The following is a 51,195-nucleotide window of genomic DNA, read 5'->3' as shown; positions in this document are numbered from 1 at the left end:
TATATTACTCACCCGTTCGCCACTCGCCGCCAGGTTGCCCCGCGCTGCCGTTCGACTTGCATGTGTAAAGCATGCCGCCAGCGTTCAATCTGAGCCAGGATCAAACTCTTCAGTTTAATCTCTGTTTTTGACACTTTCGTGTCACTACCATTGCTGGTAGGTCGCTCACTCAAGATACTGACCGTTATCCCATTGCTGGGACAACGCTTAATACTTTTGTGAACATTTGATAATTTAAGTAATCAGTGACCGAAGTCACTGGCACCTTCATCAAACGCCCACACTTATCGACTGTTGATTGTTAAAGAACGGTATTCGGTACTGCCTGTTTCATCTCCCTGTCCTGCGAATCGTTTTGTTCGTCAGCAGCAGAGGAATGAGATTATGCCGCCTGGGCCAGCCCCCGTCAACAGCTATTTTGCGCAAACGCATCAGTTGTGTCCGCCAGGCGGCATCATTCCCTGAGCGTCGTCGTCATGTAGTTCAGGTCGGCCTTGATCTTCTCCGCCGTAAACGGCAGCACCGGCCACTCCTTGCGGGAGTACACCAAGGTCTGGTCGGCGTACCAAGGCGACTTCGGATCGGTCGACTGGCCGTAGGTCAGCATGGCCTGCGCCACCGGCCCCTGCTCGTCGAAGCTCACGGTCTGGATATAGCTTTGGCCCCAGTGCACGCCCACATAACCCGCAGCGGTGAGCCCGGTGCGCATCGTCAGCGAACTGTAGGTCCCTTCCTGGTTGCCGTTCCCGCCATGCAGCGGGATGCGCACGCCGTTGCGCGGCTCCACCTGCCAGTCGCCCAGGCGGCCGTCGAGCGGGATGCCGAGCGATTGCAGCTTTTCGGCAGCGCTGCGCAGCGCTGCCAGCATGGCCGGCATCGCCGCTGGCGCCACGCCGGCCGGCGTATGCACCGGATCGGCAGGATTGAAGGGCGTCGCCCATTTGTTCGGGATCGCCGAGGCCACGCTCCAGAATTCGCGGAACAGCACCGCGCCCCGGCTGTCGACATTGGCGCGGCGGTCCCAGGCCTGCAAGGTGTTGCAGGCTTGGTACGACAGGTCGTTGCTGAGGGCGGCGCATGCCGCAAGCAATTCGGGCAGCACCAGTTCGGCCGCATGCACGCGGTTCGAGAACGCCAGCGCCTGCATATCCACGAGGGTCAGCTTGCTGCGCTGGGCCAGCAGGTCTTCCAACTGGCGGAAGCCGACGCGCGTGCGCAGGGTCTGCTCTACCCCGGCGCGCCCATACAGGGGCGAGTAGCCCAGCGGCGCCGGCCCCACCAGCAGGGCTTTCGGATTGGCCAGCCAGTAGCTGTCGTTCGAATTGCCGACGTAATCCGTGCGCATCAGCCACGGCGCGGTCGCCGGTGCGTAGATGCCGGGAGGCGCGCCGGCATCCTGGCCCCAGCCGCAGCTGCTGCGCGAGCCGTCGAACAGCAGTGCGGCCTGCAGCAGCAGGCAGCCGTTGGCGAATTTATCGGCATTCATGTGCGGCACCACGCTGGCGTCCGCATACAGGGTGTTGCCGTCGCGGTCGGCCGCGACCGTATTCACCCAGGGCAGGCCCACCACCTTGTCGAGCGAATCCTTCAGCGCGCGCACGCTCGCGGCCGTGCCGATGCCCAGCCACTGCTCGAGCATGCGGGTGTTGTAGCGGTTCGGGTCGGCCAGCACGTAGGCGGCCGTCGCGGTCCAGGTCATGCCGGCCGCCGGGCGGCTGATGACGGCGCCCTGGTGGCTGAAATAGAAGGTCTTGCTGCGCCGGCCCGTCAGGCCGCCTGGCAGCAGCGACTCGACGCTCACCGTTTTTGACGTCATCCTGCGCCGCTCGCCGTCGAACATATAGGTGGTGCCGGTGGGGTCGCCGGCGTCCAGCGCCAGCCGGAAGGTCGTGAAATGCAAGGCCGAGGTGACGGTGTGGCTCCACGCGACGTCGCGATTGAAGCCGATGACGATGGCGGGAACGCCGCCGATGATGACGCCCATCGCGTCATATTTTCCCGGCACCGTCAGGTGCGCCTGGTAGAAGCGGTCGGCGGTGGCCCACGGGTAGTGCGGGTTGCCGAGCAACAGGCCACGCCCGTTGGCGGAGAGGTCCTTGCCGACCGCCAGCGCATTGCTGCCGAAGCCCTGGCGATTGAGCCGGTCGAGCTGGGCCACCAGGGTCGATGCATCCAGTTTGCGCGGCGCGGCCTTTGCCAGGCTCAGCGCGGCGCCGGGTGTGCGGCCGGCAGCGACGAAGTCGCGCGCGAAGGCCTGGCCGGAGGCGTGCAAGGCCTTCTCCGCCACCACCAGGTACATGTCGTCGAGCGTGACCGGGCGCACCCATTTGGCATCCACGCAGGCGGCGGGCAGCTTGCCGGCCTGGTCCTTCAGGTAACGGTTGTAGCCCTCGGTGAAGCCCTCGAGCAGCAGGCGGGGCTCCGGCGCGCCGGCGGCGTAGCTGGCGCGCAGCTGCTCGATGTCGAGGTAGCCCTTGAAGAAGAAGTCGCTCTCCTCGTTGTTCAGGTCCATGAAGCCGCTGCCGCCGCCGTACTCGTCGCCGGTGCGCTGGCGCGGGCGGGCCTCGGCGCCGAAGAACAGCGAACGCTCGCCGCGCACGGTGAGTACCGAGTCGGCGAACATGCACACATTGTCCTGGGCGTAGGCATACGCCAGCCCATAGCCAAGGCTGCGGAAATCGTCGGCCCGCACGTGCGGCACCCCGTGGGTGGTGCGCGCTACCTCGACCTGGATGCGGGAGGCGGTTTGCGGGGGCGGCGGTGGGGGCGGGTCGTCGTGGCCGCGGCTGCAGGCGCCCAGCGCCAGCGCCAGTGCACAGGCGAGTAAAAGCCGGACAGTAAACGGGACTGCATGGTGACGACCGCGCATGGGAGGGCTTTCTGCGGCAGGGCCGCGCAAGTGGCAGGAGAACAATTTTTCTTAAAACATGCATAATGCGCGCACTTCGGTCCTGCCCAGTACCTGCCAAAAGTGATGGGTTCCGTGCCCTTCCTCACAAAACTGCAGATTTCCGGGGCACCGTTGTATTTTTGAAAATCTCGTTCTTATGAGCGTTACCGAACAGTAGAGAAAGTGCCGAAAGGTAATAATTCGTATCGGATTGCCACCAAACACATGGCTCTCACAGCTTCACTACCGAATAACTGCAACTACACACAGAAGACAAACATGAAAATTTCCCGCACCCTCCCAGCAATGATCGCACTGGCTTGCGCAACCATGATGAGCGCCAACGCGCAAGACATGGCGCCTCAACAACCGGTCCAAGCGGACTCTGCTTTCGTGAATCCTGATTGGGCCAACAGCGCCTGGTACATGGGTGCAGGAGTTGGCCGTACCCGCGCCAAGATCTATAACAGCGACCTGGCCCGCCGCATGTCGGCCGCCGGCCTGCCGCTGACCGGCTACAACGTCGACAACAAGGACGTCGGCTACAAGCTGTTCGTCGGCAAGCAGATCAACAAATACCTGGCAGTCGAACTGGGCTACTTCGACCTGGGCGAGTACAGCTTCGAAGCCCTGACCACCGCCAACCGCTCGCTGCGCGGCGAAACCGATTACCGCGGCGTGAACCTGGACCTGGTCGGCATGCTGCCACTGACCGAGCGCTTCTCGCTGCTGGGCCGTGCCGGCGTGCAGTACGCCAAGGCGCGCACCGACTTCACCGGCAATGCGCTGAACGCCGTGACCAACCCGAACCCGCCGACCGAAGGCCGCCGCCACGCCAAGCTGGGCCTGGGCGCTGAATACAAGCTGACCGAAGCGCTGGCACTGCGCGCTGAAGTCGAGCGCTACCGCGTGACCGACGCTGTCCAGAACAGCGGCAACATCCACATGGCTTCGCTGAGCCTGACCTACAAGTTCGGCCGCCCAGCCAAGGTTGCCTACGTTGCCCCGGCAGCGCCAGTCGCCGCGCCAGTGCAGGAAGCGCCAGTCGCCGCACCGACCCCACCGGCACCGGAACCAGTGCCGACCTCGGAAAAAGTGTCGATCGCCGCTGAAGCCCTGTTCGACTTCGACAAGTCGATCGTCAAGCCAGAAGGCAAGGCAGCCCTGGACGAGTTCATGGCAAAACTGCAAGGCATGAACACCGAAGTCATGATCGCCGTCGGCCACACCGACTCGGTCGGCACCAACGCCTACAACGACAAGCTGTCGATGCGCCGCGCCGATGCAGTCAAGGCCTATATGGTCTCGAAAGGCCTGGACCCAGCGCGCCTGTACACCGAAGGCAAGGGCGAAACCCAGCCAGTGGCTGACAACGCAACCGCCGAAGGCCGCGCCAAGAACCGCCGCGTGACCATCGAAGTGGTCGGCACCCGCACCACCCAGCGTTAATCCAACGCCTGGACCAAAAAACCGCCCGGCGCGAGCCGCGGCGGTTTTTTGCATTTGGCGCAGGCGGTACAATGCGCAGGATGACGATCCTGCTTTCCACGCTTAACGCGCGCTACACCCACGCTTCCCTCGGCCTGCGCTACCTGCTGGCCAATATGGGCCCGCTCGCGGCCCAGACTTCCATCCACGAATTCGTCATCGGCGCCAAAACGGCCGACCTGGTCGAGCGCATCCTGGCGCACCAGCCGCGCATCGTCGGCTTCGGCGTCTATATATGGAACGTGGAAGAAACCACCCGCATCGTCGCCATGCTCAAGCGCGTCGCGCCCCACGTGACTATCGTGCTGGGCGGGCCGGAAGTGTCGTACGAGACGGGTGAACAGGAGATCGTGAAACTGGCCGACTACGTGGTGACCGGCTGGGGCGACGTGACTTTCCCCAAGCTGTGCGGCGAGATCCTGAACGGCCCCAAGCCGCTGATGAAGGTGCATGCGGGCGTGCAGCCGCCAATGGCGGAAGTGACACTGCCCTACGCTTTATATAGCGACGAAGACATCGCCCACCGCACCCTGTACGTGGAAGCCTCGCGCGGCTGCCCCTTCAAGTGCGAGTTCTGCCTGTCTTCGCTCGACAAGACCGCCTGGCCCTTCCCGCTGGACGCCTTCCTGGAACAGATGGAGGGGCTGCACGCGCGCGGCGCGCGCCTGTTCAAGTTCGTCGACCGCACCTTCAACCTGAACGTCAAGACCAGCCTGCGCATCATGCAGTTCTTCCTCGATAAGCTCGAAGCGAACCCGGACGACCCGGTGTATGCCCACTTCGAGCTGGTCCCGGACCACCTGCCCGAAGCGCTGAAGGAATTCATCGCCAGGTTCCCGCCCGGCGCGCTGCAGTTCGAGATCGGCATCCAGAGCTTCAACCCCGAGGTGCAGGCCCTGGTCAGCCGCCGCCAGGACAATGCCAAGGCGGCCGACAATATCCGCTGGCTGTGCGAGCAGTCGCAGGCCCACCTGCACGTCGACCTGATCGCCGGCCTGCCGGGCGAGGACGTGGCCAGCTTCGCGCGCGGATTTGACCAGTTGGTCAAACTTGGCGCCCAGGAGATCCAGTTCGGCATCCTGAAACGCCTGCGCGGCACGCCCATCATCCGCCACACCGGACCGTTCGCCATGGTCTACGATCCCTACCCGCCCTACACCGTGCTGGCCACCAATCTCATCGACTTCGCCACCATGCAGCGCCTGGTGCGCTTCGCCCGCTACTGGGACCTGGTGGCCAACTCGGGGCGCTTCGCCAACACCACCCGCGTGCTGCTGGGCGAGGCCCCGTTCGACAACTTCATGGCCTTCTCCGACTGGATTTATTCCAGGACCGACGCCACCCACCGCATCGCGCTCGAGAAGCTGGCCAAACTCGTGCAGGAATGGCTGCAGCTGCGCGGCATGGGCCGTCTCGACGCGGCCGCGCTGGTCGCCAGCGACTATGCCGGCAAGCTCGATACGCCTGCGCAGGCCCCGGCAGTGGCGGCCCCGGCACGCCAGGCCCGCCATCTTGCTGCCTGATCCGTTAGAAACCGTGTAGCAGCGATAACGATTCTCTTTTACACTGGCGCAATGCAGATTGAAAATGCGCCAATATTAACCATCCAGCATCCCGGCCAGGCGCCGGGTCATACCGGCACAGGTGCGGCGCAATCGGTCGTGGCGACCGGCGTATGGCAAGTCCATACGCTGTCGCGGCGCGGGGTCCTGAAAGGCATCACGCGCACGCTGGCGGCGCTCAAGCACAAGAACACCCTGGAATGGGACCTGTCGGACATCGAGCGCCTCGACCACATCGGCGCCCAGATGTTCTGGAACGCCTGGGGCAAGCAGCGCCCCGAACACCTCAAGCTCGACCCGCGCCAGGAAGAGCTGTTCAACCGCATCGAAAAGGCCAGCGCCATCAAGCTGCCGCGCCAGCGCATCAGTCCACTGAACTGGCTGATCGTGCTGGGCGCCGGCATCCTCTCGTTCTTCGAGCATCTGCGCGGCTTCGTCGCGCTGATCGGCCAGCTGGTGCAGGACCTGTGGCGCTTCGTGCGCAACCCGCGCACCGGCCCGTGGCGCGAGATCTCGGCCAACATCTACCATTCCGGCTTCCAGGCACTGGGCATCACGGCGCTGGTGGGCTTCCTGATCGGCGTGGTGCTCTCCTTCTTGTCGGCCCAGCAGCTGCGCATGTTCGGCGGCGACATCTACCTGGTGAACATTCTGGGCATGAGCGTGATCCGAGAACTGGGCCCGCTGCTGGCGGCGATCCTGGTGGCCGGCCGCTCCGGTTCGTCCATCACCGCCCAGCTGGGCGTGATGCGGGTGACCGAGGAACTCGACGCCATGCTGGTCATGGGCATCTCGCATGGCTACCGCCTGATCATGCCCAAGGTGCTGGCGCTGGCCATCTCGATGCCGCTCTTGGTGGTCTGGACCGACGCGATGGCCCTGATCGGCGGCATGGTCTCGGCCAAGATCGAACTGGGCCTGTCGTTCCGCTACTTCATCCAGAAGCTGCCGGACGCGGTGCCGGTGGTGAACTACACCATCGGCCTGCTCAAGGGCTGCGTGTTCGGCATGCTGATCGCGCTGATCTCCTGCCACTTCGGCCTGCGCATCGAGCCGAACACCGAAAGCCTGGGCCGCGGCACCACCACTGCGGTGGTCACGGCGATCACCCTGGTGATCCTGGCCGACGCGGTGTTCGCCATCATCTTCAATGGCGTGGGGTTCTGATGGCCGATATCAAGGAACGCCAACCCCAGCGCCTCAACAAGCGGCCCGAGGAAGACGTCGGGCCGCCGGTGGTCGAGATCCGCGGCCTGTGGACGCGCTTCGGCCGCACGGTGGTGCACCAGGACCTGAACCTGGACATCTACGCCGGTGAAATCCTCACCATCGTCGGCGGCTCCGGCACCGGCAAGACGGTGCTGCTGCGCCAGATGCTGGGCCTGGAGCACCCGTCGGAAGGCTGCGTGAAAGTGTTCGGCGAAGACATCAGCGCGGCCGAGCCGGAACAGCTGCAGCACATGCGCAACCACTGGGGCATGCTGTTCCAGCAGGGCGCGCTGTATTCGGCGCTGACCGTGTTCGACAACATCGCCCTGCCGATGCGCGAATTGCGCGCGCTGCCGGAAGACGTGATCCGCGACGCGGTGCTGCTGAAAATGGACATGGTGGGCCTGGGGCCCGAGCACGCCAACAAGATGCCGTCGGATCTATCGGGCGGCATGATCAAGCGCGCTGCGCTGGCGCGCGCCCTGGCGCTCGAACCCCAGCTATTGTTCCTGGACGAACCGACCGCCGGGCTCGACCCGGACCTGTCGGATGCGTTCGTGGCGCTGATCCAGACCCTGCACCGCGAACTGAAACTCACCGTGGTCATGGTGACGCACGACCTCGATACGCTGTTTGCGCTGTCCTCGCGCATTGCGGTGCTGGCCGAGAAACACGTGCTGGCCGTGGGCCCGTCGTGCGACGTGCTGCGGGTCCAGCATCCGTTCATCAAACATTTTTTCCTGGGCCCGCGCGGCCAGCGCGCACTCGAAGTGCTCGAAGAGCGCCAGGCCCAGAACGATTCGGAGGACTAAGGTATGGAAAACAGGTCGTATGCCCTGATGACAGGTGTCTTCACGATCGCCCTCGTGATTGCGGCGGTGCTGGCCGGGTTGTGGTTCAACCGCGACCGCACCGAGCTGGTGCCCTACGAGATCGTGACCACGCAGTCGATCCCGGGCCTGAACCCGCAGGCGACGGTGCGCTACCGCGGCCTGGAAATCGGGCGGGTCGACGAGATCGTATTCGACCCGCGCGTCACCGGCCAGATCATGATCCGCCTGTCGGTGGACAAGGACGCGCCGATCACCACCACCACCTTCGCCTCGCTCGGCTACCAGGGCGTGACCGGGATCGCCTTCATCCAGCTCGACGACGACCGCACCGGCTCGCCGCGCCTGGCGCAGCGCGAGAACCAGGTGGTGCGCATCCCGCTGCGGCCCGGCCTGCTCGACCAGCTGGAAAAACGCGGCCTGGCCATCCTGGAAAAGACCGAGCAGATCACCGAAAGCCTGAGCAAGATGGTGGGTCCAGAAAACCAGAAGACCATCATCGGGGCGTTCGACAGCATCGGCAAGGCGGCCGACGCCTATGCGGCGATCCCGCAAAAGCTCGATCCCACCATCGAGCGCATGCCGGCGCTGGTGAACAAGCTGGAACGCAGCCTGGGCTCCTTCGACACCGCGGCCGGCGACATCAGCGCCACCGCCACCAGCTACAAGCAGCTGGCCACCCGCCTGCAGGCCCCGGACGGCCCGATCGAGCGCCTGAACGGCGCGGTCGGCTCGCTGCAGTCGGCCACCAGCGAACTCGAACTCGAAACCCTGCCGCACGTCGTGCAGATGACCGACGAGGCGCGCGGCGCACTGCGCGCCGTCAAGCGCACCGCCACCTCGCTGTCCGACCGCCCGCAGAGCATCCTGTTCGGCGCGCCGAGCGCGCAGCCGGGACCGGGCGAACCGGGCTTCGCGCCCCCGACCAAATGAGGACCACCGTGACCGCACACCCACTCCGCTCCTTCATCGCGCTGGCCGTGTCGGCCTGCATCCTGGCCGGCTGCGCCAGCAACAAGGCCCATGAAAGCACGACCTACGATTTCGGCCCGGCCGCCGCCACCGGCCAGCAAGCGGCGGCGACCCCGGTCGCCGCGCTGGTCGTGATGGACGCCACCGGCCCGGCGGCGCTGGAAAACGAGCGCATGTACTACCGCCTGAACTACGCCGACGCGCTGCAGGCCCGTACCTATGCCAACAGCCGCTGGGCCAGCAACCCGCTGCAGATGGTCACCCAGCGCTTCAAGACGCGGCTGGCGCAATCGGGCATGAAGGTGCTCAGCGCCACCGACGCCTCCACCGGCGTGCCGCTGCTGCGGGTGGAAGTGGACGACTTCGTCCATGCCTTCTCCGGCGTGGCGCAAAGCGAAGGCTACCTGACCCTGCGCGCCTCGCTGTTCAATGACCACAAGCTGGTCGACCAGCGCACCTTCACCCGCAGCACGCCGGCGCCGAGCGCCGATGCGCCGGGCGGCGCGCGCGCCCTGGCGGGCAGTACCGACGCCGTCGCCGCCGACATCCTGGCCTGGCTGGCCACGGTCGACACCCGAAAACGATGAACACGCCCGTCGTCCCCGTCGATCTACGCGAACGCCCGCGCGAAGGCCGCGGCTCGCCGATCGCGCGGGCGGCGCTGCTGGCCTACCTGCTCCTGATCATCTACGCCAGCTGGTTCCCGTTTACCGGCTGGCGCGACAGCGGGCTGCCGCTGCTGACCTTCCTGAACCTGGTCAAGCCGCGCTACTGGACCGGCTTCGACGTCACCGTCAACATCGTCGGCTACATCCCCTTCGGCATCCTGCTGGTGCTGTCGGTGTACCCGCGCATCCGCGGCGTGTGGGCGGTGCTGCTGGCGGCGTTTGTCGGGATCGTGGTGACCGGCGCGATGGAATCGGTGCAGAACTTCCTGCCCAGCCGCGTGCCGTCGAACCTGGACTTCCTCACCAACGCCGGCGGCTGCCTGCTGGGCGCGCTGCTGGGCGCTTGGTGGGCGCGCAGCCTGCTCGACCACAGCCGCCTGTTCCAGCTGCGGCGCCGCTGGTTCGCCTCGCATGCGAGCCAGGGCCTGGTGCTGGTGGCGCTGTGGCCGCTGGCCCAGCTCTACCCGCAAAGCTATTTGTTCGGCCACGGCCAGGTGCTGCCCATCATTTCCGGCTGGCTCTCGAGCTGGTTCGACAGCGAGATCGACCTGGTGAGCATGCTGCGCCCGGACGCGGCCATGACGGTGGAGCAGTACTGGCTGTCCGAGACCATCATCACCGCCTGCGGCATGACCGGCGCCGTGCTCACCCTCATGTGCCTGGTGCGCCGCAGCGCGCCGCGCTTCCTCATCATGCTGTCCTTCCTGGGCACGGCGCTGCTGTTCAAGACGCTGTCGAGCTCGCTGCTATTCCGGCCCGATAACGCCTTCGTGTGGGTCACGCCCGGCGCCGAGGGCGGCTTCCTGATCGGCCTGATCATGCTGGCCGGCCTGGTGTTCGCGCCCCAGGTGGCGCAGCGCCGGCTGGCGGTGGTGACCCTGGTGCTAAGCCTGATCGTGGTCAACACCGTGCCGGTCAACCCGTATTTCGTCGCCACCCTGCAGGGCTGGGTGCAGGGCAAGTTCCTGAACTTTAACGGGGCGGCCCAGTTCATGTCCCTGCTGTGGCCCTTCTTCGCGCTGTGGTTCCTGGTGCTGCCTTCCCATAAGCTCAACCGGCACGAGCCGCGCGCCGGCGTGCCCGACGGGGCTCCCTGATGCCGTATCATTGTGCCTGGCGCAAGGCGCCGGCACTCTTTGAAAGACCGACATGAACGACGACAAACCTTTCTACCAGCACCATGTCTTCTTCTGCATGAATGTGCGCGATGGCAAAGACGCCCGCCAGAGCTGCGGCAACTGCGGCTCTGAAAAGGCCCAGAAGCACGCCAAGAAGCGCATCAAGGAACTCGGCCTGAGCGGCGAAGGCAAGGTGCGTATCAACCAGGCCGGCTGCCTCGACCGCTGCGAAGAAGGCCCGGTGCTCGTGGTCTACCCGGAAGGCACCTGGTACACCTATGTGGACACGCAGGACATCGACGACATCATCGACACCCACCTGGTGGGCGGCAAGGTCGTCGAACGCCTCAAAATCTGAACCTCGACGCATACCCAGGCAATGAACAAGTACTCGCATAAATTTACCCTCGACGGACACGCCGGCAAGATGCAATGCATCCTCGATTTGCCGGAAGACGCGCCGCGCGGCATCGCGCTGGTGGCGCACCCGCACCCGCTGTACGGCGGCACCATGGAAAACAAGGTCGCCCAGACCCTGGCGCGCACCTTCGTCACCCTCGGCTACGCCACCGCCCGCTTCAACTTCCGCGGCGTGGGCGAATCGGAAGGCGTGCACGACGACGGCCGCGGCGAAGTGGACGACATGGACATCATGTACAAGCACATGGTGGCGCAGTATCCCGGCCTGCCGGTGGCGCTGGGCGGCTTTTCCTTCGGCACCTTCGTACAGGCCCAGTTCCAGCAGCGCCTCATCGCAGAGGGACGCCCGGCCGAGCGCCTGGTACTGGTCGGCACCGCCGCCGGCAAGTGGCCGATGCCGCCGGTGCCGGCCGACTCCATCCTGATCCACGGCGAACAGGACGATACGATCACCCTGCAGGAAGTCTTCGACTGGGCGCGCCCGCTCGACATTCCCGTGACCGTCATCCCCGGCGCCGACCACTTCTTCCACCGCAAGCTCGGCCACATCAAGAATCTTGTCGTGGAAATGTGGCGGCGTGACATTTAACGCAATCCGTGTGCATAATTAGTCTCTTCTTCCAGGGCAATACCCACGTATTGCCGTAAATTAGCACCGCGTTACCACCATATTGACGAAATTGCCTCCCATGAAAAAACTGTTAGCGGCCGTGGCCGCCAGCCTGCTGATGGCTTCGGCCAGTGCACAGACCGTGCCGGCACCGTCCATCGCAGCCAAGTCCTGGCTGCTGCTCGACGCGACCAGCGGCCAGATCATCGCCGCGCAAGACCAGCACGCCCGTATCGAACCGGCTTCGCTCACCAAGGTCATGACGGCCTACGTCACCTTCGGCGCCCTGCGCGACAAGAAGCTGGCGCTGGACACGATGGTGAACGTCTCGACCCGCGCGTGGAAAGTCGATGCCAGCAGCTCGAAGATGTTCATCGACCCGGCCACCCCGGTCTCGGTCGACGACCTGCTGCACGGCCTGATGATCCAATCCGGTAACGACGCCGCCGTGGCCCTGGCCGAAGCGGTGGCCGGCGACGAAGGCACCTTCGTCACCCTGATGAACCGCGAAGCCGAGCGCCTGGGCATGAAGAACACGCGCTGGGCCAACCCGCACGGCCTGCCGGACGCGAACAACTATTCGACCGCGCACGACCTGTCGATCATGGCCGCCAGCGTGATCCGCGATTTCCCGCAGTTCTACAAGATCGACTCGATCAAGCAGTTCACCTACAACAAGATCACCCAGCAGAACCGCAACCGCCTGCTGTGGCTGGACCCGACCGTGGATGGCATGAAGACCGGCCACACCGATTCCTCCGGCTACAGCATGATCTCGTCGGCCCGCCGCCCGAACGGCAACGCCGGCCAGCGCCGCCTGATCTCGGTGGTGCTCGGCACCACCTCGGACGCGGTGCGCACGCAAGAGAGCCAGAAGCTGCTGAACTGGGGCTTCCAGAATTTCGACACGGTCCGCCTCTACACCAAGGGCCAGGCGGTGTCGGAGCCGGCGGTGTGGAAGGGTGCGCAGCCAAAAGTAAAAATCGGCTTCACCCGCGACGTGCTGGTGACCGTGCCGAAGGGCGTGGCGGCGAAGATGAAGCCGGTCCTGCAGACCAGGAACCCGCTGATCGCGCCATTGGCCCGCAACAGCCAGATCGGCACGCTCAAGATGGTCGTCGACGGCAAGCCGCTGGTCGCGCTGCCGGTGGTGGCGCTGGAAGAGGTGCCGGAAGCGAGCATTTTCGGGCGGGCTTGGGATTCGATGCGGCTTTGGATGCAGTGATTTTCGATTGATCGCTTATTGAACCCGCCCTGCGAAAGCTGGGCGGGTTTTTTTATGCGTGGTGAACTGGGCGATATCGGGACGCGACGAACTTGGGTACCGGCCTTCGCCGGTACGACGGTCTTGAGGCTGGATCAGAGAATGAGCATCTCGACACCATAGCTTCAGCACGTCGTACCGGCGAAGGCCGGTACCCAATCTTGCATGCCCCCCAACACCGTCACCCTGCACCGCTATAATCGAACGATCACACCACAGGACCCGCACATGACCCTCCCCGCCCCCCTCCCCTGCCCCCGCATCACCACCCGCGAAGGCGGCCCTGAACTGTCGCGCATCGTGGCCGGCATGTGGCGCATGAATGAGTGGGGCATGTCGGTGCAGCAGCGGGTGGCCTTCATCGAACAATGCCTCGCCCTCGGCGTGAGCACCTTCGACCACGCCGACATCTACGGCGATTACGGCGTCGAAGCCGTCTTCGGCGAAGCCCTGCGCGCCCAGCCTGCGCTGCGCGCGCGCATGCAGCTGGTGAGCAAGTGCGGCATCAAGCTCGTTTCTTCAAAACGCCCCGGACACGGCATCCAGCACTACGACACCACGGCGGCGCACATCGTCGCTTCGGCCGAAGAGTCCCTGCGCCAGCTGGCCACCGACCACCTCGACCTGCTGCTGATCCACCGCCCCGACCCGCTGATGGACTTCGACGAGATCGCCGAGGCCTTCATGCGCCTGCGCGGCGCCGGCAAGGTGAGGCACTTCGGCGTGTCGAACTTCACGCGCCACCAGTTCGAATGCCTGAACCGGCGCGTGCTGCTGGCCACCAACCAGGTCGAGTTCTCGCCGATGGTCACTACGCCCATGTTCGACCAGACCTTCGACGGCATGCAGGACCTGCGCATCGCGCCGATGGTGTGGTCGCCGCTCGGTGGCGGGCGCCTGTTCACGTCCAGCGACGCCAATGCGGTCGCGGTGCGCAGCGTGGTGCAGGAGATCGCCGAGCGCATGGCGCTGCCGTTTGCCAGCGTGCTGTTCGCCTGGATCATGCAGCTGCCGAGCCGCCCGATCCCGCTCACCGGCACCGGGCGCATCGAGGCGATCCGCGAAGCGGTGGCGGGCAGCACGGTCAACCTGGCGCGCGACGACTGGTTCCGCATCCTGCGCGCCGCGCGCGGACACGAAGTGGCCTAAGCATGGCCGCCGACAGCCCGCTGAAGATCGTCGAGGGCGGCTCCCTCACCGCGCAGCAGAAGAAAGACCTGCTGAACCGGCTGGCGCGCATCGAAGGCCAGCTGCGCGGCGTGCAGAAGCTGATCGCGCTGGCGACGCAGCCGTCGGATGTGGATGCGGTGGCCCAGCAGATGACGGCGGCGCGCAAGGCGCTGGACCGCTCCTTCGTGCAGCTGCTGGCGGGGGCGATCCAGACCCAGGCCGGCCAGGCCACCGACCTGGAAGAGGCGCGCGCAAGCGCCGCTCACCTGGCGGCGATGCTCGACAAGTTCGCCTGAGCTAGGGTGATCGGCTGTGCCGTGGTTTGAACGCGCGGTCGGCGAAGCCGACCACCCTACTGTTCGTAGACCTTCGGTGGGACGATGCCGTTCCAGCCCGTGCGCCACGCAAGATTGAGCAGCAGGGTCGCGCAGATGTACAGCAGGAAGAACAGCACGAAGAAGCGCGTCTGCAGCACCGCCAGCAGCACTGCGCACACGGCCAGCAGCACCAGCATGACCTTGCCGCGCGGGTGCTTGGAGCTCGGGAAGCGGATGGTCGAAATCATCAGGGTGCCGACCGCCACCATCAGCGCCATGATCGCGAAGCACTGTGCCATGGTGGTGGCCGGATCGGGCCAGGCCACCACTACCGAAGCCACGCACGCGGCGCCGGCGGTGATCGGCATGCCGACAAAATAACGCGGGTCGGTGCGCCCGACCATCACGTTGAAGCGCGCCAGCCGCAGCGCGCCGCAGGTAACAAAAATGAAGCAGGCCAGGCCGCCCATGCGCACCAGGGTCGGGTGCGCCACGTTCATCTGGGCGAAGCCGTAGCAGTACAGCAGCAGGCCGGGCGCGCAGCCGAAGTTCATCACGTCGGCAATGGAGTCGAGCTGCACGCCAAAGCTGGACTGGGTATTGGTGGCGCGCGCCACGAAGCCGTCGAGCGCGTCGAACACGCCCGCCAGCACCAGCAGGATCGCGGCCAGGCGGTAGTCGGCGGGCGCGCCGACGTGTGCGTTGTCCACCGAGATCACGATGCTGCCGAAGCCGCAGGCGATCGACAGCAGCGTCACGAAACTGGGCAGGGCGAACTTGGCACGCGCGAGGCGCTGCTGGCTGGAGGGTTTCAATTGACGGCTCGGCAATGGGGGCGATGCCATATTCTACAGGGAGCGAAATAAGCTGGCGGCGCGCAACGCCTGGACTGGCCCAAGGAGGTTTTTTTGCCCTAGAATAACGCTTCATTTCTCAGCATTGACAGGAGTTGCAACATGAGCTATATGCCTCGCTTGCGTGTCGTAATCGCGGTCGTGGCCGTCGCCTCGAGTCTAGCCGCGTGTGGAGACGGCGTCAGCGACACTGCGGGCAGCAACGCTTCCGCATCCCCGGCGACCGTTGTACCGCCAGTAACCGCAACCCCGGGGGGCGCCGATCTGGCGGCACCGGCACTGACGAATAACATCGCCGTGGATGGTCGCAACTGGATCAATTATCGCCGCCTCCAGGCAGGCGTTCCTGCGCTGACGGAGAATGTACAGATTAACAATGCCGCGCTGGGCCATTCCGAGTATCTGCGCACCAATAACTTGATGAGCCATGACCAGGTTGCGGGCAAGGCCGGTTTTACGGGCGCTACCCTGCAAGATCGGCTCAACGGGGCCGGCTACACAATCCCAGCGACGGGTTACGCGTATGGCGAGGTGATTTCCGGTGCGCCCAACAACAGTGGCTTCTACATGGCAGAAGAATTGATCACCGCGATCTATCATCGCTTCGTCATGTTCGAGCCTAAATTCCGCGACGTCGGCACCGGCGCCGCGACCTCAGCGAGCCGCTACAATTATTTCACTGCCGACTTCGCGACTCGCGGTGGCTTCGGTCCTGGCATCGCGGCCAATGCGGTCATCACCTGGCCCTTCAACGGACAGACCGGGGTGACAACGAACTTCATGAGCGATAGCGAATCCCCGGATCCGGTCGCCGGCATCAACGAAGTGGGCTACCCGGTCAGCGTGCACGCCAACATCGACGCCCCGGTCACCATGCAGACCTTCACCGTGCGCCCGCGCGGCGGCACCAATCTGCAGGTGCAGGTGGTGAACGCAGGGGGCAGCGCATCGCAGCGCACCGCGGTGGCGATCGTCCCGCTGGCGCCGCTGAAGGGCGCCACCACCTACGACGTCAGCTTCGCCGGCACGGTGAACGGCGCCCCGGTCACCCGCGACTGGTCGTTCACCACCAAGTGAGCGAGCTGCCCGCCCCTTCCCCCGCGGGCAGCCAGGCGCTGCCCGGGCCGGCGCTCGACTTCGCCGCCGGCCTCGAACGGGTGATGGGCGACCAGCCCATGTACCTGCGCGTGCTCACCCGTTTCCGTTCCGACTACGCCGGCAATGCGGCGCGCCTGCGCGCGGCGCTGTACGCCGGCGACCTGCCGCTGGCCCAGCGCATCGCGCACACCATCAAGGGCGCGGCGGCGATGATCGAAGCGCGCTACCTGCGCGCACTGGCGGCGGACATTGAACAGGGATTGCGCACCGGCCTGGCTGCGCCGCAGCTGCCGCTCGACCGGCTGGAAGCGGAACTGGCGCTGGTGATGACCCAGGTGGACGGCCTGCTGGCGGCGCCGCCCGCCATGGTGCAAACGGCAGGCGCGGAGCCCATCGGCGACACCGAGCTCGCCCGGCTGTGCGCGATGCTCGACCTCGGCGACAGCGCCGCCCAGGATTTAATTCAGGAAAAGAACGCCGGCTTGCGCACCCTGCTGGGTGCGGCGCGCATGGCGGAACTGGAATCGGCGGCAGCGGCCTTCGATTTCGAACGGGCGCTGGCGGTGCTGGCGCACACGCAGCGCCAGCCGGCGCCGCAGGCTTAGCGGGTATATTCCGCTTCCTCGTCGAACGCGTCGGCGCAGCTCTTGCCGCAGAAGCGGCGTACGCTGTCGAGCGGTTTCTCGCAGTACCAGCAGGATCCCTTGGCAGGCAGGCTCAATCGCGCTGGCATGGTTGGGGAAACTGCGGCGACAGCGGCAAGCACTGGCTCGGTGGCCAATCCACTGTCCGGAAAACTTTCCTGTGTCGTTTCCAAGATCCACCCCCTACACGACGCGACTGAAGTTCAATGAAGATTACTTCAGCGGAACATCGTGCCCATGAGAAACCTCAAGCGCGGGCCGCGGCTGTTGCGCGCCACGGCGGTTCAGTGCGTATCAGTTTGCGCCGAATGGACTGCCTCTGCAATCCCGCGGAGTTCATTCAACATGGGAACAACAATTCTTCTCAGACTCATGTCCCATTATGCAAATGCGCACGCAAAAATAATATCGTATTGTTAATTTTTTGTACGCACGCAACAAGCGTGTCGCTTCTGCGCTACTTCGCCGGTTCCAGCGTCACCAGCAGGCCAGAGCGTGTGGTTTCGATGCGTGTCGGAATGAACTGGATGCCCGCATAGCGCAGCTCGTCGGGGTTGAAGCTGTACACCGGCATGTCGCGCACCACCATGTCCACCAGCGAGTTCGCCACCCGCGTGAGCTGGCGCTCGGCCTCCGGGCCGGCGCCGATCGTGAGGCGATCCACGCGCGGCTCGGCCATCATCACCGCCGCGCGGCCCGGGTCGACGTAGAGCCGGCCCGAGAAGGCCAGGCTGCCGCTCCAGGTGTCGCGCGAGAAGGGCGGCGTGACCGAAGCTTCCAGCGCCAGCGCCACCCGGTCGGCTTCCGGTTGCAACGACAGCATGGGGCGCGACAGCTGGATGTTGAACACTTCCAGCAGGCGGTGCTTGGCCGGGAAGCGGCGCTCGAGCCCGGCCTGCAGCTTGTGCAGCGGGATCTCGACCTTGCGCGGGCCGCCGAAGCTGGCGCAGGAGGCCAACAGGCTGGCGCCGGCCAGGCCGGTAATCAGGCGCAGCGCCTGGCGGCGGCGGGCAAGGGACAGTGGCGTGAGCATGGAATTCCTTTCGTCGGATGGGCTGGCGAACTGCCTGATGTAGCCTAGCATGGGCTTGCTACACCGGCATGGACGATAGCTTTATGCAGGGCCACTTGCCATTACCCCGCCCGGGCAGTATTGTCATGCGGAAACTTTGACAACTACGCCCATCGCAATGACCGCCACCAACAGCATCACCTTCCTCCCCCTCGATTCCGGCATCGTCTCCAACGACAGCGGCTCAATGATCCGCTTCGTGCTCACCAATCACAGCGACACGCTGTTGAAGCTCTACTGGATCGACCGCGCCGGCGTCGAGCAGCCTTTTGGCGAACTGCCACCGGGCGCGTCGCACGTGCAGGAAACCAGCAGCTCGCACGCATGGAAAGTGGTCGGCGCCGACGGCAGCGGCTTCAAGTTCTACCCGAGCGAGCGCGGCATGATCACGGTGAGCGGCCCGGCAGCGGTGAGCTTTACCGACTTCTCCGAACAGATCAGCCACACAGCGCTGGGCGACTGGTCCACGGCCCAGGGCTATGGCCTGATCAACATCGCCAAGTCGCTCGGCGTACCGGAGCTCGGCGCGGCGCTGCCCATGAACGGCCAGAACAACAACATCGCCCTCAACCTGGTCGGCGCCCCCGCGGCCTGGGCGGCCGGCATCACCGGCAAGGGCGTCAAGGTGGCCGTGATCGACATCGGCATCGCGGCCCATCCGGAGATCGACAAGCAGCTCATCGGCGGCTACGACCTGCTGCAGCGCGACACCGACCCGTCGCCCACCCCGGGCCCGTACGTGGACCACGCGCTCGGCGTGGCCTCGATCATCGCCGCCAGCCACGGCGCGCATGGCGGGCAAGACACCAGGGGCGTAGCGCCCGACGCCACCCTGCTGAACGTGCGGATCGGCGACGGCAACAACAGCACGCAAACGGTCGCGGAAGGCATCCGCTGGGCCGCCGACAATGGCGCCCGGGTGATCAGCGTCCCGCTCGGCAATGGCGACACGCGGGTGCAGCAGCAGATTTCGGACGCCGTGCACTATGCGTTTTCTAAGAACGCCGTGGTTGTCATCGCCGGCGGCAACAGCAGCAACTACGGCGCCACCGGGCCGGCGCTGTCGGCCCTGTCGGGCGAAGCAATCGCGGTCGGCAACCAGGATGCACTGGCGGGCAAGCCCTTCGCTTCATCCAACGAGCCGGGCGCTACGCCCTTCCCGTGGGTGATGGCGGCCTCCAGCGGCTACGTGCCGGTGTCCGGCGGCGGCTACAAGTACTTCCAGGATGGCGGCACCTCGTTTGCCGGCCCTTACGTGGCCGGCCTGGCCGCGCTGCTGATCCAGCAGTCTCCGGATGCGTCGGCCAGGGACATCATCGCCAGCATCATCCGCGGCGCCTCGATCGGCCCCGGCGAAGCCACTGCGTCACTGGGCGAGGTCATCACCGGCACGGCCGGCGCCGACCGCCTGCAGGTGGCAAAAGCCGCCCGCATCGACGGCGGCGCGGGCATCGACACGGCAGTGTTCGCCGGCGAGAGCGGCAAGTACAGCATCAGCGCGTCGAAGGACGGATTTGTCGTCACCGGCAAGGATGGCGTCTTCGGCAGCGCCAGCTTGAGCAATGTGGAACGCCTGGCCTTCGGCGATACCGCGGTGGCGCTGGATATCGCGGGCAATGGCGGCATGGTGTACCGGCTCTACCAGGCGGCGTTCGGCCGCACGCCGGATGCCGGCGGCCTGGGGTTCTGGATTGCGGCAAAGGACAGCGGCCAGCAGCTCGACGGGATCGCGGGCCAGTTCCTGGGGTCGGCCGAGGCGGTGAAGCTGTACGGCGCCGCGCCCTCGCATGCGGCGCTGGTGGACGCCGTGTACCGCAACGTGCTGCACCGGGCGCCGGACAAGGCCGGCTACGACTACTGGGTGGCGGCGCTGGACAGCGGCGGCAGCAGCACGGCGCAGCTGCTGACGTCCTTCAGCGAGAGCGGCGAGAACCAGGCGGCGCTGGCGGGTGTGATCGGCAATGGGTTTGCGTATACGCCCTACGGCTGAAGTAAGGACGGCCTATTTACCGATACAGAACCGACTGAAAATCACTCCCAGCAAATCGTCCGGCGTAAACCGCCCGGTGATGCTCGAAAGCTGGTCCTGCGCCAGCCGCAGTTCTTCGGCGAACAGGTCGAGCGACTGGTCGTCTTGCGCCGCATGCTGGCGCGCCAGATCCAGGTGTTCGCGCGCGGCGCGCAGCGCGATCAGGTGGCGTTCGCGCGCCAGGTACAACGACTCGCCGGTCTGCTGCCAGCCGGCGATGCGCAGCAGTTCCGCGCGCAGCAGCCCGATGCCGGTCTTCTCGTGCGCCGACAGGTAGAGGTGGGTCGCGTCCGCCGACACGTCGATCGATTCCTTGTGCCCGGACAGGTCGATCTTGTTCCACACCCGCACCACCGGCACGCCCTGCGGGAAAGCCTTGACGATGTCTTCGTCCGCCGCGCTCGGGCCCAGGCCGGCGTCGAGCAGGTGCAGGATCACGTCGGCCTTGCCGACCTCTCCCCAGGTGCGCTCGATGCCGATGCGCTCGACCACGTCGATGCCTTCATCGGTGCGGATGCCGGCGGTGTCGATGATGTTGAGCGGGATGCCTTCGATCTGGATGGTCTCGGTGACCTTGTCGCGCGTGGTGCCAGCGATGGGCGTGACGATGGCGACATCGGCCCCGGCCAGTGCGTTGAGCAGCGAGGATTTACCGACGTTCGGCTGGCCCACCAGCACCACGTTCAGGCCTTCGCGCAGCAGCGCGCCTTGCGCCGCCTGGCGGAACACATTTTCCAGCGATTCGATGATGACGGCCAGCTGGCCGCGCGCGTTCGATTTTTCGAGGAAGTCGATTTCTTCTTCCGGGAAGTCGAGGGTGGCTTCGACCAGCATGCGCAGGTTGGTGGTCTGGTCGACCAGCTTGTGCACCACCTGCGAGAACGCGCCCGACAGCGACTGCGATGCCGACTTGGCCGCGGCTTCGGTGGAGGCGTCGATCAGGTCGGCCACGGCTTCGGCCTGGGCCAGGTCGAGCTTGTCGTTCAGGAAGGCGCGGCGCGTGAATTCGCCGGGTTCGGCCAGGCGCAGGTCAAGGGCGGCGCCGGCTTCGAGTACGCGGCTGAGCAGCATCTGCAGCACGATCGGGCCGCCGTGGCCCTGCAGTTCGAGCACGTCTTCGCCGGTATAGGAATGCGGGCCGGGGAAGTAGAGGGCCAGGCCCTCGTCGATCACGTCGCCGTTGGCTGCCTTGAAGGGGATGTAGGTGGCGTGGCGGGGGGTGAGTTTGGTGCCGGGGAACAGGGTGGCGATCAACTCATGGAGCGACTTGCCCGATGCGCGCACGACGCCGATGCCGCCGCGGCCGGGGGCGGTGGCGATGGCGGCGATGGGGGAGGTGGAGAGTTTCATGGGGGGATTGTAAGGGATACGGGGTGCACGGGGGCGCCGGCGGTATGCAGCGAACTTGGGTTCCGGCCTCCGCCGGAAGTCGTAGGCGCCAGTGGCGCGTACGACGGTTTTTAGGCAAACATCCGAAATGGCGCCACTGGCCTGCGACTTACACCCGTCGTCCCGGCGAAGGCCGGGACCCAAGTTCACCGCACGTCCACCACAATGAAAAAAGCCCGCGCAAGCGCGGGCTCTCCACTAAAACAGCCGCAGCTTACTTCACCGCACCCGTCTCGAACTTCTTGGTAATCACCCACTGCTGCGCAATCGACAGGATGTTGTTCACCACCCAGTACAGCACCAGTCCCGAAGGGAAGAAGAAGAAGATCACCGAGAACGCCAGCGGCATGAACAGCATCATCTTCGCCTGCACCGGGTCGGTCGGTTGCGGGTTCAGCTTGGTGGTGATGAACATCGAGATCGCGTAGATGATCGGCAGGATGTAGAACGGATCCGGCTGGGTCAGATCCTGGATCCACAGGACCCATGGCGCGCCGCGCATTTCGACCGACGACTGCAGCACCCAGTACAGGGCGAAGAAGACCGGCATCTGCACCAGGATCGGCAGGCAGCCACCCAGGGGATTGATCTTCTCGGTCTTGTACAGCTCCATGGTGGCCTGCTGCATCTTCTGCGGGTCGGCTTTGTAGCGTTCGCGGATCGCCTGCATCTTCGGGGTCACCACGCGCATCTTCGCCATGCTGCGATAGCCGGCGGCCGACAGCGGGAAGAAGGCGAGCTTGATCAGCACCGTCAGCGCGACGATGGTCCAGCCCCAGTTACCGAGCAGCGAGTGCAGGTGGTCCATTACCCAGAAGATCGGCTTGGCGATGATGGTCAGCACGCCGTAGTCCTTCACCAGTTCCAGGCCGGGAGCGATGGTTTCCAGGGTCTTTTCGTCCTGCGGGCCCGAATACAGGCGGCTGTCGGTCGAGACGGTGGCGCCAGGCGCCACGGTGCCCAGCGGCTGCACGGTGCCGATGGCGTACAGGTTGGTCGCGATCTTCTTGGTGAAGATGTCGCGGTTGGCCTTGTCGGCCGGGATGAAGGCCGAGACGAAGAAGTGCTGCGAGATCGCGACCCAGCCGTTGTTGGCCTTGGCCGAGTGCTCGGCCTTGTTCTTCTCGATGTCTTCAAAAGTCAGCTTCTGGTACTTGTCTTCCGCCGTGTACAGGGTCGGGCCGGTGTAGCTCGACATGAACCACGAGTCGTTGGCCGGCTTGTTGCCGTCGTGCTGCAGCTGCAGGTAGAGCGAAGGCTGCACTGGCGCGGCCGACAGGTTGGTCACGTCATGGCGCACGCCGATGGTGTAGTCGCCCTTGCGGAAGGTGAAGGTCTTGGTCAGGCGCACGCCGCCCTGCTCCGCATCCATCACCAGCTGCACGGTGCCGTTGGTGCCGAGCGTGAGCGGGCCCGGACGGACGGTGAACGGCGTGGTGTGGTTCGGCAGCACGCCGGCCGGGGTCGAACCGATCAGGCCGGTCTGGCCCAGGTAGGTGTTCGGGCCGCCGACGTTGAACAGTACCTTGTTCTTGGTCTTGTCGTGGTCGTCCGCAAACTTGAGCAGCTCGAGGCGCTTGATGACGCCGCCCAGGGTGTCGATGTCGGCCTTGAACACGTCGGTGGTGACCGTGATGCGCTGGGTGGCCTGGACCACCGGCGCACCTGGAATGGCGCCGGGAACGGCGGCACTGCCTGCCTGGGCCGCGGCCGGCACGTCGTTCGGCTTGGCCTGCTGCTGGGCGACCTGCGCCGCCGGCGGCGCCGTCGAGAACAGCGACTGTTTGCCGTTGGCCACCATCCAGTTGTTCCAGAGAACAATCAGGGAAATGGCGAACACGATCCACAGGATGGTACGTTTATTGAGTTCCATTTGGGTCTAGTCAGGAGTGGTTACAACCGCGAGCGGCTGGTGGGGATTGCGTAGGCGTGCCTGCCGGCGGGACGAAGTCGACGCCGCCCGGGTGCCACGGATGGCAGCGGCACACGCGGCGGGCGGCCAGCAGCGAGCCGCGAGCGGCGCCGTGGACGCGCAGCGCTTCGATCGCGTAATTCGAGCAGGTGGGGTAAAAACGGCATTTCTGCCCGAGCATCGGGGACAGCAGCAGCTGGTAGCCGCGCAGGAACCAGACCAGCAGCGTCTTCATGGCGCTGCCGGCGCCGGGGCGCCACGGCTGGTGGCGGCGCGGCGCGGATGCTGGGAGGCGAACAGGCGCGCCAGTTCGACGCGCAGCTCGGCCTTCAGGGCGCTGGTCGTGGCCGGCCCTGCCTTGGTGTTCACCGGGCGCGCCAGGCGCACGATGCAGTCGAGCGCCTGCAGTTCGCTGGTGCGGAACAGTTCGCGCGTGATGCGCTTGATCGTGTTGCGGGTGACGGCGCGCGGTGCGAAACGCTTGGCCGCAACGACGCCCAGCCGCGCATGCGGCAGCGTGTTGGGACGGGTATACAGCACGAAATGCGCAGTTTTTTGCGCCGGCCGCAAACGAAAAACGGATGAAAACTCATCCGTTTTAACGATACGCCGAACGCGCGCGAAGTCGTGCGAACCCTCGCCTGTCATGACCGACCGCGTGTCTGCCGAGCCTGGAGGCTTAGACAGCCAGGCGCTTGCGGCCCTTGGCGCGGCGGGCGTTCAGGACTTGACGGCCACCACGGGTAGCCATACGTGCGCGGAAGCCGTGCGTGCGCTTGCGACGGACGACGGAAGGTTGGTAAGTACGTTTCATGGTGGTCTCGCTTAAAGCAAAAGAAAATGCAAAATCGGGTCTGACGTCGTGTCAGGATTCGTCGCCAATGACAGTTCGCAGATGGTTAAGCCAGCGTCACGCCTCAGCAAATACTCAGCTCGTCCGGGCTTGATTCGCACCGACAAGGTCAGTTTGATGAGGTGCACGGACGGGGAACCCTGAATTAGACTCGATTTCCAGTCCAACTGTCAAGGAAGCTGTTGTTTCCTGATGAGTTAGCCGCCTGCCCTGCCGGGCCGCCAATGCTGCCCAGGAAACCGCACGCTCGGTTGAAAATAGTGGGCGCAACCTGTGGATAACTTCGTCCGACACGGGTAAAATAGCGTGTTACGTATCATTAAGCGAAGTATGGAAAATTTTTGGCAGTCCTGTTCCACGCAACTGGAACTCGAGCTGACGCCGCAGCAATACAGTGCGTGGATCAAATCACTGGTCGTGCTCGATTACGAGGACGGCAAGCTGCGCATTGGCGCGCCGAACCGCTTCAAGCTCGACTGGGTCAAGACGCAGTTTGCCAAGCGCATCACCGAACTCGCCTGCCAGTACTGGGAAGCGCCGGTCGAGGTGCAGTTCGTGCTCGACCCCAAGACCAACCCGCCGCGCAAGCCGGCCACGCCCGGCTCGTCCGACGTGCCGTCGCAGCCGCAGGGCAACATGGTGCGTTCGATCGACCAGCCCGGCATGGGCAACAGCAGCCAGGGCAACGTCAACATCGCCAACTCGCCCAAGCGCGAGCAGAGCCGCATCAACACCGACCTCACCTTCGACAGCTTCGTTACCGGTAAGGCCAACCAGCTGGCGCGCGCCGCCGCGATCCAGGTGGCGAACAACCCGGGCGTGTCGTACAACCCGCTGTTCTTCTACGGCGGCGTGGGCCTGGGTAAGACCCACTTGATCCATGCGATCGGCAACCAGGTCATGGCCGACAATCCGAATGCGCGCATCCGCTACATCCACGCGGAACAATACGTGCGCGACGTGGTGACTGCCTACCAGCGCAAGGGCTTCGACGACTTCAAGCATTACTATCATTCGCTCGACATGCTCCTGATCGATGATATCCAGTTCTTTGGCGGAAAAAGCCGCACGCAGGAAGAGTTCTTCTATGCGTTCGAGGCGCTCATCGCGGCCAAAAAGCAGATCATCATCACCTCGGATACCTATCCGAAGGAAATCACGGGCATGGACGACCGCCTGATCTCGCGCTTCGATTCCGGCCTGACGGTGGCGATCGAGCCGCCGGAGCTGGAAATGCGCGTGGCGATCCTGCTGAAAAAAGCACAGTCCGAAGACGTGACCCTGTCGGACGACGTGGCCTTCTTTGTTGCCAAGCACCTGCGCTCGAACGTGCGCGAGCTCGAAGGCGCGCTGCGCAAGATCCTGGCCTATTCGCGCTTCCACGGCAAGGACATCACGATCGACGTGGTGAAGGAAGCCCTGAAAGACCTGCTGTCGGTGCAGAACCGCCAGATCTCGGTGGAGAACATCCAGAAGACGGTGGCGGACTTCTTCAACATCAAGGTGGCGGACATGTACTCCAAGCGGCGCCCGGCGAACATCGCCCGCCCGCGCCAGATCGCGATGTATCTTGCCAAGGAACTGACGCAAAAGAGCCTGCCGGAGATCGGCGAGCTGTTCGGCGGCCGCGACCACACCACCGTGCTGCACGCGGTGCGCAAGATCGCGGCGGACCGCCAGAAGAATGCCGAGTGCAACCACGAGCTGCACGTGCTGGAGCAGACGCTCAAAGGTTAAATAAACCGAATCCCGGCATGCCGGGATTCGTGCGTTTGTGTTCTTTCGCGGCAATTGGCAAAATAGTGTTTGAGCAATACATTTAAATAAACAAAACTGAGGATATCTATGCAACTGGTCAAAACCACCCGAGACACGCTTCTCCGGCCACTGCAGATCGTGAGCGGTATTGTCGAGCGTCGGCACACTATGCCGATTCTGGCCAATATCCTCATTCGCAAGGACGGCGAGAGCGTCTCGTTCCTCTCGACCGATACCGAAGTGCAGATCACCACGCTGGCCAACATCGGCTCGGGCGACGACGTGACCGGCACCACGGTGGCGGCGCGCAAGCTGCTGGACATCCTGCGCGCGCTGCCGGAATCGGGCGACGTCACCATGACGCTGCAGAACAAGCGCCTGGCCGTCTCGAGCGGCAAGTCGCGCTTCGCGCTGCAGACCCTGGCCGCGGAAGAATTTCCTACCGTGTCGGTGGCCGACACCTACAACGCCTCGGTCACCCTGCCGCAGAAGACGCTCAAGCACCTGTTCAACATGGTGCACTTCTCGATGGCCCAGCAGGACATCCGCTACTACCTGAACGGCCTGCTGCTGGTGCTGGACGGCCAGAACATCATTGCGGTCGCCACCGACGGCCACCGCCTGGCCTTCTGCCAGGTGGCCACCGAGGAAAGCTTCGAGCGCCAGGAAGTGATCATCCCGCGCAAGACCATCATCGAACTGCAGCGCCTGCTGGAAGAAAGCGACGAGACCGTGCGCCTCGACATTTCGGCCTCGCAGGTAAAACTGACCTTTGCCGACATCGAGCTGGTCTCGAAGCTGGTTGAGGGTAAGTTCCCTGACTACACGCGCGTGATCCCGAAGGGCTACAAGAACGACTTCACGATCAGCCGCGACGAACTGCTGCGCTCCCTGCAACGCGCCGCCATCATGACCAGCGACAAGTTCAAGGGCGTGCGCTGCGTGATCGAACCGGGCGTCATGAAGATCAGCTCGACCAATGCCGACCAGGAAGAAGCGGTCGAAGAACTCGAGATCGACTACGGCGGCGACACCATCGACATCGGTTTCAACGTCACCTACCTGCTCGACGTGCTGAACAACCTGAAGTGCGACCAGGTGAACATCGCGCTGGGCGATTCGAATTCGTCGGCGCTGATTTCGATTCCCGACAATGGCGACTTCAAGTATGTCGTCATGCCGATGCGGATTTAAGTCGCCAGCAAACTGCACGGTCCGCAACTAGCGTTAGCTTTTGCACCGTCATCCCGGCGCAGGCCGGGATCCAAGTTCGTGGCGTTCACGCAAACTTGGGTTCCGGCCTACGTCGGAACGACGGGGCAAGCTGTAGCTCTGAGAACAACGCAGAACGCAGCCTGAATCACCAGATTTATAGAGAAAGCAGTCCATGTCCGAGAATACCCAAGCACAAACGTCCCCCGCTCCTGCAGCGGATGAATACGGCGCCGCCTCGATCCAGATCCTGGAAGGCCTGGAAGCGGTTCGCAAGCGTCCGGGCATGTACATTGGCGATACGTCGGACGGCACCGGCCTGCACCACCTGGTGTTCGAGGTGCTGGACAACTCGATCGACGAATCGCTGGCCGGCTACTGCACCGAAATCCACGTCACGATCCATTCCGACAATTCGATTTCGATCACCGACAACGGCCGCGGCATCCCGACCGGCGTCAAGATGGACGACAAGCACGAGCCAAAGCGCTCGGCCACCGAAATCGCCCTGACCGAACTGCACGCCGGCGGCAAGTTCAACCAGAATTCCTATAAAGTCTCCGGCGGCCTGCACGGCGTGGGCGTGTCTTGCGTGAACGCGCTGTCGAAGCTGCTGCGCGTGACCGTGCGCCAAAAAGGCAAAGTGCACCAGATGGAATTCGTGCGCGGCGTCCCGCAAGACCGCCTGATCGAAGTCGTCAATGGCTTTGAAACGTCGCCGATGAAGGTCATTGGCGAGACCGACAAGCGCGGCACCGAAGTGCACTTCTGGGCCGACGAGGAAATCTTTACCCACGTCGAGTTCCACTACGAGATCCTGAGCAAGCGGATTCGCGAGCTGTCGTTCCTGAACAATGGCGTAAACATCCGCCTGAGCGACCACCGCACCGGCAAGGAAGAAATCTTCGCCTTCGAAGGCGGCACCCGCGGCTTCGTGGAATACATCAACAAGACCAAGACCGTGCTGCACCCGACCGTGTTCCAGGCCACTGGCGACCGCATGTCGGACCAGAACACGAATATCTCGGTGGACGTGTCGATGCAGTGGAACGACGCCTACAACGAGCAGGTGCTGTGCTTCACGAATAACATCCCGCAGCGCGACGGCGGCACCCACCTGACCGGCCTGCGCGCGGCGATGACGCGCGTGATCAACAAGTACATCGACGAGAACGACTTCGCCAAGAAGGCGAAAGTGGAAATCTCGGGCGACGACATGCGCGAAGGCCTGACCTGCGTGCTGTCGGTAAAAGTGCCGGAGCCAAAGTTCTCGTCGCAGACCAAGGACAAACTGGTGTCGTCGGAAGTGCGCGGCCCGGTGGAAGAGATCGTCGCCAAGACGCTGACCGACTTCCTGGCCGAGAAGCCGAACGACGCGAAGATCATCTGCGGCAAGATCGTGGAAGCAGCCCGTGCCCGCGAAGCGGCGCGCAAGGCGCGCGACCTCACCCGCCGCAAGGGCATCATGGACGGCCTGGGCTTGTCCTCTAAACTGGCCGACTGCCAGGAACGCGACCCCGCGCTGGCCGAACTGTACATCGTCGAGGGTGACTCGGCAGGCGGTTCCGCAAAACAGGGCCGCGACCGCAAGTTTCAGGCGATCTTGCCGCTGCGCGGCAAGGTGCTGAACGTGGAAAAGGCGCGCTTCGAAAAAATGCTGTCGTCGGAGCAGATCACCACCCTGATCGCGACGCTGGGCACCAGCATCGGCCCGGACGAATTCAATATCGACAAGCTGCGCTACCACCGCATCATCATCATGACCGATGCGGACGTCGACGGCGCCCACATCCGCACCCTGCTGCTGACCCTGTTCTACCGCCAGATGCCGCAGCTGGTGGAACGCGGCCACATCTACATTGCGCAGCCGCCGCTGTACAAGGTGAAGGCCGGCCGCGACGAGCGCTACCTCAAGGACGACGTGGAGGAAGCCAGCTACATGATGACGGTGGCGCTGAACGGCGCCTCGCTGATCCCGCGCGAAGGCGCCGATCCGGTGACCGGCGAAGCCCTGAGCGTGCTGGTGACCCAGTACAACCTGGCCAACGCCATCATGATGCGCCTGACCCGCGTGATCGACCGCGCGGCGCTGACCGCGATCATGAGCGGCGTCACGCTGCAAATGGGCACGCTGGAAGACTCGGAAGCCTCGGCCAAGGCGATGGAAACGGCGATCGGCGACCCGGCCGTGAAAGTGGTCGTGCGTGCGGACGAATTGAACGAGAAGTACTCGCTGCGCATCGAGCGCATGCGCCACGGTAACGTGAACGTGACCTCGATCGACGCCGACTTCGTGCTGAGCAACGACTACGCCGTGCTGGCCAATGCGGCCGCCACCTTCCAGGGCCTGATGGGCGAAGGCGCCATCATGCGCCGCGGCGAAGGCGAGAAGATGAAGGAGTTCGCGGTGCGCGGCTTCCACGAAGCGATGATCTGGCTGCGGGAAGAAGCGGAACGTGGCGTGTCGAAGCAGCGCTATAAGGGTCTGGGCGAGATGAATCCGGAACAGCTGTGGGAAACCACGATGGATCCGACCGTGCGCAGGCTGCTGAAGGTGCAGATCGAGGATGCGATTGCAGCGGACCAGATCTTCACCACCTTGATGGGTGATGAGGTTGAGCCGCGCAGGAACTTCATTGAGAGCAATGCGCTGCGGGCGGGGAATATTGACGTCTGATCGCTTCGGCGGTGTGTAGTACAACGGCCTCTTTTGAGGCCGTTGTTATTTCTGCCAGCTGAAGCAGAACTGGGCGCTGGCCGACTCCTGCCTTACAAGCTGTTTCCTGCTGGCGGCGGCTCGATATTCTCCTCGAACTCGTTCAAGCGCTTCAGAACCGCATGATTCCTGGCGTATTTGCGCTTTAACTGATCGAGCTTCCTATCCGTGCCGGTACAAAGCTTTCGGATCTCGCGCTCGATTTCCTTGATTCGTTGTGGGTCTGGCGGATCCGGAAACTCACCGCGAAAGTGGTCGCAGCCCTCACGCTGTTTTACATACTTGGCGACGTCGACAGGAAGTTGGGTTTCGGCCGCCATGGCTGGACCGAGGCAAAGGGATAGCATGGCAAGCGTTGAATTCAACAATAGACGCATCTTCAGGCTCCTGTGTCCGACCAGTGAGGGCCGTCGCGACCGCTGCATGAGAGTTCTATTTTTCCAACGCGTCACCAGCCCACAGGCTGACGACGTCGTAACCGAACGCTCCACGGGAAACGCCCAGCACGATCTTATCTCCTGCCGCAACGTCGTTCCAAAAAGGGCGGTCAACCATGATGTTCTCTTCCCCGCCAAGCTCATCCTGGATCACGAGCCGTGGCGTCCTTGCCTGGCCCCTGCCATAGAATTTATCAGCGACAGTGAAGGTCACTTCGCGAGCCTCCTGAACCTGGATTCGGTTGAAATAACTCGCCCCCGCTGCAAATGAAAACCCAAGCGTGAGCGCTACGCCTCCGGTGAAGGCAATGGACCTCGTGACCGGGCTGCTCAGCCCACTCAGCAGGTCATGGCGGAAAAAAGCGAAGAACGCTCCAGCAGCAAGGCCGAGCACTCCCCCACCCGTCAACGCCAGAAAGAATAATCGGGTTCCGCCAAGCGTATTCTCGATCCAATCCACTTCGTTGATGAGCAAACCAAGCGCCGCCAGAAACAGCAGGATCAGAAGCGGCTCGATGAATTTCTGGAAGCGCAGTCTCGTCATGCTGGAAGGTCCTGCTCCGGAATTGGACGGATAACCAGGAATTGGTACGACATCGCACTCAGGAAGCAAATGCCGGCCCCAGTGAGCAAGGCCGGTACGAACGACCAGGTCTGTGCGATATAGCCCGTCAGGATTGGCGCCAACGCGCCGCCGAGGAATCCACCGAAGTTCTGGATCGCTCCCAGCGACGCAATGCGGCTGCGCGGCGCTACCGCAGTGGCGAGCGACCAGGAACATGCTGACGATGCGTTGGCCAGGAAAATCACCACCGAAATGCAAGCGATGGCGACGGTATTGCTCTCGACCAGTGCGGCCGGAATCGTGAACGCCACCATGCCCAGCATGGACGTGACGACCGCTTTGCGACGGCTCGACACTGGAGAAACTGCATTGCGCGTGACGCGATCCGACGCCCATCCGGCCACCAAGGCGCCCGCGAAGCCGCACATGAATGGAATGGATGCCGCCAGTCCAGCGTAGGCAAGGTCCATATGGCGTTCAGTGCGCAGATAGCCGGGCAGCCAGGTGAGATAGACCCAGTTGAGGTAGACGGAGCCGAAGAAGCCGAACAGCATACCCCAGGTAGCCCGGTGACGGAACAGCGCGCGCCAGGATGCGCCGGTGGTCTTTGGCGCCGCATCCGAAGACTGGCCAGCGTCGAGGTAGGAGAGTTCTGCCGCGGTCATCTGCTCACGAACTGGATCGCGGTAGAGGGCGACCCACACGATCGCCGCGATGAGGCCGAGTGCGCCGGTGACGAAGAAGGCCCAATGCCAGCTGGTCGCCAGGATCAGCGGTGAAAGGAGCAGAGGCGCGAGCGCCACGCCCAATGGTGACGCGGAGTTATAGATGCCCGTTGGCGTGCCGCGTGACCGCAATGGGAACCAGTTGCTCACGACCCTGGCTGCGGCGGGGAACTGGGGGGCTTCACCAATGCCCAGCACGATGCGTGCGATGACGAACCAGCCGAAGGTTGAAACGAGCCCACCGGCGGCTTGCGCCAGCGACCACACCACGAGGCCCATGCCGAGCAGCCAGCGTGGGCCGATCTTGTCGACCAATGCCCCGACCGGCAGCTGGCATAGGGCGTAGCTCCAGGAGAAAGCCGAGAGCAGCAGGCCCATTTGGCCAAGCGAGAGGCCAAGGTCTGCGCGGATGTACTCATTGGCGACGGCGAGGGTGGCGCGGTCCAGATAGTTGATAACGCCGGTGACGACTAGCAGCGCGAGTGCCAGATTTTGACGGCGACGGATCAGTGGAAACTTGACTTCATTACTAGAGATATTAACCATGGCAGGATCGTATCAAAATCGATGTTCCATGGCGAAAGATCTGCCTCCTTTCGCAAGAAATAGGCATCTTCAATGTGGATTTTATGCAACTAATGCTACAGGTTCCAACCGATGTGAAGAAATTTCCAGAAACGTCGACTGGCTGAACCTTCTCAATGCGTTGTGAACGCATCCCGCACCCCTATCAGAATGAGACGGATCTCACACCCAGATTTTTCGCTGTGCGAAATTAGTCATCCACTCCAATGCCCCCGGAATATAAACGTAGAAAATCGTCCGGATGAATTTGCAGATCTTGATTTCTTAAAAGTTGTTTTCTCCGCTTGAACAAAGATATCAGCAAAGATCTTCTTTCATTATTTGCGCCATAGTGAAGTAATCGATGGCAAGTGGCGCACAAGGAAACAATATTCGCTACCACGTCTAGAGAAGCACTAAATCGCGGCTGTTGACTAATAGGGATTAAATGATGTGCCTCAACGTATCGTTGTTGCCTCGCCCTCGACATAAATGTTCTATGACTTGCATCAATTTCGCACGCAAACTGGGCTGCCTGTATAGCAGCTGCCGCAACGATGGGAGATCGACTATATCTGCTTGTGGTCTGATTAGCGGGTGAGGGAATATCGATCGGGCGACCAGCCCTCTGAGCGGCGCTTAGCTGTGCAGCCTTGTCTAGCACAACCTGCTGAAACTCTGCCTCGCTTACTGTAAAAAGGGAGTGCAAATCATATTTAAACAGCGAAAAAAGCCTCTCATAGTGCACTAGCAATTTTCCAAGCTGCTGAAAAAATATCGTGTCGCTGACCGGAAAGGTACGCAGATATTGATAACTTGCAATTGCGGCAGCTTCATAGGCTCTGCCGAGATCGCCCGTGGAAGCGAGGCGAATTGTGCCCTTCCAAAGGTCCGGATCAGGCTCAAGATAACTCCACGCCCGATCCGCCGCCTCTGCCATTTTTTTCCAGGCGAAGCTTTTCGTGTATCTCTTTTCAACTGCAGTAATCCCTTGATTTAAGCTCAAATAACAACTACTCATGTCCTCCGAAAAAAGAAGGACGATGTAATAGCCATTTTCTGCGCTTTCCGTAATTTCTTTCCGAAAAATCCCTACCCAAGGCACCCGTGCGATATTACCGTTACCAATCGAGCCCTCAACCTTATATAGGTGAGACATCCTCTGATCCGCGAGATATTTTTCGATTTTCCCCGGGATTTCAGTGAGCAGTGCAGTCTGATCCGCCGACCCAATCAGCCGAGCCTTACCGCCCAGCCTAGCCCGCGTTGTCGAATAGTTATTAAATACATCAGAGAAGAGGCCGAACATATATCACCATTGCTCAAAAGATATTGAACAAGGTTAGCACTAAAGCTCCACACTGGCGAGGAACGCGACGACGTTAGCACCGGAGCGAATTCAGCCCGGTTCTTTGGCTAGTAAGCCCTTTGACCGCCGGCTGACCACCTTCCCCGCCACCATGAACACGCCTTCACCCGTGTAGTGCACCGTCTCCGGATGCTTCGGCACCCTCGCCGCCCGCGCTGCGATCACCTCCCAGATGAAGAAGTTGTACTTGTCCACCAGGCTGTCGTCATGCAGCCGGCAGGCAAACTGCGCATGGCATTCGCGAATGGCCGGCGCCCCCACGCCATCCACTGCTTCTGGCGTCAAGCCGAATCGCTCGAACTTATCGACCTCGCTGCCGGACGTGGTGCCGATGCCCACCACCGCATCGAGCAGCGCCGTCGTCGGCAGGTTGATGACGCACTCGCGGCTTTGCCGGATCAAGTCAAAACTGTGGTTCGACGCGGCGATCACGCAGCCCACCAGCGATGGCGAAAACTCCATCACCGTGTGCCACCCCATCGTCATGATGTTGCGCTCCCCCTTCCAGGCCGAGCTGACGAGCACGATCGGCCCCGGCTCAAGGTAGCGGCGGATCTTTTCAAGCGGAACATCCAGCTTCTGGTAGGTGCGTGCCATGCGCTCCTCGCGTCGCGTACGTTTGCCAGCTGCAAGCCCGGACTCGCACGTACAAGTCGCGGCGGAAAGCGTGGCGACTGCGGCGATTGGGCATTGAGGGCAAATGCCCGGTTTATTTCAATGCATCGTTTAGTTGAACGCGTGGGCGGGAGAACCCGCCCGCCCTACCGGACGCCACGAACCAGCCAAATCAGGGCAGCGTGATCTTGATGACGGCCTGGCCGGACGTCGCGTACAGCACCTTGCCGTCCGTCGCGATGCCCCGCACGCCCGCCAGGCTGCCCGGCAGCGGGCCCGCAAGCAGCGTCGTCGACACCCGCGTGCCTGCGATGGTCGTTGCCACGCCGCCCGGGGTGATCTTGCGGATCAGGTTGTTGGTGTTGTCGGCCGCGTACACGTTGCCTTGCGGGTCGACCGTCAAAGCCACGACCTCCCCGAAGCTGGCGCCATTGCCGGTGCCGTCCACCGAGCCGCTGGCGTTCGGCGTGCCTGCCAGGTGGACCAGCGTGGTGGAGCCGTTGGTGCGGCTGATGGTGTTCTGCAGGTCCGCCACGTACACATTATTGTTTCTGTCCACAGCCACGCCGCGCGCCGGGGCGACGCGGGTGCCGAAACTGTTGTTCACGACATTGACGCCTTCCAGCATCGTGGTCGCATTGCTGGCGATGCGGCGGGTGCCGTAGCCGTTGGTGGCAAACAGGTTGCCGCTCGCATCGACCGCGACGGCGCGCGGGATCAGGGCGCCGGTGTTGCGCCCGTCGCCCGTGCCGGCCGGCAGCGTGGCCACGATATTCACCTGGCCCCCCGTGCCCACGCTGCGAATATGCAGGTAGTCGGTGACGTACAGCGTGCCGCTGCCGTTGATGGCCAGGCCGATCGGGTCCAGGAAGCGCGCGCCGCCGCCGACGGCGTCGATGATTTCGCTGGCGCCGGCCGCGCCGGCCAGCGTGCTCACCACACCGGCCGGGGTGATCTTGCGGATGGTGAAGTTGCCCTGGTCGGCAACGAACAGGTTGCCGGCGGCGTCCAGCGCAATACCCGCGGGGCGGTTGAAACGCGCGGCGCCGCCGCTGCCGTCGCGGCTGCCCGTCTCGGTGGCGCTGCCTGCGAGGATTCTGATGCTGGCCTGTACCGGCGGCGGGGTGTCGTCCTTGCCGTCATCCTTGGGCGGGTGGTCGCCGCAGGCGGCCAGTAACAGCACCAGCGCAGAAGCGCCCAGCACTTTCAGGCGCACCCGCGCGGCATTCACAACAACCGGTTTCTTCATTGCTTGTCTCCTCGATTCGTTGGCCAAAATGCTAGCACGCGGCCGCGGCGCGGACGGGGGCGTTTCTCATCTCGTCCGCATAAAACACGGGTTCATGGACGCATTTTTATCGCCGGCGGCATATGCTCGTTCTTTCCGCGAAGAGAAATGTTTCAATGAGCATTCCGCCCACCCAAGCAAGGACGACCGATCGTATGTGGAAGCAAGCGCATTGGAACATGTCACGCAGCTGGCGCGCGCTGCTCGCGGCGGTGCTGGTCGCGGGCCCGCTGCAGGCCGCGCACGCATGCGACGACAACCGCAGCACCGCGGCGGGCTTCATGCCCGCGAAGCTGTGCCCGCTTCTGGACGCACCGGCAAACCATGCGGCCAATATCCATGCGATCGTGGTGTTGCGCCATGGCGCCATCGTGGCGGAGCGCTACTACACCGGCACCGACCGCTCGATCTGGTCGCCGTGGTCGCGCACCGTGCGCTTCGATGCGGCCACGCCGCACGACCTGCGCTCGATCACGAAGTCCATCACCAGTCTGTTGTGGGGCATCGCGCAGGGGCAGGGGCGCACGCCGCCGCTGGAAACACCGGTGCTTGACCTGTATCCCGAACTGGTGGGCTTGAAAACCGGTGGGCGCCAAGCGGTGACGCTGCGCCACCTCTTCACCATGAGCAGCGGGCTGGCGTGGCAGGAGCCGGTGCGCTATGACGCTTCCAACGACGAGACCGGGCTGTTCTGGCGGTCGTCGCAGGTGCGCTATGTTTTTGACCGTCCGGTAAAAAATTCGGGCGCCGGCTTCAATTACAACGGTGGGGGCACCGCGGTGCTGGCTGACGTGCTGGCGCAGCGGGTTGGGATGCCGCTGCCAGACTACGCGCGCACCCACCTGTTCGCGCCGCTCGGCATCAGCGATTGGGAATGGAAGGAAGATGTGCGCGGCCGGCCCATGGCGTATGCGGGGCTGCGCATGCGGCCGGCGGACCTGGCGAAGATCGGGCAACTGGTGCTGCAGCGCGGGGCATGGCAGGGACGGCAGCTGGTACCGGCGGCATGGATAGCCGAATCGCTGCGGCCGCACGTGCAGACTGGCGACGGACTGCAGTATGGCTATCAGTGGTGGAGCGGGACGGTGGAAGCGGTGGGCGGCAAGCACCAGTGGCATGCGGGCTTTGGCAATGGAGGGCAGCGGGTGTTCATTGTGCCGGGGCTGGAGCTGGTGGTGGTGGTGACGGCTGGGGGGTATGACGATATGGGGAGTGGGCGGCGGGCGATGGGGGTGTTTCGGGCGGTGGCTGGGGCCATCGTTCGCTAGTTAGCGCCAGCCCGTCGTACCGGCGAAGGCCGGTACCCAAGTTTTGCGTGCATTGCGGCGACGTTTGACGTTAGTGGCTGCGCGACGGAATTGGGTACCGGCCTGCGCCGGTACGACGGTGCGGGGGGTGCGGGACTGGCGTGGGACGTTGGCGTGAGTTAGCGCGAGTTGAAGTGGGGGCCGAACTGCGATGCCGCCGCAGGACCGCCCCGCCCTACTCGTCCGGCAGTTCTGCCGAACCCACGCGATCCAAGAACTGCACCGAGGCCCGCTCGCTCATCACCAGCACCAGCTTCAAGCGCGCGCGCGTCATGCCGACGAATAGCTTGCGCAGCGTGAGTTCGTCCATTTCCTCGAAATCGATCTCGGTAAAAATCAGCGCCGGCGCCGACTGGCCTTTAAAACGGTACACCGATTCGGCCAGCAGTCCGCCCTCGCGGAATACCGGGTTGCCGAACAGGTCGTAGGCGCCGGTGAAGGAGCGCAGGGTGTGGGCGTCGCTGAGTTTGTCGAGCTTGAGGATGCTGGATTTCTCTCGGCCGCGGAAGGAGCAGATGGCGATGTCCTGGCGGCCGAAGCCGGCGGCCAGGCAGGAGGTCACGGCGCGCCGGGTTTGCGCCAGCATCGCGTCGGTATCGCCTTCCGGGTAGGTGAGCTCCTCGATCTCGGCGCCCTTGAACGGGCTGCCGGCTTTCACCGGCTGGCTGACGGCGCCGATGGAGGTGAGCATCTGCACGATCTGGCGCGGGCTGCGGTAGTTGGTGTTCGAGTGCAGCACCACCCAGCCGGGCAGCGGCACCATGGCGCGGCCGTACAGGTTCTGGTCGGGGTCTTCGAGCCAGATGGCGCGGCCGTTTTGCTTCAGCATGCGCAGCACGATGTCGCGCCAGGCAATGGAAAAATCCTGGCCTTCGTCGACGATGACGACGTCGTAGTGCCAGGTCTCGGGCAGGTCGGCCGAGGCCAGCACGGTCTCGATCTCGCCCCACACGTCGGGCGAGGCGTAGTCGGGCGTCTTGCCCTGGGCGCGCAGCCAGGCGTCGCACAGTTCGTGGAAGTTGGCCACGCGCCCGCCGGGCGGCACCAGGCGCTGGATGTGGTCGGCCAGCGGGCGGTTGTAGCAGACGTACAGCGGGCGCAGGCCGGCGTCCAGCGCGGCGCTGTATTCGGCCAGCGCCAGCTGGGTCTTGCCGCTGCCGGCGGTGCCCATCACACGCAGGCGGAACGGCGCAAACTCCAGCCGCCGGGCCCAGGTGGCCAGCCCGCCCGACAGGCGCGTGACCATTTGCGTGGCGCAGCCGATCATCGAGCTCGGGTCGGGCCGCAGGCTCAGGGTGTCGCCGAGGTAGCGCGCCACCTTGTCGAAGTCCTCGGTGCGCGGGGTGAGCGGCAAGATCTCGCGGATCTTGGCGCCCAGCCGGCCCTTGGTGGTGGCGTCGATGATGTGGTTCGGGTCGATGCCGGCCTGCACCGGGTCTTTCACGATGTAGTCGGGGCAGTACAGCAGGTAGTCGATCGACAGCTGGCCCTGGAAGCGCTTGCTGAAGCCCTCGATGGTGTGCAGGATCTGGTGGCGGATCTTGCGCGGCTTGCCCTGGTAGTTCTTCACCAGGCCATCCTTGGATTCGTTCAGGAAGCCGGCGATCTGCTCGATCAGCAGCACCCGGCCGTTGGGGGCGACGATGATGAAGTCGATGTCGCCATAGGCCGAGAAGCCGTGTTCGACGTTGGTCCAGTGGACGCCGTGGTAGACCTCGTAGGGGGCGTCGGACAGGCGCTTCTCGAGCAGCGTCAGGGTTTCGATTTCACGCGCAGCGGAACCGGTGACGGACATCTCGCGCCAGCCGGCAGGATGGATATGGGCCATGGATCGTCGGGTTCACGTGTTTTTGCAATAGCAATATTGTAAGGCCGATCACAGATCGACTACACGCGCTTGGAGACGGGGCAAAACGGGGAGGTGGAAGGGTACTGCTGGCGCATCGCCGCGGGCGCGGCAGCGCTTCCCGGCCGGGGCGCACGACGGTGTCGCGCGGGCCCCTGCCAAGGGGGTGCTTAGCGGCGGCGCGGAGGCGCGCGGCGCGGGCCGCCGGTGGTCGGGCCGCGGGTTTCGATGTGACGGAACACGATCCGGCCCTTGGTCAGGTCGTACGGCGACAGCTCGAGCGTCACACGGTCGCCCTGCAGGATGCGGATGTGGTTCTTCTTCATGCGGCCTGCGGTGTAGGCGATCATCTTGTGGCCGTTGTCGAGGTCGACGCGGAAGCGCAGCTCCGGCAGGACTTCGCTCACAAGGCCGTTCATTTCGATCAGTTCTTCTTTTGCCATGGTGGCTCCTAATTGGTGCGGCCCGGCGCAGCGGGTCGGCGTGGGAGGGAGTGCGTCGTGGCACGCGCCACGGTGGAGAAGCCCGGCCTGCGACTGCCAGGAGGGAGGGAGGAAAAAAAAGCCCGCATCCTGCGGGCTTCATTCCAAGCATTACCGATTTATCGCCGCCCTGGCCCATGCTATCTGCGTGGTGCCGGGGCTAAAGGCCACCCGTGCTATCTGCGAGGTGTGGCCGCTGTACAGGCTGACTGACATACCGAAAACACGCCCTTCGGAAGGCCGCGCACTGCACAGGCGCGGTCACGCAATCGAAAGGCGGCGACTGGAATACTCCAGCCGATGAACCCAGTATATCACCTTTGCTTTTGCAGCGCACAAACACTTGCCGTATGCAAGCGGATGTTGCCCTAATCGTGACTTCTACGTTGTTATACTGCCTATTTTGTTGGAGGGCTGATGAAGATCAACACAATGCTGGTGCTGGCCATGCTGGCGGGCGCAACGGCGCCGGCGGCGGGCGCGGAAGCGATCCGTTGCACGCTGCTGCTCGACGCCGGCAGCGGCAAGGCGCTGCTGCGCGAAGGCCAGTGCGACCAGCGCGTGTCGCCCGCCTCCACCTTCAAGGTGGCGATCAGCCTGATGGGCTTCGACAGCGGCATCCTGGCCAGCGAGCACAAGCCGCGCCTGCCCTTCCGCCCCGGCTACGCCGACTGGCTGCCGGCATGGCGCAAGGCCACCGACCCGGCGGGGTGGATGAAGGATTCGGTGGTGTGGTATTCGCAGCAGGTCACCACGCGGCTGGGCCAGCAGCGCTTCCAGGCTTACCTGGACCGCTTCGAGTACGGCAACCGCGATGCGTCCGGCAACCCGGGCAAGCACGATGGGCTGACCCAGGCCTGGCTCGGCTCGTCGCTGAAGATCTCGCCGGACGAGCAGGCCGTGTTCCTGCGCCGGCTGGTCAACCGTACGCTGCCGGTCTCGAGCCGGGCGGTCGACAAGACCACGGCCATCCTGCGCTACCCGCGGCTGCGCAACGGGTGGGAGGTGTACGCCAAGACCGGCACCGGCTCGGAGCCGGGTGCGCTGCCGCATGGCTGGCTGGTGGGGTGGGCCACCGACGGCACGCGCACGGTGGTGTTCGCGCGGCTGGCGCAGGACGACAAGCGCGAGGATGGCCCGCGCGCCGGGCTGCGCGTGCGCGATGCGTTCCTCAAGGAGTTGCCGTCGCTGCTGGAATGAGGACGCGTGCCGATCATGCACGGGTTGAACGCGCGGTCGGCGGAGCCGACCACCCTACTTGAGCGGCAATTCCCGGGTTCGCCGCGCTGCACAATTTTTCGCTTGACATGCTGCGACCTGATCTCGTAGAGTCAAGCACATGTCTTCCCACCTGCATCTGCTAACTTCCCTACTGCTACTACGCGCGTAATCACGCCCGTACGTCCCGGTCCCGCGCCGGCCCAGCAAGCAGTCCAGGAAAGTTGTACCGATGTCCAAGATTCCTTCCCACGTTTCGCAGTCTTCCCGCCCCGCCCTCGCTACCGGTGCGCGCGCCTTAGTCCGCCTGCTGCTAAAGCTACCGACCGGTTGCCGGGCCTAGCGTTCGTGGCCCGCCCGGCAGCCTGCAGCCACACTCCGCCCACCCCCGGGCCACCCGTGTCACGCAACCAGGAATAACGATCATGCTGAAGAACCCCGCCACCAAATACCGTCCATTCGCCGCCGTCCCGCTCACCGACCGCCAGTGGCCAAGCCGCAGCATCACCCGCCCGCCGATCTGGATGAGCACCGACCTGCGCGACGGTAACCAGGCCCTGATCGAGCCGATGAGCCCGGAGAAGAAGCTGCGCTTCTTCGAGATGCTGGTCAAGATCGGCATCAAGGAGATCGAGGTCGGCTTCCCGTCCGCCTCGCAGACCGATTTCGATTTCGTGCGCATGCTGGTCGAGGAAAACCGCATCCCCGAAGACGTGACCATCATCGTGCTGACCCAGGCCCGCGATGAGCTGATCCGCCGCACGGTGGAGTCGGCTGTGGGCGCCAAACGCGCCATCGTCCACGTCTACAATTCGGTAGCGCCGGTGTTCCGCCGCGTGGTGTTCAACATGGAGCGCGACGAGATCGTGCAGATCGCCGTCAAGGGCACCCAGCTGATCAAGGAACTGGTGGCGCAGCACCCGCAGACCCAGTGGGGCCTGGAATATTCGCCGGAATCCTTCTCCACCACCGAACTCGATTTCTCGAAGCAGATCGTGGATGCCGTGAGCAGCGTGTGGCAGCCCACGCCGCAGAACCCGATGATCGTCAACCTGCCTTCCACCGTGGAGGCGAGCACGCCCAACGTCTACGCCGACCAGATCGAGTGGATGTGCCGCCACCTGGAGCGGCGCGAATCGCTCGTCATCAGCGTGCACCCGCATAACGACCGCGGCACCGCCGTGGCGGCGGCCGAACTGGCCGTGATGGCCGGCGCCGACCGCGTCGAAGGCTGCCTGTTCGGCAACGGCGAGCGCACCGGCAACGTCGATCTCGTCACCCTGGCCATGAACCTCTACACGCAAGGCATCGCCCCGGGCCTGGACTTTTCGGACATCGACGCCGTGCGCCAGCTGGTGGAAGAATGCAACCAGCTGCCGGTACACCCGCGCCACCCGTATGCGGGCGACCTGGTCTTCACCGCGTTCTCGGGCTCGCACCAGGACGCCATCAAGAAGGGCTTTGCGAAACAGGACAAGGACGGGATCTGGGAAGTGCCCTACCTGCCGATCGACCCGGCCGACCTGGGACGCAGCTACGACGCCGTCATCCGCGTCAACAGCCAGTCGGGCAAGGGCGGCATGGCCTATTTGCTGGCGCAGGAATACGGCCTGGAGCTCCCGCGCCGCCTGCAGATCGAGTTCTCGCGCGCGGTGCAGCGCATGGCCGACGAAACCGGCCGCGAAGTGGCCGCCGCCAGCATCCACGCGCTGTTCTCGCAGGAATACCTGGAGCAGGACACGCCTTATGATTACGTTTCGCACCGCATGGTCGAAGACAGCGCGCACGGCGTGCAGATCGACCTGAACGTAGCGCGCCACCACGTGCCGCAAGCGCTGCACGGCGAAGGCAACGGCCCGATCGACGCCTTCGTCAATGCGCTGGGGCTGGATATCCGCGTGATGGACTACCACGAGCACGCCATCGGCCGCGGCGCCGATGCGCGCGCCGCCTGCTATGTGGAACTGCGGGTGGGCAGCGGCCAGACCCTGTTCGGGGTCGGCATCGACAGCAATATCGTGACGGCCTCGTTCCGCGCGGTGCTGTCGGCGGTGAACCGGCACATGGCGGCGGCGGGCGCGGGCGAGGCGGCCATCGCCGCCTGACGAACCGGGCTTGCCCCGTCGCGGTGTTGCTCGGCTGCAAAATTTAAGGTTGCTCGAACGAAAAACTCGTTGTTGCAACCGGCTAGTTGATGCACACTTTGGAGTATCTATGCTTTGACGCAGGCCAAGCCGTGTCTTTTCCGTCCCTATTTGCCCTCCTGTTCGCCGGCGCCCCGTTGAGGCGCCGCCGCGCATTGCCGCGCTGGCTGCCGGCGCTGGCCCTGGTGCTGGCTGGTATGCTGGGCAGCAGCATGGCGCAGGCGACGGTGTATACCTTCAACGGCGCGCCGGTCACCAGCTGCACCCTGTCGGGCAAGGTCTACACCTGTCCCTACCCTGCCTACCTGGACTGGGACGACTCTGTCGTCATCGGCAACAACTACACCCTGAAGGTCACCAACAGCGTCACGGTGACCTATAACCAGGGCCTCACGATGGGCAATAATGCCAAGCTCATTGTGACGGGCAACCTGAACCTCACCGGGGTCAACCCGGCCAACCTCAAGACAAACGGCGGCGACATCGAGGTCGGCGGCACCTTCTCGATGGGCGCGCTGGCGCAGTCGATGACGGCCGACGTCACGGCCGGCGCCATCCGGCTCGGCTCCGATCGCGTCACCATCATCGGCAACCTGGTATCGCAGGGCATGGTCGACATCAGCTCGGGCTCGAAAATCACGGGCGACATCAGCGGCACCGTGGTCACCACCGGGTCGCCGGTGACGATCTCGGGCAAGGTGACGGCCACCAGCAAGTTCATGCTGGCCTCCGGCAGCACCATGACGGGCGACATCACCGCGCCGATGTTCGACATGCTGGCCTCGGGCAGCAAGGTCACCGGCAACATCCTCGCCACCACCTCGATGGTCATGGGCTCGGGCAATGCCGTCAAAGGCGACGTCGACACCGGCAACCTCACGCTGCAGTCGTCGAGTTCCATCATTACCGGCAATGCACGGGTCAACTGGGCCACGCTGGAATGGGCGGGACGGGTCACCGGCACCATCTACTGCAAGAACGGCACCGCCAAGGACAAGTGCGACTGCGTGACCAACAACAGCGGGTTTGCGGTCAACACCGCCAACGGACCGCGCTGCGAAGGCGCCGCGCCCAAGGCGCCGCACCACTACCTGGTGACCCACGACGGCGAAGGCGACACCTGCCTGCCCGAGAAGATCACCGTTACCGCCTGCGCCAACGCCACCTGCACCGCGCCGCACTATGCCGGCGCCGTGTCGGGCAAGCTAGCCGGAGTGGACACGCCGTTTTCCATCGCGGCCAATGCCGGCTCGGTGCAGGTCAGCGCGACCCGCTTCGCCGAGGGCGTCGTCACGCTGGGCGTGTCCGATGCGCTGGCGGCCCAGGACGCGACCACCTGCTACCGCAGCAGCAGCAATACCAACAGCTGCGCGATGAGCTTCGCGGGCGGGGCCAAGCTGCTGGTGGAGGTGCCCAACCATGCGGCGGGTGCGGATATCAAGGCCCTGATCCGGGCGGTCAAGGCCAACGACACGCAGACCGCCTGCGTGGCCGCGTTCGAGAACCTCACCTATAACGTACAGTACAGCTGCAACTACAGCCGGCCGAAAGCCGGCTCGCTGCCGCTTGCGCTGGGCGACAAATCCTTGTCTTGCGCCGCGTCCACCGCCACCGCGGCCGCGCAATCGGTCAGTACCGAGTTCAAGGCCAAGGGCGTGGCCGAGCTGGCGCTGAAGTATGCCGACGCCGGCGAAGTGCGGCTCAATGCGTCCGTCACCCCCTTCCCAGGCATGACGGCCAAGGGCGAAGGGACCTTCGTTGCGGCGCCTGCGTCGTTCAAGCTCGCCGCGGCCGCCGGCCCGCACCGCGCGGGGGCCGATGTCGGCGTGACGGTCACGGCGCTGAACAGCGCGGGCGTGAAGACGCCCAACTTCGACACGGGCGACATGAAAACCGCGGGAGTGACCAACCACGACGTCGCGCTGGACGTCGCCTGCCGCGCACAGGGTGGCGAGGACGGCGTCTTCGCGTCCGCCGCCAGCTTCGTCGATGGCGAGGCGGCGGCCACTGCCCGCTGGTCCGAAGTGGGCAAGATCGAACTGAAGGCCAGCCTGGCGAAGTTCATGGGCACCGAGCTGGGGACCACGGGCCTGACCTACGATCCGTCGAAAGGATGCTTGGGCAGCGTGGGCCCGTTCATCCCGCAGTACTTCAAGGTCGAGATCGACCGCCCGCCGGCGCAGGCGGCGCGCAGCTTCCAGTATTCGCAGGAACCCTTCGAGGTGATAGTCACGGCCCGCAACAAGGGCGGCGACATCACCCGGAACTACAGTGCGGACGTCAAGGACAAGGCGGGCGCCGGCTACAGCGAGAAGCTGCTCGTCTCGGCGGTCAATGCGGCGGGCGCGGCGTTTGCGCCTGCGCCCGGGGTCTTCAATGCCGTACCCGGCGTCCAGCCTGCGCTGGTGGAAATCGCCGCAGACAAGTTCATGGCGGGCAGCGCGAAGGTCAAGGTGGCCTACGCGCTGGCCGCCCCGAACGGACCGCAGGCCATTCGCCTGCGCGCCGCCAATGGCAAGGCGGCGCCTGCCGATGTCACGTCGGCCTACACCGCCACGCCCGACCCGGATGCGGCCAAGGAAGCGACCACCAGCGTGCGCACCGGCCGCCTGCGCGTAGGTGGCCGCTTCGGCGTCCTGAAAGCGACGCTGTCGGTACCGGTCACCGCGGAGTACTGGACCGGCAAGAGCTGGCTGCTGCACAGCGACGACAACTACACCATCCTTCCCGAGGTCGCCTGGGCGTTCAAGCCCTATCCGGCCGACATGAAGACCGATCGTAAGTTCAAGGGTCCGCTCGTCAACGGCGCCACGGCGGTCGACCTGAAGGTGAGCTCGGGCGGCCCGGGCAAAGTCGATATCGCGCTCAACCTCGGCAGCACGGCGCAGGACGACGCCTGCATCGGCGACACCACGGGCACCGGCGTGGCGAGCACCGGCGCCGCCCTGCCCTGGCTGCGCCCGGTCGTCACCGGCTGCGCCGCGACCACATCGCGCGACCCGGCCGGACGCGCCACCTTCGGCGTCTTCACGCCGGAAAACCGCCGCGTCATCCACGTGCGCGAGGTGTTCAATTGAGGCGCGCGCGCGGCTTCACGATGGTGGAACTGGTCCTGGTCATGGTGCTGATCGGCGTGATCGCCGCCATCGGCGTGCCCAAGCTCATGGGCGACAACAGCATCGAGGCCGCCGCCTTCGGCGACGAAGTCGTGAGCGCGCTGCGCAGCGCGCAGAAGACCGCGGTCGCGCGGCGCCGCATGGTGTGCGCGAACGTGGGCGACACGGCCGTCACCTTGCGCATGGCGAGCGAACCGGGGATGAACGCGTGCGACATCGCACTGGACACCGACAGCTGGCAGACCACGGCCAGCGGCGTCACCGCCAGCACGCACACGCTGTACTTCCAGCCCAACGGCCTGATCACGTCCGACACCGCCGGCAGCCTGCGCGTCAGCGGCGCCGTCTCGATCCGGCTCGACGGCGCTGAGCGCCGCGCGATCGTGTTCGAAGGGAGTACCGGCTATGTACAGTAGGCGCATGGCCGGGGTCACCCTGGTGGAGCTGGTGATCGCGATCGTCATCCTGGCCGCGGCGCTGGGCGGGCTGGTGGCGGCTTTCGCGCAGGCCAACCGCGCCAGCGCCGACCCCGTCGTCACCCGCCAGATGCTGGCGATCGCCGACAGCATGATGGAAGAAGTGCTGCTCAAGCCTTTCGCCGTCGATAACGACCCCAGCCCCACCCGCGCGGACTTCAACGACGTGCGCGACTTCGACACCACGGACGACACGACTGCCGGCTACACCAGCAACGGCATCGTGGACATCGACGGCGTCGCCATCGAGGGCCTGGCCGGCTACAGCGTCAGCGTGCAGGTCAACAACGTGGCGCTCGATGGCGCCCCCGCCGCCGATGCACTGCGCGTGATCGTCACCGTCACCAGCGGGCCGCAGCAGTTGTCGCTCACGGGCTGGAGGACCCAGCCATGGTGACGCGGCGGCAGAGCGGTTTTTCGCTGGTGGAGCTGGTGATCGTGATCGTGCTGATCGGCGCCATCGGCGGCATCTTCGCGATGCAGCTCAAACCCGTCATCGAGGGCTATGTCGCGGTGGGCAAGCGCGCCGCGCTGACCGACCAGGCCGATACGGCGCTGCGCCGCATCGTCACCGAGGTGCGCGCGGCGGTGCCCAATTCGCTGCGCCTGGCCAACGCCCAGTGCATGGAACTGGTGCCGACCATCGACGGCGGGCGCTTCCGCACCGGGCCGGACGTGACCAATGGCGGCGGCGCCTTCCTCGACCACGACGCGGCCGCCACCGAGTTCGACGTCGTCACGCGCTTCACCACGCAGCCGGCCCCCGGCGACCTGGTCGTGATCGGCAACCAGAACCCGGGCGACGTCTACAGCCGCGCCAACGTGTCGACGATCAGCCAGGTAGCGAACAATACCGATGCCTGGCGCGGCCCGCATCGCCTCACCGTGACGCCGACCCGCATCCCGTTCGGCTACGAGGACGGCCGCTTCGTCGTGGCGCCGGGCGCGGAGCCGTCGGTGAGCTATGTGTGCGAGGGCGCGGGCACGACGCCCGATGGCAGCACGGGCACCGGCCGCGTGCACCGGGTCACCAGGACGACACTGGACCTGCTCCAGACCTGTCCGGCCACCGCCGGCGCCCCGTTATTGGCGTCCAGGGTCGCCAGCTGCCAGTTCATCTATTCTCCCAACCAGGGCGCCACGCAGCAGAGCGGCTTCGTGCAGCTGCAGCTGCGCCTGACCGACGGCGGCGAAACGGTCTCGCTGACGCTGGGCGCCCATGTGAGCAACGTGCCATGAACAAAGCGATGCGCCAGTCCGGCTTTGCCTACATCGCCGCGGTGATCCTGCTGGTCGTGGTGGCCGGCGTATGCGTGGCGCTGCTGCGGCTCTCGGGCACCCAGCAGGACACCGTCAACCAGGCCGTGCTCGGCGCACGCGCCAGCCTGGCGGCACGCGCCGGCATCGAATGGGGCTTCTACCAGCTGCGCACCGGCGCCTGCAACGCAGCCCCGAGGCAGCTCACCGATGTCGAGGCCGAGAGCGGATTCCGGGTCACGGTCAGCTGCAGCTTCCTCGACTTCAGCGAAGGCGAGGACAGCGCCGGCAGCCCGGTGGCCAAGCGCAGCGTGCGGGTCGAAGCCGTGGCCTGCAACAGCGGCGGCAGCTGCCCAAGCTTTGATCCGGCGGTCCTGACCCGGCCCGACTATGTCGAGCGCCGGCGCGTAGCCACCACCTGCACCATGGGCGGCGCCAACCTCTGCTGAGCCCCGCTCAGGTGCGCCCGGTGGCTTTTCGGATAATGGTTCATGATGAAGTCCGCAGGGTGGCGGGCTTTGCCGGCCGCACGTTCAAACTACACCTGAGTTCACGCAGCGTTCATCCGCACGCTGCATCAACGCAAAGGCAATCTGAACGCGCGGGCGGCGAACCGCCCACCCTACGAAACCTATTCACTGAAGAGGAGCATTCGCATGAACCAGGATACCCGCCCCGTCGCCATCGTCACCGGCGCCTCGCGCGGCATCGGCGCCGCCATTGCCCAGCGCCTGGCCGAGGACGGCTACCGGCTCGTCGTCAACTACGCCAGCAACGAAGCCGAGGCTCATCGCGTCATCGCCACGCTGCGCGCCACCGGCCACACGGCCATCGCCGTCAAGGCCGACGTCTCGAAGGCCGACGAGGTGCGCGCCATGTTCGACGCCGCCGAGCGCGAGCTGGGCAAGGTCGACGTCCTCGTCAACAACGCCGGCGTGCTCAAGACCATGCCGCTCGCCGAGACCAGCGACGAGCTGTTCGCGCAGACCTTGGGCGTGAACGTGCAGGGCACCTTCAACACGCTGCGCGAAGCGGCCACGCGCCTGAACGACGGCGGGCGCATCGTCAACTTTTCCATCACCGTGCTGGCGATGAAGCTGCCGGGCTATGCGGTCTACAGCGCCAGCAAGGCCGCGGTGGAAGCAATGAGCGGCGTGTTCGCCAAGGAGCTGCGCGGGCGCCGCATCCGCGTCAACACGGTCGCGCCGGGGCCGGTTGCCACCGAGCTGTTTTTTTCGGGGAAGACCAAGGAACAGATCGACGGCTTCGCGAAGATGCCCCCCATCGAGCGCCTCGGCGAGCCGGGCGACATCGCGCGCATCGTGTCCTTCCTGGTGAGCGAAGAATCCGGCTGGATCAATGGGCAAGTGCTGCGCGCCAATGGCGGGACCATCTGAGGGGGCGCGATTATAATCATGCGCACTGTCTTCGCCACCGGTTCCTCCCATGCCCTACCGCCTCGCCATCTTCGACTTCGACGGGACGCTGGCTGATTCCTTTCCCTTCTTCGTCAGCGTGTTCAACCAGATCGCCGACGAGCACGGCTTCCGGCGCGTCGCCGCGGCCGAAGCCCAGGACCTGCGCCATCACGATACCAAGGCCATCATGCGCCACGTCGGCATGCCGGCCTGGAAGCTGCCGCTGGCTTCGCGCAGCTTCATCGGCCTGATGCGCGACAACGCCGCGCGCATCCCGCTGTTCGACGGCGTCGGCGACGTGCTGCACGCGCTCGACCGCGAAGGCGTGCGGCTGGCGATCGTGTCGTCGAACTCGGAGCAGAACGTGCGGCTGGTGCTGGGGCCGGTGCTGAGCGGCCTGTTCGGGCATTACGAATGCGGGATGTCGGTGTTCGGCAAGGCGGCGCGCATCCGCAAGGTGGTCAAGCGCGCCACCGTGCCCGCCGCGCACACGCTGTACGTGGGCGACCAGGCCATGGATGCGGAAGCGGCGCGCAAGGCCGGCGTGGCGTTCGGCGCGGTCAGCTGGGGGTATGCGCCGATCGAAGCGCTGCGCCGGGCGGGGCCGGATCGCGAGTTCGGGACGCCGGCGGAGCTGATGCACATCGTGCGCCCGAGTTAGCGTCTGCTGTTAGTCCACAAAACGCAGAACCGTCGCACCGGCGAAGGCCGGTCCCTAATTTTGCGTGCGGTCCGGCTGCTCAACAAACTTGGGTTCCGGCCTGCGCCGGAACGACGTGCGAGGGATAGCAGCAGTGTTAGATTTTCGTTCCGATCAGCCCTTCACACACACAATCTGCTTCAAGGTGTGCACCACCTCCACCAGGTCCCGCTGCGCATGCATCACCGCATCGATATCCTTGTACGCCATCGGAATCTCGTCGATCACCCCTTCATCCTTCCTGCACTCGACGCCCTCCGTGGCCCGCTCCGCATCCGCCCTGGTAAAGCGCCGCTTGGCCTCGGTCCGGCTCATCACCCGCCCCGCCCCATGGCTGCAGCTGTTGAAGCTTTCCGGATTGCCCTTGCCTCGCACAATAAAACTCTTCGCCCCCATCGACCCCGGAATGATGCCCAGCTCTCCCTCGCGCGCCGACACCGCCCCTTTGCGCGTCAGCAGCACCTCCTTGCCGAAGTGGGTCTCCTTCTGCACATAGTTGTGGTGGCAATTGACGGCTTCTACGTGCGTCTCGAAGGGCTTGGTGATCACCCCGCGCAGCGCGTGGATCACGTGGTGCATCATCACCTCGCGGTTGATGCGGGCGAACTTCTGCGCCCAGCCGACCGCCTCGACGTAATCGTCGTAGTTCTGCGTGCCTTCCTTCAGATACGCCAGGTCCTGGTCCGGCAGATTGACCATGTGGCGCCGCATGTCCTGGCGCGCCAGTTCGATGAAGTGGGTGCCGATGGCGTTGCCGACGCCGCGCGAGCCTGAATGCAGCATGACCCAGACGTAGCCTTCCTCATCCAGGCAGACTTCCACGAAATGGTTGCCGCCGCCGAGCGTGCCCAGGTGCTTGTAGTTGTTGGTGCCGCGCAGCTTGGGATACTTGCGGCAGATGGCGTCGAACTCGCCCTGCAGCTTGGCCCAGCCGGCGTCGACCGCGGGCGGCGGGTTGTTCCAGGAGCCGACGTCGCGGCTGCCCTTGTGGTTGCGGGTCTTGGGCGTCATGCCATGCGGTACCGCCTGTTCGATGGCGCTGCGTACCCTGGCCAGGCTGTCCGGCAGGTCATTGGCGCGCAAGGTGGTCTTGGCGGCCATCATGCCGCAGCCGATATCGACGCCGACCGCGGCGGGAATCACCGCGCCCAGGGTCGGGATCACGCTGCCGATGGTCGAGCCCTTGCCGACATGGACGTCGGGCATGACGGCAACGTGGTGGAACACGAAGGGCAATTGCGCCAGCTTCTCGAGCTGCTGCCTGGCCTCCTGCTCGACCGGAACGCCCTGCGTCCACATCTTGACCGGCTTGCCGCCCTCGGGCGAGAGCAGTTCGATGTCTTCCTGGTGAATGCGCTGGGGTTTCATGGGCCTATCTTCGCGCAAATCGGAAAACCACGGAGCCAGCGTTGAAACTGCTCTCCCCTGTCCCAGATCAAGGCAATCTTTACAGCAAGAACAAAACTGGGAGATGTTTCAAACAAGAAAGGACGATCCCATGCGCACCTTCGGCAGCGTTCTCGCGGTGTTCCTCTCCCTGCTGGCCCTGCCCGGTGCGGCGCAGGAAGCCCGCTTCGTCACCTGGGAAAACGACAGCTGGTTCAAGACCGACC

Annotated in this window: 47 protein-coding genes and 1 rRNA gene (1 of these 48 only partly in view); 29 read left to right on the top strand and 19 right to left on the bottom strand. The window is 64.5% G+C overall.

Annotated features, from left to right (window positions below; genetic code table 11):
* Positions 1 to 116 (bottom strand): 16S ribosomal RNA (locus BM031_RS10485); the annotation flags it as partial.
* 338 nt (positions 117 to 454) lie between these two features.
* On the bottom strand, positions 455 to 2,869 hold the full coding sequence (locus tag BM031_RS10480; RefSeq protein WP_091874525.1) for a penicillin acylase family protein: 2,415 nt from the start codon (positions 2,867 to 2,869) through the stop codon (positions 455 to 457).
* Positions 2,870 to 3,115: 246 nt separating this feature from the next.
* On the opposite strand from BM031_RS10480, the gene BM031_RS10475 reads away from it, so the two are divergent.
* The 12 genes from BM031_RS10475 (at position 3,116) to BM031_RS10420 (ending at position 14,497) form a co-directional block, all read left to right on the top strand.
* The gene (locus BM031_RS10475; RefSeq protein WP_307186542.1) at positions 3,116 to 4,339 is read left to right on the top strand and encodes an OmpA family protein; all 1,224 of its coding nucleotides are present in this window, start codon (positions 3,116 to 3,118) and stop codon (positions 4,337 to 4,339) included.
* Positions 4,340 to 4,419: 80 nt separating this feature from the next.
* Positions 4,420 to 5,901, top strand: a complete 1,482-nt coding sequence (locus BM031_RS10470; RefSeq protein WP_091874523.1) for a B12-binding domain-containing radical SAM protein — start codon at positions 4,420 to 4,422, stop codon at positions 5,899 to 5,901.
* A gap of 51 nt (positions 5,902 to 5,952) precedes the next feature.
* Positions 5,953 to 7,107 carry an MlaE family ABC transporter permease gene (locus tag BM031_RS10465; protein WP_091874522.1) on the top strand — a complete coding sequence of 385 codons (1,155 nt, stop codon included), beginning with the start codon at positions 5,953 to 5,955 and terminating at the stop codon, positions 7,105 to 7,107.
* Entirely contained in the window at positions 7,107 to 7,961 is an 855-nt protein-coding gene (locus BM031_RS10460) for an ABC transporter ATP-binding protein (protein WP_091874521.1), read from the top strand. The genes BM031_RS10465 and BM031_RS10460 overlap by 1 nt, the downstream gene beginning before the upstream one ends.
* Positions 7,962 to 7,964: 3 nt before the next feature.
* Complete coding sequence (locus tag BM031_RS10455) at positions 7,965 to 8,912, top strand: MlaD family protein (RefSeq protein WP_091874519.1); 948 nt, start codon at positions 7,965 to 7,967, stop codon at positions 8,910 to 8,912.
* Between the two features lie 8 nt (positions 8,913 to 8,920).
* Positions 8,921 to 9,538 (top strand): ABC-type transport auxiliary lipoprotein family protein, encoded by a 618-nt coding sequence (locus BM031_RS10450; protein WP_229408763.1) that lies wholly within the window; start codon positions 8,921 to 8,923, stop codon positions 9,536 to 9,538.
* Positions 9,535 to 10,716 (top strand): VanZ family protein, encoded by a 1,182-nt coding sequence (locus tag BM031_RS10445; RefSeq protein WP_091874514.1) that lies wholly within the window; start codon positions 9,535 to 9,537, stop codon positions 10,714 to 10,716. Before BM031_RS10450 ends, BM031_RS10445 begins: the two co-directional genes overlap by 4 nt.
* Before the next feature lie 52 nt (positions 10,717 to 10,768).
* Positions 10,769 to 11,095 (top strand): (2Fe-2S) ferredoxin domain-containing protein, encoded by a 327-nt coding sequence (locus BM031_RS10440; protein ID WP_091874512.1) that lies wholly within the window; start codon positions 10,769 to 10,771, stop codon positions 11,093 to 11,095.
* Positions 11,096 to 11,116: 21 nt separating this feature from the next.
* On the top strand, positions 11,117 to 11,746 hold the full coding sequence (locus BM031_RS10435; protein ID WP_091874510.1) for an alpha/beta hydrolase: 630 nt from the start codon (positions 11,117 to 11,119) through the stop codon (positions 11,744 to 11,746).
* A gap of 100 nt (positions 11,747 to 11,846) precedes the next feature.
* On the top strand, positions 11,847 to 12,992 hold the full coding sequence (locus tag BM031_RS10430) for a D-alanyl-D-alanine carboxypeptidase family protein (RefSeq protein ID WP_091874508.1): 1,146 nt from the start codon (positions 11,847 to 11,849) through the stop codon (positions 12,990 to 12,992).
* Between the two features lie 267 nt (positions 12,993 to 13,259).
* On the top strand, positions 13,260 to 14,180 hold the full coding sequence (locus tag BM031_RS10425; RefSeq protein WP_091874506.1) for an aldo/keto reductase: 921 nt from the start codon (positions 13,260 to 13,262) through the stop codon (positions 14,178 to 14,180).
* 2 nt (positions 14,181 to 14,182) lie between these two features.
* Positions 14,183 to 14,497, top strand: a complete 315-nt coding sequence (locus BM031_RS10420) for a metal-sensitive transcriptional regulator (RefSeq protein WP_091874504.1) — start codon at positions 14,183 to 14,185, stop codon at positions 14,495 to 14,497.
* Positions 14,498 to 14,553: 56 nt separating this feature from the next.
* Here the strand turns inward: BM031_RS10420 and pssA are convergent, their stop codons facing one another.
* On the bottom strand, positions 14,554 to 15,333 hold the full coding sequence (gene pssA / locus BM031_RS10415; RefSeq protein ID WP_091874502.1) for a CDP-diacylglycerol--serine O-phosphatidyltransferase: 780 nt from the start codon (positions 15,331 to 15,333) through the stop codon (positions 14,554 to 14,556).
* A 141-nt stretch (positions 15,334 to 15,474) separates the two neighbouring features.
* On the opposite strand from pssA, the gene BM031_RS10410 reads away from it, so the two are divergent.
* Both BM031_RS10410 and BM031_RS10405 read left to right on the top strand, forming a co-directional pair.
* On the top strand, positions 15,475 to 16,449 hold the full coding sequence (locus BM031_RS10410; RefSeq protein ID WP_091874499.1) for a CAP domain-containing protein: 975 nt from the start codon (positions 15,475 to 15,477) through the stop codon (positions 16,447 to 16,449).
* Positions 16,446 to 17,075: an Hpt domain-containing protein gene (locus tag BM031_RS10405; protein WP_229408760.1), complete on the top strand. Its 630-nt coding sequence runs from the start codon at positions 16,446 to 16,448 to the stop codon at positions 17,073 to 17,075. The genes BM031_RS10410 and BM031_RS10405 overlap by 4 nt, the downstream gene beginning before the upstream one ends.
* Here the strand turns inward: BM031_RS10405 and BM031_RS26210 are convergent.
* Both BM031_RS26210 and BM031_RS10395 read right to left on the bottom strand, forming a co-directional pair.
* Entirely contained in the window at positions 17,072 to 17,203 is a 132-nt protein-coding gene (locus BM031_RS26210) for a hypothetical protein (protein ID WP_267873311.1), read from the bottom strand. The genes BM031_RS10405 and BM031_RS26210 overlap by 4 nt on opposite strands.
* A gap of 368 nt (positions 17,204 to 17,571) precedes the next feature.
* Positions 17,572 to 18,147 carry a DUF1439 domain-containing protein gene (locus BM031_RS10395; protein ID WP_091874495.1) on the bottom strand — a complete coding sequence of 192 codons (576 nt, stop codon included), beginning with the start codon at positions 18,145 to 18,147 and terminating at the stop codon, positions 17,572 to 17,574.
* Between the two features lie 157 nt (positions 18,148 to 18,304).
* Here BM031_RS10395 and BM031_RS10390 point away from each other — a divergent pair, with 157 nt between their 5' ends.
* Positions 18,305 to 20,176, top strand: a complete 1,872-nt coding sequence (locus BM031_RS10390) for a S8 family serine peptidase (protein ID WP_091874493.1) — start codon at positions 18,305 to 18,307, stop codon at positions 20,174 to 20,176.
* 12 nt (positions 20,177 to 20,188) lie between these two features.
* Here the strand turns inward: BM031_RS10390 and mnmE are convergent, their stop codons facing one another.
* From mnmE to rpmH, 5 genes are all read right to left on the bottom strand, one after another.
* The gene (mnmE, locus tag BM031_RS10385; RefSeq protein WP_091874491.1) at positions 20,189 to 21,565 is read right to left on the bottom strand and encodes a tRNA uridine-5-carboxymethylaminomethyl(34) synthesis GTPase MnmE; all 1,377 of its coding nucleotides are present in this window, start codon (positions 21,563 to 21,565) and stop codon (positions 20,189 to 20,191) included.
* Between the two features lie 253 nt (positions 21,566 to 21,818).
* Positions 21,819 to 23,477: a membrane protein insertase YidC gene (gene yidC / locus BM031_RS10380; protein ID WP_091874490.1), complete on the bottom strand. Its 1,659-nt coding sequence runs from the start codon at positions 23,475 to 23,477 to the stop codon at positions 21,819 to 21,821.
* Between the two features lie 10 nt (positions 23,478 to 23,487).
* Positions 23,488 to 23,751 (bottom strand): membrane protein insertion efficiency factor YidD, encoded by a 264-nt coding sequence (gene yidD, locus BM031_RS10375; RefSeq protein WP_091874488.1) that lies wholly within the window; start codon positions 23,749 to 23,751, stop codon positions 23,488 to 23,490.
* Positions 23,748 to 24,164 (bottom strand): ribonuclease P protein component, encoded by a 417-nt coding sequence (gene rnpA, locus BM031_RS10370; RefSeq protein ID WP_091874487.1) that lies wholly within the window; start codon positions 24,162 to 24,164, stop codon positions 23,748 to 23,750. The genes yidD and rnpA overlap by 4 nt, the downstream gene beginning before the upstream one ends.
* Before the next feature lie 31 nt (positions 24,165 to 24,195).
* The gene (gene rpmH / locus BM031_RS10365; RefSeq protein ID WP_040378179.1) at positions 24,196 to 24,330 is read right to left on the bottom strand and encodes a 50S ribosomal protein L34; all 135 of its coding nucleotides are present in this window, start codon (positions 24,328 to 24,330) and stop codon (positions 24,196 to 24,198) included.
* Between the two features lie 369 nt (positions 24,331 to 24,699).
* On the opposite strand from rpmH, the gene dnaA reads away from it, so the two are divergent.
* From dnaA to gyrB, 3 genes are all read left to right on the top strand, one after another.
* Positions 24,700 to 26,106 carry a chromosomal replication initiator protein DnaA gene (gene dnaA / locus BM031_RS10360; RefSeq protein ID WP_091874485.1) on the top strand — a complete coding sequence of 469 codons (1,407 nt, stop codon included), beginning with the start codon at positions 24,700 to 24,702 and terminating at the stop codon, positions 26,104 to 26,106.
* Between the two features lie 108 nt (positions 26,107 to 26,214).
* A complete protein-coding gene (gene dnaN / locus BM031_RS10355; protein ID WP_091874483.1) occupies positions 26,215 to 27,321 on the top strand; it encodes a DNA polymerase III subunit beta in 1,107 nt (368 codons plus the stop codon).
* Between the two features lie 193 nt (positions 27,322 to 27,514).
* Complete coding sequence (gyrB, locus tag BM031_RS10350; protein WP_091874482.1) at positions 27,515 to 30,016, top strand: DNA topoisomerase (ATP-hydrolyzing) subunit B; 2,502 nt, start codon at positions 27,515 to 27,517, stop codon at positions 30,014 to 30,016.
* A gap of 92 nt (positions 30,017 to 30,108) precedes the next feature.
* Here the strand turns inward: gyrB and BM031_RS10345 are convergent, their stop codons facing one another.
* From BM031_RS10345 to BM031_RS10320, 6 genes are all read right to left on the bottom strand, one after another.
* Positions 30,109 to 30,432, bottom strand: coding sequence for a hypothetical protein (locus tag BM031_RS10345; protein ID WP_091874480.1), 324 nt, complete (start codon positions 30,430 to 30,432; stop codon positions 30,109 to 30,111).
* A 55-nt stretch (positions 30,433 to 30,487) separates the two neighbouring features.
* On the bottom strand, positions 30,488 to 31,036 hold the full coding sequence (locus BM031_RS10340) for a hypothetical protein (RefSeq protein ID WP_091874479.1): 549 nt from the start codon (positions 31,034 to 31,036) through the stop codon (positions 30,488 to 30,490).
* On the bottom strand, positions 31,033 to 32,328 hold the full coding sequence (locus tag BM031_RS10335; protein ID WP_091874477.1) for an MFS transporter: 1,296 nt from the start codon (positions 32,326 to 32,328) through the stop codon (positions 31,033 to 31,035). Before BM031_RS10335 ends, BM031_RS10340 begins: the two co-directional genes overlap by 4 nt.
* 229 nt (positions 32,329 to 32,557) lie before the next feature.
* On the bottom strand, positions 32,558 to 33,655 hold the full coding sequence (locus BM031_RS10330) for an MrcB family domain-containing protein (RefSeq protein WP_091874476.1): 1,098 nt from the start codon (positions 33,653 to 33,655) through the stop codon (positions 32,558 to 32,560).
* A gap of 90 nt (positions 33,656 to 33,745) precedes the next feature.
* Positions 33,746 to 34,312 carry a flavin reductase family protein gene (locus BM031_RS10325; RefSeq protein WP_091874474.1) on the bottom strand — a complete coding sequence of 189 codons (567 nt, stop codon included), beginning with the start codon at positions 34,310 to 34,312 and terminating at the stop codon, positions 33,746 to 33,748.
* A 190-nt stretch (positions 34,313 to 34,502) separates the two neighbouring features.
* Positions 34,503 to 35,579 (bottom strand): NHL repeat-containing protein, encoded by a 1,077-nt coding sequence (locus tag BM031_RS10320; protein ID WP_091874472.1) that lies wholly within the window; start codon positions 35,577 to 35,579, stop codon positions 34,503 to 34,505.
* Positions 35,580 to 35,734: 155 nt separating this feature from the next.
* Here BM031_RS10320 and BM031_RS10315 point away from each other — a divergent pair, with 155 nt between their 5' ends.
* Entirely contained in the window at positions 35,735 to 36,886 is a 1,152-nt protein-coding gene (locus tag BM031_RS10315; protein WP_229408757.1) for a serine hydrolase domain-containing protein, read from the top strand.
* Between the two features lie 214 nt (positions 36,887 to 37,100).
* On the opposite strand, the gene BM031_RS10310 is transcribed toward BM031_RS10315, so the two are convergent.
* Together BM031_RS10310 and infA are read right to left on the bottom strand one after the other, a co-directional pair.
* Positions 37,101 to 38,753: an ATP-binding domain-containing protein gene (locus BM031_RS10310; RefSeq protein ID WP_091874468.1), complete on the bottom strand. Its 1,653-nt coding sequence runs from the start codon at positions 38,751 to 38,753 to the stop codon at positions 37,101 to 37,103.
* Between the two features lie 188 nt (positions 38,754 to 38,941).
* A complete protein-coding gene (gene infA, locus BM031_RS10305; protein ID WP_091874466.1) occupies positions 38,942 to 39,214 on the bottom strand; it encodes a translation initiation factor IF-1 in 273 nt (90 codons plus the stop codon).
* A gap of 456 nt (positions 39,215 to 39,670) precedes the next feature.
* Here infA and blaOXA point away from each other — a divergent pair, with 456 nt between their 5' ends.
* The 9 genes from blaOXA (at position 39,671) to BM031_RS10260 (ending at position 49,543) form a co-directional block, all read left to right on the top strand.
* On the top strand, positions 39,671 to 40,453 hold the full coding sequence (gene blaOXA, locus BM031_RS10300) for a class D beta-lactamase (protein WP_091874464.1): 783 nt from the start codon (positions 39,671 to 39,673) through the stop codon (positions 40,451 to 40,453).
* A 440-nt stretch (positions 40,454 to 40,893) separates the two neighbouring features.
* Entirely contained in the window at positions 40,894 to 42,576 is a 1,683-nt protein-coding gene (gene leuA, locus BM031_RS10295) for a 2-isopropylmalate synthase (RefSeq protein ID WP_091874463.1), read from the top strand.
* Positions 42,577 to 42,707: 131 nt separating this feature from the next.
* Positions 42,708 to 45,692, top strand: coding sequence for a polymer-forming cytoskeletal protein (locus tag BM031_RS10290; RefSeq protein ID WP_143084552.1), 2,985 nt, complete (start codon positions 42,708 to 42,710; stop codon positions 45,690 to 45,692).
* Entirely contained in the window at positions 45,689 to 46,147 is a 459-nt protein-coding gene (locus BM031_RS10285; protein ID WP_143084551.1) for a pilus assembly FimT family protein, read from the top strand. The genes BM031_RS10290 and BM031_RS10285 overlap by 4 nt, the downstream gene beginning before the upstream one ends.
* A complete protein-coding gene (locus BM031_RS10280; protein ID WP_143084550.1) occupies positions 46,137 to 46,604 on the top strand; it encodes a type IV pilus modification PilV family protein in 468 nt (155 codons plus the stop codon). Before BM031_RS10285 ends, BM031_RS10280 begins: the two co-directional genes overlap by 11 nt.
* On the top strand, positions 46,598 to 47,446 hold the full coding sequence (locus BM031_RS10275; RefSeq protein WP_091874456.1) for a type II secretion system protein: 849 nt from the start codon (positions 46,598 to 46,600) through the stop codon (positions 47,444 to 47,446). The genes BM031_RS10280 and BM031_RS10275 overlap by 7 nt, the downstream gene beginning before the upstream one ends.
* The gene (locus tag BM031_RS10270; RefSeq protein ID WP_143084549.1) at positions 47,443 to 47,913 is read left to right on the top strand and encodes an MSHA biogenesis protein MshP; all 471 of its coding nucleotides are present in this window, start codon (positions 47,443 to 47,445) and stop codon (positions 47,911 to 47,913) included. The genes BM031_RS10275 and BM031_RS10270 overlap by 4 nt, the downstream gene beginning before the upstream one ends.
* 207 nt (positions 47,914 to 48,120) lie before the next feature.
* The gene (locus BM031_RS10265; RefSeq protein WP_091874452.1) at positions 48,121 to 48,861 is read left to right on the top strand and encodes an SDR family oxidoreductase; all 741 of its coding nucleotides are present in this window, start codon (positions 48,121 to 48,123) and stop codon (positions 48,859 to 48,861) included.
* A 49-nt stretch (positions 48,862 to 48,910) separates the two neighbouring features.
* Entirely contained in the window at positions 48,911 to 49,543 is a 633-nt protein-coding gene (locus BM031_RS10260; RefSeq protein ID WP_091874450.1) for an HAD hydrolase-like protein, read from the top strand.
* A gap of 153 nt (positions 49,544 to 49,696) precedes the next feature.
* On the opposite strand, the gene BM031_RS10255 is transcribed toward BM031_RS10260, so the two are convergent.
* Positions 49,697 to 50,950, bottom strand: a complete 1,254-nt coding sequence (locus tag BM031_RS10255; RefSeq protein ID WP_091874449.1) for an RtcB family protein — start codon at positions 50,948 to 50,950, stop codon at positions 49,697 to 49,699.
* A gap of 130 nt (positions 50,951 to 51,080) precedes the next feature.
* Here BM031_RS10255 and BM031_RS10250 point away from each other — a divergent pair, with 130 nt between their 5' ends.
* Positions 51,081 to 51,195, top strand: the 5' portion of a protein-coding gene (locus BM031_RS10250; protein WP_091874447.1) for a lipid A deacylase LpxR family protein. Its footprint extends 914 nt past the window's final position; the window shows 115 of its 1,029 coding nt (coding positions 1-115); the start codon lies at positions 51,081 to 51,083; the stop codon falls past the right edge of the window.

It is taken from the genome of Massilia yuzhufengensis, assembly GCF_900112225.1.
Taxonomy (GTDB): Bacteria; Pseudomonadota; Gammaproteobacteria; order Burkholderiales; family Burkholderiaceae_D; genus Telluria; species Telluria yuzhufengensis.
This window is presented reverse-complemented; position numbering and strand designations above follow the sequence as displayed.

Excerpts from the sequence above, each read along its gene's own strand:
- BM031_RS10335 (WP_091874477.1), bottom strand. The coding sequence starts at position 32,328 with ATGGTTAATATCTCTAGTAATGAAGTCAAGTTTCCACTGATCCGTCGC.
- BM031_RS10255 (WP_091874449.1), bottom strand. The coding sequence starts at position 50,950 with ATGAAACCCCAGCGCATTCACCAGGAAGACATCGAACTGCTCTCGCCC.
- BM031_RS10395 (WP_091874495.1), bottom strand. The coding sequence starts at position 18,147 with ATGCTCACGCCACTGTCCCTTGCCCGCCGCCGCCAGGCGCTGCGCCTG.
- BM031_RS10435 (WP_091874510.1), top strand. The coding sequence starts at position 11,117 with ATGAACAAGTACTCGCATAAATTTACCCTCGACGGACACGCCGGCAAG.
- yidC (WP_091874490.1), bottom strand. The coding sequence starts at position 23,477 with ATGGAACTCAATAAACGTACCATCCTGTGGATCGTGTTCGCCATTTCC.
- BM031_RS10280 (WP_143084550.1), top strand. The coding sequence starts at position 46,137 with ATGTACAGTAGGCGCATGGCCGGGGTCACCCTGGTGGAGCTGGTGATC.
- BM031_RS10315 (WP_229408757.1), top strand. The coding sequence starts at position 35,735 with ATGAGCATTCCGCCCACCCAAGCAAGGACGACCGATCGTATGTGGAAG.
- BM031_RS10475 (WP_307186542.1), top strand. The coding sequence starts at position 3,116 with ATGGCTCTCACAGCTTCACTACCGAATAACTGCAACTACACACAGAAG.
- BM031_RS10455 (WP_091874519.1), top strand. The coding sequence starts at position 7,965 with ATGGAAAACAGGTCGTATGCCCTGATGACAGGTGTCTTCACGATCGCC.
- BM031_RS10310 (WP_091874468.1), bottom strand. The coding sequence starts at position 38,753 with ATGGCCCATATCCATCCTGCCGGCTGGCGCGAGATGTCCGTCACCGGT.
- BM031_RS10410 (WP_091874499.1), top strand. The coding sequence starts at position 15,475 with ATGAGCTATATGCCTCGCTTGCGTGTCGTAATCGCGGTCGTGGCCGTC.
- BM031_RS10440 (WP_091874512.1), top strand. The coding sequence starts at position 10,769 with ATGAACGACGACAAACCTTTCTACCAGCACCATGTCTTCTTCTGCATG.
- BM031_RS10390 (WP_091874493.1), top strand. The coding sequence starts at position 18,305 with ATGACCGCCACCAACAGCATCACCTTCCTCCCCCTCGATTCCGGCATC.
- BM031_RS10465 (WP_091874522.1), top strand. The coding sequence starts at position 5,953 with ATGCAGATTGAAAATGCGCCAATATTAACCATCCAGCATCCCGGCCAG.
- BM031_RS10425 (WP_091874506.1), top strand. The coding sequence starts at position 13,260 with ATGACCCTCCCCGCCCCCCTCCCCTGCCCCCGCATCACCACCCGCGAA.
- BM031_RS26210 (WP_267873311.1), bottom strand. The coding sequence starts at position 17,203 with ATGCCAGCGCGATTGAGCCTGCCTGCCAAGGGATCCTGCTGGTACTGC.
- rnpA (WP_091874487.1), bottom strand. The coding sequence starts at position 24,164 with ATGACAGGCGAGGGTTCGCACGACTTCGCGCGCGTTCGGCGTATCGTT.
- BM031_RS10320 (WP_091874472.1), bottom strand. The coding sequence starts at position 35,579 with ATGAAGAAACCGGTTGTTGTGAATGCCGCGCGGGTGCGCCTGAAAGTG.
- dnaN (WP_091874483.1), top strand. The coding sequence starts at position 26,215 with ATGCAACTGGTCAAAACCACCCGAGACACGCTTCTCCGGCCACTGCAG.
- dnaA (WP_091874485.1), top strand. The coding sequence starts at position 24,700 with ATGGAAAATTTTTGGCAGTCCTGTTCCACGCAACTGGAACTCGAGCTG.
- BM031_RS10460 (WP_091874521.1), top strand. The coding sequence starts at position 7,107 with ATGGCCGATATCAAGGAACGCCAACCCCAGCGCCTCAACAAGCGGCCC.
- BM031_RS10325 (WP_091874474.1), bottom strand. The coding sequence starts at position 34,312 with ATGGCACGCACCTACCAGAAGCTGGATGTTCCGCTTGAAAAGATCCGC.
- blaOXA (WP_091874464.1), top strand. The coding sequence starts at position 39,671 with ATGAAGATCAACACAATGCTGGTGCTGGCCATGCTGGCGGGCGCAACG.
- BM031_RS10345 (WP_091874480.1), bottom strand. The coding sequence starts at position 30,432 with ATGCGTCTATTGTTGAATTCAACGCTTGCCATGCTATCCCTTTGCCTC.
- BM031_RS10480 (WP_091874525.1), bottom strand. The coding sequence starts at position 2,869 with ATGCGCGGTCGTCACCATGCAGTCCCGTTTACTGTCCGGCTTTTACTC.
- BM031_RS10445 (WP_091874514.1), top strand. The coding sequence starts at position 9,535 with ATGAACACGCCCGTCGTCCCCGTCGATCTACGCGAACGCCCGCGCGAA.
- BM031_RS10265 (WP_091874452.1), top strand. The coding sequence starts at position 48,121 with ATGAACCAGGATACCCGCCCCGTCGCCATCGTCACCGGCGCCTCGCGC.
- BM031_RS10430 (WP_091874508.1), top strand. The coding sequence starts at position 11,847 with ATGAAAAAACTGTTAGCGGCCGTGGCCGCCAGCCTGCTGATGGCTTCG.
- BM031_RS10420 (WP_091874504.1), top strand. The coding sequence starts at position 14,183 with ATGGCCGCCGACAGCCCGCTGAAGATCGTCGAGGGCGGCTCCCTCACC.
- BM031_RS10330 (WP_091874476.1), bottom strand. The coding sequence starts at position 33,655 with ATGTTCGGCCTCTTCTCTGATGTATTTAATAACTATTCGACAACGCGG.
- BM031_RS10270 (WP_143084549.1), top strand. The coding sequence starts at position 47,443 with ATGAACAAAGCGATGCGCCAGTCCGGCTTTGCCTACATCGCCGCGGTG.
- mnmE (WP_091874491.1), bottom strand. The coding sequence starts at position 21,565 with ATGAAACTCTCCACCTCCCCCATCGCCGCCATCGCCACCGCCCCCGGC.
- gyrB (WP_091874482.1), top strand. The coding sequence starts at position 27,515 with ATGTCCGAGAATACCCAAGCACAAACGTCCCCCGCTCCTGCAGCGGAT.
- rpmH (WP_040378179.1), bottom strand. The coding sequence starts at position 24,330 with ATGAAACGTACTTACCAACCTTCCGTCGTCCGTCGCAAGCGCACGCAC.
- BM031_RS10260 (WP_091874450.1), top strand. The coding sequence starts at position 48,911 with ATGCCCTACCGCCTCGCCATCTTCGACTTCGACGGGACGCTGGCTGAT.
- BM031_RS10470 (WP_091874523.1), top strand. The coding sequence starts at position 4,420 with ATGACGATCCTGCTTTCCACGCTTAACGCGCGCTACACCCACGCTTCC.
- yidD (WP_091874488.1), bottom strand. The coding sequence starts at position 23,751 with ATGAAGACGCTGCTGGTCTGGTTCCTGCGCGGCTACCAGCTGCTGCTG.
- BM031_RS10275 (WP_091874456.1), top strand. The coding sequence starts at position 46,598 with ATGGTGACGCGGCGGCAGAGCGGTTTTTCGCTGGTGGAGCTGGTGATC.
- BM031_RS10340 (WP_091874479.1), bottom strand. The coding sequence starts at position 31,036 with ATGACGAGACTGCGCTTCCAGAAATTCATCGAGCCGCTTCTGATCCTG.
- infA (WP_091874466.1), bottom strand. The coding sequence starts at position 39,214 with ATGGCAAAAGAAGAACTGATCGAAATGAACGGCCTTGTGAGCGAAGTC.